Consider the following 57,671-nt stretch of genomic DNA (forward strand, 5'->3'; position numbering starts at 1 on the left):
CGGCGGGGCTCACCTCTTCCCATCCCGAACAGAGTAGTTAAGCCCGCCTGCGCAGATGGTACTGCAGTTATGTGGGAGAGTATGTCGTCGCCTTTTTTTGAAAAACCCTTCATCTAACGATGAGGGGTTTTTTGTTTTATGCAGTGATATGGGAACCACGATAGCTATCGGGGGATCAAGAACAAAATTTGGTGATTAGGCAAATAATTTGGTTAATCTAAACATCAAGTATTCCACGTATCAATTCTGAAGAAGGAGGAATTATAGATTTATAATTTAGATGACAAAATGCGAGACTGTGGCAAAGTACATCGAACTCTTTAAACCTATGCTTGCTGAATTAATAATATTATATTTTGATTAATTAAATACCAAAATTGAGCAAGAGAAAATGCTGATCATTCTAAAACCTGAGTTGTCAAAAAATTAGGTCTAAATATTTGTTAGGTGAAAAGTAAATTAAAGTATAATAAGTAAGTTAGATATAAAAATCAGCAAGCAAATTCATGAAAAAGTAAAGAGGACACTTAAAGAATTGCGACCTCAATATTCTAATAAAATCACTAATTCAAAAACTATAAACTGGAACAATTAAATAAATGTTTATAAAACAAAAAACACTTGCAAACTTTTTACAAGTGTTTAATTAAACAATTTATTGGTATAGTCTTTCTTTTAAATAGGAGCGGGTATCTCCTTTTCAATACTTAAATATAAGTTCTCTACTTGATTTGGTAATGGTTGTTTTATGGCAGCTTGGGCAGCGGCTAAACGGGCAATCGGTATTCTGAATGGGGAACAACTTACATAGTCCATTCCAATTCGATGACAAAATTCGATTGAGCTAGGGTCTCCTCCATGCTCTCCACAAATACCTATTTTTAGGGCAGGGTCAAATGAACGTCCTTTAACAGTTGCTATTTCTATTAATTGGCCAATACCTTCTTGGTCTAATACTTGAAATGGGTCCACCTTTAAGATCCCTTTTTCAATGTAAATGGGTAGAAATTTACCTGCGTCATCTCTGGAGTATCCAAAGCCCATTTGTGTAAGATCATTAGTTCCAAATGAAAAGAAATCAGCTTCTTCGGCAATTTGATTTGCTGTAAGGCAGGATCGCGGAATTTCAATCATAGTTCCTATTAAATATTTAATGGAATCTCCTTTTTCCTCAAAAACTTTTTCTATTATAGTTTTAACTAATTGTTTTTGTAGTTTAAGTTCCTTTACTGTCCCAATAAGTGGAATCATAATTTCTGGATGCGTTGCAATTCCCTCGGCTTTTAATTCTAATGCTGCTTCAATAATCGCTCTCGCTTGCATTTCGGTAATTTCTGGATATGTTATTCCCAATCTACATCCTCGATGACCTAACATAGGGTTAAATTCTTTTAGATTATCTACTTTTTGTATGATTGTCTCCACCGATACATTCATCTCAAGTGCCATCTCTTTTTGATTTTCTAAGTCGTGAGGTATAAATTCGTGTAATGGTGGATCCAACAATCGAATAGTTACTGGAAGGTTTTCCATTGCCCGAAGAACCTCTTTTAAGTCATTTCTATGTATTGGTAATAGTTTGTTTAATGCTTCTCTTCTGCCTGCTTCATCGGTGGATAATATCATTTCTCTAATGCGGGCTAATCTTTCGCCTTCAAAGAACATGTGTTCGGTTCGGCAAAGTCCGATCCCTTCAGCTCCAAATTTAATTGCATTTTGGCACTCTCTCTGCGTTTCGGCATTTGCTCTTACGCCCAAAGTTCTGTATTTATCCGCTAAGTTCATAATAGTATCAAAATCAGCACTTAACTCGGCATCCTTATTTTTTATTTTACCTTCGTATACTTCTCCAGTTGTGCCGTTTAATGAAATCCAATCTCCTTCGTTAAAAACATGGGATCCAATTGTCATTACTCTGGTTTTGTAGTTGATATTTATTTTTTCTGCTCCAGAGACACAACATTTACCCATACCTCTTGCAACAACAGCAGCATGAGATGTCATGCCTCCTCTTGCGGTCAAGATGCCCTTTGCAATATTCATTCCTTCTAAATCTTCAGGAGAGGTTTCGATTCGAACAAGAATGGAGTCAGTATATTTATGAGCCTCATCAGCAAAAAAAACAATTTGGCCTGTCGCAGCTCCAGGGGAGGCAGGTAATCCTTTTGCTAGGACTTTTGCATTTTTAATTGCTTCGCTATCAAAAACCGGGTGCAAAAGTTCTTCTAGCTTTGATGGCTCCTGCATTAATAAGGCTTGTTTTTCGTCTATCATGCCAATAGTTAACATATCCACTGCAATTTTGACCATTGCTGCAGCTGTGCGTTTTCCATTTCGGGTTTGCAACATCCAAAATTTGCCTTCTTGTATAGTGAATTCTAAATCCTGCATGTCATTGTAATGCGTTTCAAGAATAGCTTGCGTGGTATTTAATTCCTTAAAAGTATTTGGCAATAGTTCTTCTAAAGATGGGTACTGTGTCTTTCGATTTTCTTCAGAAACACCGGCTAAAGTTGCCCATTTTTTAGAGCCTTGTAAAGATATTTGCTGTGGAGTTCTTATACCTGAGACAACGTCTTCGCCTTGAGCGTTTATTAAATATTCACCATTGAAAATATTCTCTCCAGTCGATGCGTCCCTTGTAAAAGCTACGCCACTACCCGAGGTTTCACCCATATTTCCAAAGACCATCGCCTGCACATTTACCGCTGTGCCCCATTCCTCTGGAATTTGATGCATAACACGATAATATACCGCGCGAGGATTCATCCAGCTATCAAAAACAGCGGTTATACTGGCCCAAAGTTGGTCCCAAGGATCGTCTGGGAATTTCGCACCAGTTTGCACTTCACACAGAGCTTTGAAGTCAGAAACCATGCGCTTTAAGTCTTCTGCATCGAGTTCAGTATCTAATTCAACTCCTTTATCTTTTTTAAATTTTTCTATAATTTCTTCAAAAGGATTTTGATCTTCTTTTGAAATTGCGCCAACTCCTAGTACAACCCCACCAAACATTTGGACAAAACGTCTATAAGTATCCCAAGCAAATCTATTATTGCCGGTTTTGGCAATTAATCCTGCAACTGAGTTATCATTCATTCCTAAGTTAAGAACAGTATCCATCATTCCCGGCATTGAGACGCGAGAGCCAGAACGAACGGAAAGTAAGCATGGATTTTCAGCGCTTCCAAAGGTCGTTCCCATTCTTTTTTCAACTGTTGCAATAGCTAATTTTACTTCGGTCATCAATAAAGAAACAACTTTATCTTTACCTAGTTGATTGTATTCTGAACAAGTTTCGGTTGTAATTGTAAATCCCGGAGGGACGGGTATTCCGAGGTTACTCATTTCGGCTAAGTTTGCACCTTTGCTGCCTAATAAGTTTTTCATGGCACTACTTCCATCTGAAGTTCCATTTCCAAAATTATAGACTCTTACTTTTACATTTTTTGGTGTTACCATCTGTCTAACATTATTTAATATTAATTTGTTTCTATCTTGGAACACATTCAGAATAGATTATTTACGTAAAATCGCAACTAAGATTCATAATGCGTTATGCCTTGATAACTCAATAATTTGATAGTACTTTTATGGCCAATGAGGTCAACATTTTCATGTTAAACAATGTAAGTAAAATACAATGCGATATTACGAAATCGTTTGCGTAGAAACAAATAAAACCAAATAAATAGCTAAGCTAAATATTACACTTATCTTCTTTATTGTTAAATTGATTTATAATTCGAAAATTTGAAAGGAAGTTTTTAGGTGAATAAAAATGGCTTAAATGCAGAAAAAATATACGAAGCTCAATTAGGTTGGATACTTTAATAGTAGTAGTCACTTTGTTTCTGGAAGGGAGGCTTACTTGTAATCAGAAGACGTTAAATTATTAAACAACTTCTTTGATAACATACTGCTGTGACTTTAATTCTAAAAGTCGTGTCAAAATAGTACATGCTTGTTTCAAAAGAAGAAAATCAAGTGTTGCGTTTTTTAATTAAAATAGGAGTTACATCAGAAGGTCTTTTACAAGTAGTCGTTTTATAAATCTGGATTCTTCTAGTGTTGTTTTAGTCTAATTTTCTGTAAAATTTCTAATGTCATTTCTTGAAGATGCAAGCGATGAGTTACACACAATGACAGTTGGAAACTTTTTTGAAATAATCCCAATATTAATGTCATATTCACAATTAATTCAGGAACTAAATTTTGTTGGTTGAGAGCTTTTTTTATCGACAGCAATTAATTCATTCGCTTTTGTTATAGTAATTATGGACTCTACTAGGGGTTTCTTTGCTCTGTCTGCTATTGATAGTAATGGTGTAAAGCTCTCCTTTGGAGACCTAAGTTTATTCTGTTAAAGATCTCGTACATAAATTTTTCGCAAAACAACCATTTTGCACATGCAACTGACGACGATAATTAAATTTTTTTATCTCTTTTATTCGCGGAAATGAATTTAAAATGCGCGACAATAATTTTGCCAAAAAACGTCCTCGTAAATTATCTAAAAGTTTTTGAATTAGTAGATATTAAGAGAGCAAATAAGCGATATTAATTATTTCACCCTAACTTTTTAACGTGACCTAGATTCACGTAAAATTATCCGTGCACAGTTTCATTCTTACCATATTTGGTAATAATTGACGTCTCAAATTGTATCCATTCTTGCCACCTTTTATCCACGTCAACATTATCGGCATACTTTCTTGCAAAACCAATAAAAGTGGTGTAATGGCCAGCTTCGCTAATCATTAAATCACGATAAAATTTAGCTAATTCAGGATCTGTAATGTTTTCGGAAAGCACTTTGAAACGTTCACAACTTCTTGCTTCAATCATTGCCGAAAACAACAGTCGTTCACACAAAGCATCATTACGGCTCCCATCTTTTTTCATAAACTTAAATAATTCGTTTACATAATGATCCTTGCGTTCCCGTCCCAATGTCAAACCTTTGCTTTTTATCAAGTCGTGCACCATTTGCAAATGTTCTAATTCTTCCCTCGCAATAATCATCAATTGCGTTACTAAATCCTCTTTTTCCGAGTTTTGAGTGATCAAGCTTATCGCGTTCGAAGCTGCTTTTTGCTCACACCAAGCGTGATCTGACAGTATTTCCTCGATATTTGTTTCCACTATATTTACCCATCTTGGGTCTGTCGCTAATTTTAATCCTAACATTTTAATCGAATTTAGTTTGCTACAAAATTAGTGTTTTCTTGCTTAGGTATCGAGATAACAATAATAATGCTACCTGAATTTACTTTAAAATAATTGGGGCGTGTCTGCAAAAAAAATGGCAAAAGCACCATTCCGCAAAGCCATTTTTTTGCTGTCGGGCTATTCGTTGCAAGTCCTCATTGCGTTTTCGCTGCACTACTCCGCAACTCCGGGCTTTCCACTGCTATCCCTCACGCGGTTTAGTGCATGGTATGTTGGTCCATTTTCAAAAGAATTATACAACTATGAAACAACAATGCCACTTTAAATTAGTATTTTGCAACAGTAATTTACAAGTCTCGAAAAAGTGCAATCACTCTTAATTATCGGTTTTGTTTGGCCTGAGCCTAATTCATCTGCTGCAGGCGGAAGAATGATGCAATTAATTTCGTTGTTTCAACGACAAGGATTTAAAATCACATTTGCCTCTCCAGCGCAAGACAGTGATTTTATGATTGATTTGACTGCGTTTAATGTTGAGAAAAAAGCTATTGTGCTCAACTCAGCTAGTTTTGATACTTTCGTCAAAGATTTAAATCCAGCTCTAGTTTTGTTTGATCGCTTTATGATCGAAGAGCAATTTGGCTGGCGTGTGGCTGAAAATTGTCCGGCAGCGATGCGAGTTTTAGATACTGAAGATTTACATTCTCTACGATTAGCCAGACAAAAAGCTTTCAAAGAAAAGCGTGAATTTAAAATAAATGATTTGCTTGAGGAAGATGTAGCAAAACGAGAAATTGCCAGTATTTTGCGTTGCGATCTATCGTTGATGATCTCCGAATATGAAGTGGAAGTGCTTACCACTACTTTCAAAATTGACATGTCGTTACTGTTTTATTTACCGCTTTTATTAGAACTTGATGCAATTCCAAATTTAGATTTAGTACCATCCTTTCAAAACAGAAGGGATTTTATTTTTATTGGTAATTTTCTCCATGAACCAAATTGGAATACTGTTCAATATTTAAAAGAAACTATTTGGCCTCTTGTAAGAAAGCAATTGCCCGCAGCTATTTTAAATATTTATGGTGCTTATCCCTCTCAAAAAGTTTTACAATTAAATAGTGTAAAAGAAGGTTTTTTGATACAAGGCCGCGCCGATAATGCGCAGAAAGTAGTCAAACAAGCCCGCGTTGTTTTAGCACCGCTGCGCTTTGGAGCAGGTATAAAAGGAAAATTGCTTGAAGCCATGCAATGCGGAACTCCAACAGTGACCACCGGTATTGGCGCCGAATCGATGCAAGGTGATTTGCCATGGAACGGTTTTGTCACAGATAATCCTGAACTTTTTGCTAATAAAGCAGTAGCTTTATATCAAGATGAAAAAAAATGGATTGAAGCCCAACAAAACGGAATCGAAATCATTAAGCAAAGGTATATGAGAACGTTATTTGAAGTCGGTTTTAAAGCAAAAATACAAGCTTTACAAGACAACTTGCCGCAACATCGCTTGAATAATTTTATGGGTGCAGTACTGCAACATCATTCGCTAAAAAGCACAAAGTATATGTCGAAATGGATTGAGGAGAAGAATAAGAATTAATGCCTATTGCTTTTAGTTTAGTCAAAAGTGGTTTAGTTTTTAATCATTCCACTTACTATTTGTCAAGCTGAAAGCGTCTCTGCAAAGCTACTCAAATATGGTAAGACGCTTTTAGCGTGACAAAATAAAAGGCGTCGTTTTGTATAAGTGTAGAATAATTTGTTATTAAGTAATTTTCTAATTATAATCAATATAATTGCTGTTTTTAGTTAGTAATTTGAGCATGAGGGATAGGAGCGGCATCCTTTTATGAAATGCAATGGAATAAAAGATACAGCGGATAGCGCGACCTCGCTGCAACGCTAGTGGAAGTGAGGTCATGCCCAAAAACAAAAAACCCATCTTGTTTTGATAAACGAGATGGGTTTTTATTTATACTGGATCAGTAGTTATGCAAGCATAGTCACTGGATTCTCAATGAATTGTTTTAATGTTTGTAAGAACTGAGCTCCAGTTGCTCCATCGATAGTACGGTGATCGCAAGCAAGTGATAACATCATTGTGTTTCCTACAACAATTTGTCCGTTTTTAACTATTGGTTTCTCTACAATTGCTCCTACTGACAGGATTGCAGAATTAGGTTGATTAATGATAGAATTAAATTCTACAATACCAAACATTCCAAGGTTTGAAACCGTAAACGTACTTCCTTCCATTTCTGTAGGCAATAGTTTTTTGTTTTTAGCTCTACCAGCAAGATCTCTAACGCTCCCGCCAATTTGAGATAAACTCATCGCATCAGTGAATTTTAGAACGGGTACTACTAGTCCATCTTCAACTGCAACAGCTACTCCTATATTTACGTGGTGATTGATCGTGATTGCATCCTCTTTCCATTGTGAATTGATTTTTGGATGTTTTTTCAATGCCATTGCACACGCTTTTATAACCATATCGTTAAAAGATACTTTTGTATCAGGAACGCTATTAATAATTACTCTTGACGCCATGGCATTATCCATGGTGACTTCGATCACTAAATTATAATGTGGAGCGGTAAATAACGACTCGGCCAAACGCTTTGCAATGATTTTACGCATTTGTGAGTTCTTGATTTCCTCTGTAAAAACTTCTCCAGCAGGAACAAATACTTTTGGCGCAACGGGTGTAGCGGCAGTTTCTGTTTTTGCAGCAGCTGTTGCAGCAGTTTGAGCTACTGCAGCAGCTGGAGTAAAGTTTTCGATATCGCTTTTCACGATACGTCCATTTTCACCGGAACCTTTTACTAGATTCAATTGTATTCCTTTGTCACTTGCAATTTTCTTTGCTAATGGTGAAGCTAAAATTCTTTGTCCATCGGTTGCAGCTTCTTGAGCGACTGGCTCAACAGTTGTTGCTGTGGCAACTTGTTCCTTTACTTCCTGTTTTACTTCTGTAATCTCGGGAGTGCTTTCTGGCACTCCGCCCGTTTTATAATTTTCAGCAATTCCAGCGATATCAGTTCCTGCAGGCCCTATAATTGCCAAAAGACTATCTACGGCTGCTGTACCTCCTTCTTCAATTCCTACGAACAATAATGTACCCTCATTGAAAGATTCGAACTCCATCGTTGCTTTATCCGTTTCAATTTCCGCTAAAATATCGCCTTCAGCAACTGCATCTCCTACTTTTTTCAACCAGGTAGCCACAGTTCCTTCGGTCATTGTATCACTTAGTCGCGGCATGGTAACAACTATAACTCCTTTTGGAAGTCCTCCAGCCCCCGAAGGGGGAGCAGAAGAGGCTGTTTCAGGTATAGTGTTTCCTTCTTCTTTTTCGGTAGTTGTTCCCCCTTCGGGGGTTAGGGGGCTTAATAATGCTGAAATATCTTCGCCTTCTTTTCCTATAATTGCTAATAAAGCGTCTACCGGAGCAGTTTCGCCTGCGGGTATTCCTATGTGTAAAAGAGTACCTTCATTGAAAGACTCAAATTCCATAGTTGCTTTATCAGTTTCAATTTCTGCAAGGATATCTCCTTCCTTAATTTTATCTCCTACATTTTTAAGCCAAGTCGCTACCGTTCCTTCCGTCATAGTGTCGCTCAAACGAGGCATTGTAATTATTGTTGCCATAATTGATTTATAGTTTATGAGGTATAAAAGGATAGTTTTCTTGTTCGTATACTACGTCGTACAATTGTTGAATTGGCGGATATTCAGATTCTTCGGCAAATTTCACACATTCTTCTACTAAATCTTTAACACGCTGATCAATAGTCTCAATTTCTTGCTCCGTTGCGTATTTTTTATCTTTTATTATATCTAAAACTTGAGTAATTGGATCTATTTTTTTGTATTCTTCCACTTCATCTTTTGAGCGATATAATTGTGCATCTGACATTGAGTGACCTCTATAACGGTACGTTTTCATTTCCAAGAAAGTTGGTCCGTCTCCGCGTCTTGCTCTATCAATGGCTTCAGTCATTGCTTCGGCAACTTTTACAGGATTCATCCCGTCAACTGGTCCACAAGGCATTTCATAGCCTAAACCTAGTTTCCATATATCTGTATGATTTGCAGTTCTTTCTACAGAAGTACCCATTGCGTAACCATTGTTTTCAACTATAAATACAACCGGGAGTTTCCACAACATTGCCATATTAAAGGCTTCGTGCAAAGATCCTTGACGTGCTGCACCATCTCCAAAATAAGTCATCGTCACACCACCAGTTTCGAAATATTTATCAGCAAAAGCTAATCCTGCTCCAACCGGTATTTGTCCTCCAACTATTCCATGTCCTCCATAAAAACGGTGCTCTTTAGAAAAAATGTGCATAGAACCACCCATTCCTTTTGATGTCCCAGTAACTTTACCTAAAAGCTCTGCCATTACGCGTCTAGGGTCAACTCCCATACCTATTGGCTGAACGTGATTTCTATAAGCAGTAATCATTTTATCTTTGGTCAAATCCATAGCATGCAATGCACCTGCTAATACCGCTTCCTGACCATTATATAAATGTAAAAATCCCCTAACTTTTTGTTGTATGTATAATGCTGCAAGCTTATCTTCAAACTTTCTCCAAAGGAGCATGTCCTCGTACCATTTTAAATATACTTCTTTTGTAACTTCTTTCATTTGATTTTTTCTTTTGCTAAATATTGTCAATATGTACTCTAATAGTGCAAAATAGTTTCCTCCCACAAATTTGCGAAGTGCAAAAATAACACATTACAACTTAGAAGTAAAATATAATGGCTGATTTTTAAGAGTTTTACAAGAATTTTTTATCAAACATGAAAGGGAGTAAGTTTTTTAAAGATTCCGACCGATAAACCGCTCCCACCTCTCCCATAAAGTAAATTTCTATAGGTGTTTCTTGACGAATTTCATATTCAGCTATAGACTGTCGGCAAGAGCCGCATGGTGGAATTGGCGTTGTAGTTTGCTTTGTATCTGAGGCAGCTGTGATTGCCATTGTTAAAATCTTAGCATTAGGGTAAATAGCACCCGCGTAGAAGACTGCTACACGTTCAGCACATAATCCTGACGGATACGCTGCATTTTCTTGATTAGAACCCAGAACTATCTCACCGTTATCTAACTTAATTGCGACACCGACTTTAAACTTAGAGTAGGGCGCGTACGCATTTTTCCGAATTTTAATTGCTTCTTCCATTAATAGCTGGACACTAGTTGGCAAATCTTGAATATTATCAAAAGCGTTGAATTCAGTAGTGATTTTAATTTCTTTCATTTTATTTGAGGAAAAAAAATCCAAATTTCATACCGAAGCTGCCGGTTTGAAATTTGGATTGTGATCTGTAAATTATTATTTTTAAAATTCGTCGTATTTATCACCAAAATTAAACGTGAGTGAAAATCTTAAAGTATTTTCTAATGGGTTTCTAATTCTAGATGCTGAAAATAAATAAGAGACATCCACTTTTACCACATTATATTTGAATCCGGCTCCCAGCGTAAAAAATTGTCGCGCACCTTTAACAGGGCTCTCATGGAAGTATCCTAACCGCACGGCAAAAGAGTCTTGATATAAATACTCAGCACCCACAGCGTAAGTCACTTCTTGTAATTCCTCACTAAAACCACCAGGTGCATCACCAAATGATCTAATAACTCCTGATGTCCAACCTCTCTTATTATAATTTAAATTATTTTGAGCGATTCCATCTTCTAATGGGTCATTTGTGTCACCATCGCCATTTAAGTCTACTGGGACAGCAATTTGTGGAGTAGGAACTAATAACTTGTTTAGTTCTACATTTAGGGCAATTTTATTGTAATCATCTAGAATAAAATCGAAGCCAGCACCTAGTTTTAGGTTTGCGGGAAGAAAATTACTATTAGTGTCATCATTATCATAGCTAATTTTAGGTCCTAAGTTTTGAATATTAAAACCTGCTCTCCATCTTCCGTTAAATTCATTAAAGGCCAATTCCTCTGATTGAAAAAATCCTGCAACATCAACGGCAAACGAGCTAGCTGAAGTAGCATCAGTATTGTCAGAGGCGACTTTTAAATTAGAATTAATGAAACGTCCCGCGACAGCCATAGAGAATTTTTCACTTAGTTTTAATGAATATGAGCCATCGATAGCAAATTCATTTGGTGAGACAATTGGAAATGTTTCGTTTGGGTCTCCAGTTTGGCGCAATTCAATTTCTCCTAAACCAAAATATCTGACGCTTCCCGCAAATGCACTTTTTTCATTTATTTTATTATAATAAGTCAGTTGTGCAAGAGAAATATCATTTACTAAATCAGTTAAATAAGGAGTGTAACTAACTGAAAATCCTTGTGCATCAGTTGAAAATGCATATTTTGCCGGATTCCATTGCTGAGAGAACGCATCTGCTGATGTTGCAACACCCATGTCGGCCATACCCGCAGATCTCGCATCGGCAGCCACTAGTAAAAACGGAACGCCTGGGTTTACAACGCGATCTTGTGCCCAGCCATAAGAAACAGTTAGTAAGCAAACAAACAGTATTATTATCTTCTTCATTTTTATAAAGGGGTTAATTGAACAAATATAGTTTTTTTTTAAAGTATTACAAGTTTTTCAAATTTTTCACTTTGCATATTTGACAGCGTAGATTTTACGGTAAGTTTATAGATGTAAACACCCTTACCTATAGCATCTCCAAAATCATCTTTTCCGTTCCAATTTATCTCTTTTGATAAAAATCCTTCGGTTGTAATAATTTGATTTTTAGTCCAAATTACTTTTCCAGTTACGGTCATAACCTGAACTTGAACATCCAGAGGTTCAAAAGGTTTGTTATGAGTAAACCAAAATTCAGTATAACTTACAAATGGATTGGGATAGTTTAAAACATTTGTCAATTTAATTGTATCATCGCCTGCAACTATAAATTGAATTTCTGTTATTACAGGATTATTATATACGTCCCACGCTTTAAAAGAAATTGTGTGCAATCCTGGCGAAAGATTTCGTAGTGGAAAACGAAGCGTTCCGCTAGTAAAATCATCTAATTTAGTTTGGTAGTAATCATTAAGAACGAATGGATTACTTATATCACCATCTAATATGGCTATAATGTCGTGACCTATTCCGCTCGCTGTATTAATTCCGTTTTCATCTTCAAGAAGAGCCACTAAAAAAGGGGATTCATTGGTTATACCGCCAGAAACAAAAGTTTCATCATTCATATATAACTTAACCCTAGGGCTTATATTGTCTGCAATAGCATTTTCATTTATTCCACCTATCAAAATACTAGCATCTGATCCTGTTTGGTTTTCTCGAAAATTGTTCTTTTTAGCATAAAAACTTATTCTTCCGTTAGCTAAAGGTATTCTGATATCTCTAGGTACAACAAAACTAAATTCGAACTGACCATTAGTAACTGAAGCGTTACCTCTAAATATAGCTTCGCCTAAAACATTAAAATTAATTACAGGGCTGTTGCCATCATTATTAAGGGTTGCGCGATTAATGGTTTTGTCAAAAATAGTTGTTGCAACTTCACCAGAAAAGTTGGTCATTAAATTATTATTTTCATCGACAACTTCTCCAGACAATTTAACTTTTGAAAGCGATTTAAAATTATCTACTGGTTCCGTTATCGCAACGTCATTTACTTTTGTCAGTATAACTTTAGGTTTCGGTATTGAAAGCATCAGTGCAGGATCGCCTATGAAAAACACCACATTTGTCGCTGAATTAGGATTGTCGTTTTTAGAAATTCTTAAGGCATCAGCTATTGAAGTATATTGACTTGACCCGTAAGACAGTAAATTCTTTGTCAAGTTGTCGTTAAAGTTTTCGGCACTTGACTGACCTATAGATCGTACTGTGGTAATCATTGCTATTGCTCCTCCTTTAGGATTCCAGTAAGTAAACTCGCCAGCTGTTGGTCTGAACGGATTATCAAATCTAGAAAACTCACAAGTAATTGTTATGAACAGCGGGTATTTATATTGATTACTTAAATTTTGGCCATCTGATTTTTCCCAAATTCTCTCTCCCGATAATCCATCTTCGCCGCCATGACCAAGATAATTAAATACAAGTGCACCTTTTTCGAAAGCATTAAAAAAATCAGTTCTCGCTCTTGGATATCGATCACCGCCTGCAGATGCCTCTTGCAAATAAGAATCTAAAAATATTTTTCCCACATTAAGGAATGGCTTTTCGACAGCTATTTTATTGGCCAAAATATTTTGCCTGTTTTGTAAAGAAGCATCTGAAACTATATCTGAATCATCAGAAATGAGCACAAAATTATTTCTCCAGTTACCAAAAGATTTTAAATCATGGTACTCAATGATTTTATTAATCATTTCATCAGCTTGTTTAGTATCGTTTACAAGCATCCGTCCGACAGCGATGTCAATTCCTCCAAAGGAGTTGATAATATTTCCTTCTGATGGATCCATCAATCCAAAAAAATCATCCGAGGCAAATGACGATTCACCGCTAGTATTACTATTTAACGCATGATATATAGGTACAACATTCGTATTATTAACGATACGATTCTTAAAATCGAAAGAAGCGTCACCAAAAAGATTAATATATTTTACTCTATTTAAACTGTTAGACGCGTTTTCATAAATATATTTTATGCAATTTCGTATCGCTGCAACATCTTGTTTTCCTGACGAAAATTCATTATAAATTAATTCTAAAGGAATTACCTTGACTTTTAAATTGGAGTTATTCCTGTGAAAGGTCGCTAATTTTTCGGCCTGAGAAACTAAAAATGTGGGGGTAACAATGACATAATCAATATCTTGAAACTGACCTTGGCTATTTTTAAACAAGGTGCCCTTTAAATTTTGATTAGGAATTTTTACTTTACTGTCTTTTCGTGGCGTAAAATAATCTGAGGCATCTATTGCAACATACTTTCTTAACTCGCCCAATCTTGCTTGAAAATTAACTGTATTTTGATTGATATTTTCAATCTTGGTAACATTATACAAATCAGTGATGTCCCATATTTGCGCGATCCCATTAGCATTAGCGATTTGATAATTTACAATACCTGCAGACGAAGCTGACAAATCATACTGAAAGTGAAACTGCTTTCCATAGCCTTGAAGTTTGCTTTTAGCTATAACTCGAATATTATCAAGAAAACCTTTGGAACCCGGAACACCGTTATTATTATATTTTAACTTTAACTTCATATTAGCAGCACCAGTAAAAGTGACATTATTAGGTAAAGAGTTTACTCTAAATACAGTTTCCGCGCCGGAAGTCAGTGGCGAAAAATTAATTGAGCTAACGGAATTTCCGTTCATACTAATATCAAATGAAGTAGGAGTAAACGCGGCTGAGGCAGCTGTAACAAAAATTTTGACAGGAATCGTGGTGTCAATATTAACAAAATTAAAATCAAATTCTTGTTCGTTTTTTACTTCAAATGATTCACCAAACCATTGACGTCCTAATCGAGCAATATTAATTAGGTCAAGTTCATGAAATTGATAGCTATCAAAACTTGTAATATTTATGGTGCTACTTCCAGTAGGTTGCATCGCTGGATTGATTCTTTTGCCGTCTATGCCCTGAACGGTCAAATAATAGAAAGATTTTTTATCATACAAATTATTGTGCGTTCTGCTTTCCTGATTCCAAGTGTCAACTCCCTCACCATAAAAAAGAATGTAATCCTCATTGTTGAAAACACCATCACTTTCTCCATTTATTTGTATCGCATTTTCGACTAGATCATTGGGATACGGTATATTATTTAATAAGGGAAGCATCCTGCCACCGTTACCATAAATTTTAATTTTTCTTGGGTCAAGATTATTAATATCTAATCCTAATTGCTGTAAAAAAACTTTTGAAATTTTATAGACACCTGACTTTTCAATATAAAATTGAAACCAATTGCCATTTGCAAGCACAGAATTAGAGACGCTTGAACCTGATCTTAGGCGAGAAGCATTTGTAGCTAATCCCTGAATTTCGTAAGTAAAAGATTTAATCCTTTTGTATCCAAAATTATCTTTAATAATAGGGGAAAGACTTATGAACGCGTTTTTTATGCTTCTCGAATTGCTGACGGACAGAACAGCATTCTCCGTGAATGGAATGTTTTCTATTGATAAATCTCCAAGTTCGTTTACAGTGATAGGCTCATAAATGGTGTTACTTATCACTACATTTCCTTGGTCAAACGAAAAAGCTTCGTCCGTCTTTAAGGTAAGTTGAATTGTCTTATTTACTTCATCATAATGAAAACCGCTCCCTATAAATTGTGGAATAATTACTTTCGAATTACCATAAAACATTTCCTTTTTTTCAACCCATTCAAGAGTTATTGTGCTATTACTTTGAGCCAAAGAAATAAGAGGCAAAAATAGCAGCAGAATAAAAAATATTTTTTTCATTATTTTTTTAACGTGATTAATAGTAGGTTATTACTAATTCGTAAAAATAAATTTTTTCTTGTGATTTTAAATAATAAATATTATAAATTTGCGTTTCAATATCTAAATAAATGTTAAAGTTAATATTTATAAATAAATAGAAAACTATTAACAGGTTATCATTAAATTGCGTCACTAAATTATCACCTACTAAAGTATGAAAGCAAAGAGAATTTTGGGCATTAAATTGTTACTATCGATCGTTTTGGTTGCTAGTTCAATAAGTTGCAGTAAAAAATCAAGTTCAAGCAACACCTCACGAGCTACCGGTTGGAATATGGATAGCAAAAAAGGATCAAGTAGTAAGAAACAACAAGCTGGTCCTGGACTAGTTTTTGTAGAAGGAGGAACATTTACCATGGGTAAAGTGCAAGATGATGTTATGCATGATTGGAATAATTCGCCAACACAGCAGCATATTCAGTCGTTTTACATGGATGAAACCGAGGTTACAAATTCTATGTATTTGGACTATCTTGAATGGTTAAAAAGTGTTTATCCACCAAACGAGCAGATTTACAAGAATATATATGAAGGTGCTTCACCTGATACTTTAGTTTGGAGAAATAGACTAGGCTACAATGAGACGATGACTAATAATTATCTTAGACATCCAGCGTATGCTGATTATCCTGTTGTAGGTGTGAATTGGATACAAGCTGTGGAATTCAGTAATTGGCGAACACAACGTGTAAATGAAGCTCTTTTAGAAAAAAATGGATACCTAAAAAAGGATGCAAAAACTCTTGATGTAAGTGCTGAAAGTAATTTTGATACTGAAACATATTTAAATTCGCCAACTTCAGCTTACGGCGGAAATGAAGAGATTGTTTTAAAAGGATCGAAAAGCGGGAAAAAAGCACCCAAAGCTGGAAAAGATGGAGTAGTTGTAGAACCTAAGAATGTATACGCTCAGCGATCCTCAGGAATTTTATTACCTGAATATAGACTTCCCACGGAAGCTGAATGGGAGTATGCAGCAGCAGCAGATGTTGGACAACGTGAATACAATATCTACAAAGGTCAGAAAAAATATCCATGGAACGGTGGTTATACACGTTCTGGTAAAAGACAAACTAAAGGGGATCAGTTAGCAAACTTTAAGCAAGGTAATGGAGATTACGGTGGGATCGCAGGATGGTCTGATGATGGTGCTGATATCACAAACGAAGTTAAAAAGTATCCTGCAAATGATTTCGGCCTATATGATATGGCTGGAAATGTAGCCGAATGGGTGCAAGATGTTTACCGACCAATAATTGATAATGAAGCAAATGATTTCAATTATTTTAGAGGAAATATGTACACTAAAAACAAAATTGGTCCTGATGGTAAAATCGAAATTGTTACTAAAGATAACATGAAATATGATACCTTAAGTAACGGTAGGGTTGTGGCAAGAAATTTTCCAGGTCAAATTGCGCAAGTGCCAATTGACGAACAAGAAACTTATTTAAGACAAAATTTCGATAAAAGTGATAACGTTAATTATCGAGATGGTGATAGACAATCTACTAGATATTACAAATTAGCTGATGCTGAATCAGATGACAGCAAGAACGCATCTGATAAACTTATGTACAATTCGCCAAAACATAATGTTACTACCGATAGTTTAGGTAATATGGTTAGAAATTATGATAAATCTAGCAAAAGAACTACGCTAATAAATAATGAATCTAGAGTTTATAAAGGTGGTTCATGGAGAGATAGAGCTTATTGGTTAGATCCTGCGCAAAGAAGGTACTTCCCTCAAGATATGGCAACAGATTACATTGGTTTTAGATGTGCAATGTCAAGAGTGGGTCCAAAAGCAGAACAAAAAAGATCACCAAGAAATTAAAAAAGTAGTAAACAATGCAAATAAAAGCCCTTTAATTAGGGCTTTTATTTTTTAAATTATTTTAAATGGATATAAAAGATCTTCACTCATTATTTTTAAAATGCACATCTATATCAATTGACACTCGAAAAATAGAACAAAGCTCAATGTTTTTTGCCATAAAAGGAGATCACTTTGATGCTAATACTTTTGCCGCAGAAGCATTACAAAAAGGTGCATTATATGTAATAATTGATAATAGATCTTTCTATGTAAGCGAGCAAACTATCTATGTTGAAAATACTTTAAAAACATTGCAAGAGCTTGCAAAATTCCATCGCAATTATTTGAAAATCCCAATAATTGCGCTTACAGGCAGTAATGGTAAAACTACCACCAAGGAACTGATTAATGTTGTGTTGGAGAAAAAATTTATCACTAAAGCTACTGTTGGTAATTATAACAATCATATAGGCGTGCCATTGACTTTACTTTCATTTAATTCGACAACACAGATTGGAATAGTAGAAATGGGAGCGAATCATAAAAAAGAAATTGAATTTCTTTGTGACTTAGCACAACCGAATTACGGGTATATCACTAATTTTGGTAAAGCACATTTAGAGGGATTTGGAGGAATAGATGGAGTTATTGAAGGCAAGAGTGAAATGTATCAATATCTTATAAAAAATAATAGTGTTGTTTTCGTTAATTTAGAAGACCCGATTCAAATTGAAAAATCCCAGCTCTTAACATCTTACACTTTTGGTATAAATAAAGTTAATGCTGATGTTAATGTTACAAATATAAAAGCTAATCCTTTTGTCGAAATTCATTGCCGTAGTTTTGTAATTAAGTCAAATCTATTAGGCCTGTACAACGCAAATAACATCAATGCAGCTTTAGCAATTGGAAAGTTTTTTGGAGTGCCTAACTTCGATATTAAAGAGGCTTTAGAAAGCTATATTCCTGCAAATAATAGGTCTCAATTACTATATAGAGAAACGAATCAAATTATATTAGACGCGTACAATGCTAATCCTAGTAGCATGAAAGTGGCAATTGAGAACTTTTTGCAATTAGAAAATCAAAATAAGATTTTAGTTTTGGGAGATATGTTTGAGTTGGGAATTGAAAGTGATTTTGAGCATAAAGAAATAATAAGTATGGTGGCAAATGAAGAAAAGATATCTTGCTATTTTGTAGGACTAAATTTTTTTAAAAACAAAGTTAAAAAAGATAATTTTTATTTCTTTGAATCATTCGAAAGTTTTGCGCAGCAGATATCAGCAACTAAATTTATTGATAATTCAATATTAATAAAAGGATCTAGAGGAATGGCATTAGAAAGAACATTAGATTTTATAATGTAATAGTTGAAAGTATAAGATTTAAAATGTTGCTTAGATTCTAGTTATAAATGCAACGGTTAGATTTTTTTGCAGAAGTCAAAATAAGCTCCTTAATTTCTTAAGGAGTTTTTTGTGGGCTATGATTCCCGATCGCTATCGGGAGAACCGCCGACCTCTTGTAATGTAATGTAAATGATATAAACCATCTTAGCTTCTTAAACTATTGATCCCTTAAAAATAAAAAACTCCATTATTGCGAATGGAATTTGTCTTGTGGTGATGAGTCCCGATCGCTATCGCGAGAACCGCCGACCTTTTGTCCTATGAGGTAAATGCTGCAAACCAACTTAGCTTCTTGAACTACTAATCAGCTAAAAAATAAAAAACTCCATTATTTCTAATGGAGTTTGTTTTGTGGGCGATGAGGGGTTCGAACCCCCGACCCCCTCGGTGTAAACGAGGTGCTCTGAACCAGCTGAGCTAATCGCCCTAAACAATTTCGTTTCTTTCGATTCCGTTATTGCGTCTGCAAATATACATCTCTTTTCTAAATTAGCAAGTAAAAAATATAATAATTATAAAATTTCTGCAACTACAAAAGTACTTCCGCCTACATAAATAAAATCTGCCCTTGAGGCTTTACTTGCTGCAAAAGTATAAGCATCTGAAACAGAATTAAATACTTCGCCATATAGTTCGTAATTGATCGCTTTTTGTTGCAAAATAATCGCATTTAAACCACGTGGTATATTTGGTTTACAGAAATAGTAAATCGCTTTTTTAGGAAATAATGGTAGAATTTCGTCTAAATCTTTGTCGTTTACTACTCCTAGGACAATGTGTAACGTTTCAAAAACTTCCTTTTCAATTTGATTGAGCACTATTTCCAAACCATGTTTGTTATGAGCCGTATCACAAATTACTTTTGGCGAATTTCCTATTTGTTGCCACCTACCTCTGAACCCTGTATTTTCGACTATATTTAACAAACCAGAACTTATATTTTTTTGACTTATTTTAAATTTATTTTGTTGATTAAGAATGGTGATGGTTTGGACAACTGTTTTCTTATTTTGCACCTGGTAATCGCCAATTAAATCTGAAGCGTAATCTTTAGAAATTAAATCTGCAGCAAAATAGATCGCCGATTCATTTTCTTTGGCTTTAGCCAAAAAAACAGGCTTACTTTGAGAAATATATTCCCCAATAACAATCGGAACTTTAGGTTTTATAATTCCTGCTTTCTCAAAAGCGATTAATTCAATCGTGTTTCCTAAAAATTGAGTGTGATCTAATCCTATATTTGTTATCACCGAAACAAGAGGCATAATAATATTAGTTGCGTCTAATCTACCGCCCATTCCTACTTCGATAATGGCAATATCCACTTCTTCGTGTGCAAAGTACTCAAAGGCTAAACCAACTGACATTTCAAAGAAACTAAAAGCTTCTTTTTCTAAATAAGCTTTGTGTTTTTTTATAAACGAGCACACAAAATCCTCTGAGATTTCGATGCCGTTAATTTTAATTCTTTCACGATAGTCTTTTAAATGTGGAGATGTATATAAACCAACTTTGTATCCTGCTTCTTGTAGAATTGATGATAACATGTGCGATGTAGACCCTTTCCCGTTTGTTCCTGCAACATGGATACAGTGCAAGTTTTTTTCAGGATTTCCCAAGTGATTTGAAAGTGAAACAATATTTGTTAAGTCCTCCTTGTAAGCAGATGCGCCTTGAGTTTGATACATTGGGAGCTGCGTAAACATCCATTGCGTAGTTTCTTGGTAATTCATATTGTCATTAAATAATATAAAGTCAAAGGTACTTTTTATTATTCTCCAATTTTAAAATTAACAGTTATAAAACCAATTTGAGTTTCGGGAGCATTTTCGTCTGGCTGCCATTTGTGCTTTCGGGCTGTAGCTAAAGCGGGCTCTATTAAGCAGGGATTTGTATTTGTAGTGCCTTTAGTGTATTTAGCAGCTATGACATTCCCATTTCTATTGACTGTTATTTGAACCACCACAGTTCCAAATTCATTACATTTTTGTACTTCCTTTCCTCTAGAGCTGATGTTTCTGCCATTTAAACCCCATCCACTACCTGTGCCGCTTCCGCTGCCTGATCCATAGTAACTATTGGCATAAGGATTTCCATTTGGACTGCCTTTGTCACCAGCAATATTATCATTTCCTTGTCCGCCTTGAGCTTTACCCTCAGATTTTGGACCATTTATTAAACTAGATAATGCATCAGAAGTACTTTTAGAAGGTTTTGGGTTCTCCTTTGGCTTTGGTTTAACTTCTTCTTTAGCCGCTTGTTTAGTAGGTTGATTTTTTTTTGTTGCTTTAATAACTACTGCTTCTTCAATTTCTTGCGAAAGTACTTCATCGTTATTGGATGCAGCTTCCTTTGCCGCAATAGCTTTTGGTGCTGATTGTATAGCTTCTGTTGGCTGAATATTTCCTGAACCAAATTCTGTTGTTCCAAAATTGATTGCTATTCCGTTTTCAGGAGGTGGATCTAAAGAGGTTAACCCTAAATAAAAGAACAAAATAAATAGAATCACGAAAATAATAGACGTGATTGCAAATGATTTTTTTTCTTCTTCTGTTTTAATGTATTTCATGTAAAAATAGATTTTGCGTTAGGACGTAATTATCATTTAGGTCTCACCGCTAAAACAACTTTAATTTGGTTTCGATTAGCAATGTCCAACACATTAACTGCTTTTTCAATAGGCACTCCTTCTTCAGCTCTCAAGATTATAGCCTTTTCTTTGTCGGCTGTAAACAAGGATAGTAATTTTGATTCTAGTTCGGTTTCTAATATTGGCTCTTTATCAATAAAAAATTCTAATTTTTTATTGATACTTACCGAGATATTTTTGTTACTATCTGTTTTTCCTTTCGCTTTTGGTAAAACTAAGTCAAGTGCATTAGTTGTGACCATTGTTGAAGTTAGCATAAAAAATATTAGCAATAGAAATACAATATCTGTCATTGATGACATATTGAATTCAGCGCTTACTTTATTTCGTCCTCTTAAATTCATAATTATGCAGGATCATTTAATAAATCTAAAAAATCTACAGCGTTTGCTTCCATTTGATGTACAATTTTATCTGTTTTAACCACCAAATGATTGTATCCAACATAAGCAATGATTCCTACAACTAATCCAACAACAGTGGTTGTCATAGCAGTATAAATTCCTTCAGATAGCGCACCTACTTCAATTTGTCCACCCGAACTTGCCATTTTATGAAATGCTTGGATCATACCTACGACAGTTCCAAGAAAACCAGTCATAGGACCTGCTCCAGATATTGTCGCTAACATACTTACATTTTTTTCGAGTTTGTATATTTCAAGTTTTCCAGCATTTTCAATTGCTGTGTTGATGTCATCAAGTGGCTTGCCTATTCGAGAAATTCCTTTTTCAATTAATCTTGCCACTGGTGACTTGTAATGGGCACATGTAATTTTAGCATTGTCGATACGACCGTTTTTAATGTTATCCTTTATTTGAGACATAAAGTTAATATCAACTTTTGAGGCTGCATTTATAGCCATTAATCTTTCAAAATAAAGATATAATGCTACAAAAAGCATGATAAAAAGAGCTGTCATAATTATTTGACCCGCTAAACCTCCGCTAGTTAACAATTCAATAATCGATAATGTCTTTTCGACTGGGACAGCTTCGGTTAAACTTTCTTGTGCAACAGACAAGGTGTCTGCTTGTAACAATAGACTCATATAATTTATATTTATTATGAAAACGCTAATGTATTATAAAAATTGCTAATTCATTGGATTAAAAATTCAATGCGAGATAAATTTATAAGAGCAGTTTTTCGCCAAATTGAATAGTCAGTTTACACATTTAAATTCTCAAATGTGTAAACTGACTATCTATTAAATTATAACTACAAACTGCTTTTAATTGCCTTAATTATTGAAGCAATTGTTTCAACGCAATTTCAAATGCTGTAGCGCTTATATTAGTTTTTGAATTATTCAATGAATATGCTTTTTCGATGGCTTTTTTAATAGTCTCCGATGTATCGTTGAAAATTGCTTCATCAGTCATTTGTACTTTCTTTTCCATGAAATAAGCAAATACGCGAGCCATTCCACAATTAGAAATAAAATCAGGAATTAAGCTTACTTTATGATCTACATCTTCCATTATTGGACCAAAAAAGATTGCTTCATCAGCAAAAGGAACATTGGCACCGCAAGAAATGACTTCAAGTCCATTTGCAATTAAACTATCAATTTGTGATTGAGTTACTAATCGAGAAGCAGCACAAGGGGTGAATATTTCGGCACCAATAGTCCATATTTTTTGATTGATTTCATTAAAGGGAATCATGTCCGCAGCAACCAACTTATTACCGTCTTTTGCTAAAAATAAGGCTTTTATTTCTTCAAAAGTAAATCCTTCTTCATTGATAATACCGCCATCTCTATCAATTATACCAATTATTTTTGCACCCATTTCGGCTAAGTAGAAAGCAGCAGCTGATCCTACATTGCCAAAACCTTGGACAATAGCTTTTTTACCTTTTACTTCACCGCCATAAATAGCGTAATAATTGCGCACAGCTTCAGCAACACCGAAACCTGTTATCATATCAGCAACAGTATATTTTTTTGAAATATCAGGAGAGAATTTTGGATTTTCAATTACTTTGACAACGCCCTGACGCAGTTGTCCAATTCTGTTGATTTTATCTGCTTCTGTAGGCTTGAAATGCCCATTAAAAACGCCTTCTTGTGGATGCCACACGCCACATTCTTCAGTCATTGGAATAACTTCATGTATTTCGTCAACATTTAAGTCTCCGCCGGTGCCGTAATAGCTTTTTAATAAGGGAGAAACCACTTTATACCAGCGTTGCAAAACACCTCTTTTTCTTGGATCGTTCGGGTCAAAATTAATCCCTGACTTAGCGCCACCGATAGCTGGTCCGGATACAGAAAATTTTACTTCCATTGTTTTTGCTAGAGATAGAACTTCATTTTTATCTAGTCCTTTTCTCATTCGAGTTCCGCCACCGGCTGCACCGCCACGTAATGAATTGATAACTGTCCAGCCTTCAGCTTCTGTTTCTGAATCTTTCCAGTGAAAAACTATTTCAGGTTCTTTATTTTCGAATATATTCAGTAAATCTTTCATTATTTTGCGATATGTTTAATTTTTGCAAATATAAAAAAGAATTTATGCGAACTGTTTATTATTTTAAAATATCTTAAAAAGATGTATTGATTGTTACTTACCTAACAACTCATCTTTCAAATCTTTATCAACTGGATTTTCGGATAACCAGATTCCGTAAAATGCTTTTTTAAATTCTAAACCTTTAATTTGTCCTTTGTAAGTACCATTTTTTGTAATCCAAAGCGATTCATCTTGTGGATTAAAAGTTAATTCGAATAAATCTCCTTTTTTAGTTACTTCTGTAGTCAACAAATATTCTAGTTCCTTCAGTTCCTTGCTAAATATCAAAATACCTTCATCTCCCACTGATTTCAACATTCCTTTTTCTAGCGCTTTTGATAATTTTTTCGAACTTACCAAGTCAGATGTGATATGCAATGTAATGGCCATCTCTGTTTGACTATCTAAAATTTGAGCGGCATCTTGGGAATATTTAGACAAGTATAAAGCTTGGACATATAAATCTGTGAAGAATTTTGAGCGTTGCCCAACACCATTCAAAGACATTGATTTTCCTTTAAATTCTAAAGTTCTTGGGACTTCAATGCCGTTGACATTGAAATTTTTTTGAGCATTGGCAGTATTAAGATTGAATAGTAATACTAAAGCGAGTAAAGACAGGAATTTTTTCATAAGGGTAAATTTAGGTTGTTTGATTTAAAAATATTTGGAACGTGCAAATTTAATTCAATCTCATTGATAAAGCATGTAATTTATAATAAATCTTGCGCAATGTAATTTATGCTCTATCTTATAATTTCTAAAAGTACGGGATGTTTTTTGATAATAATGTGGCAAAATTAATTTAATTCCAGTTCCAATATTTAAAAGTTGATTTTTTCAAATTATAAAAATTAGTAATACATGAAGTATTTAATCTAAGACCGCAGTAGTTTGTCTAAAAACGAATGTAATTTTAAATAATAAAATAAATTAAAAAATCGAGCTTATAAAAAAGCAATGTTCATTTTGTATGTTCAAATACTACTTCGTAACAGATTGCTTCTTTTGTTTTACTAATTGACTTTATTTAGAGTTGTTTTAGATAATGCTTTTTCGATTCCATTTTCTATTTATTACAGTAAAGACGATAGCTGGGGTAACTTTAATTTCACTTTGAGTTATTGCAATAATTATTTTGAAGAGTTGCTTTTTTTAAACAGTCGCTAATTTGGCGAAAACGTTTGAAATTTAATTATTAATAATTACTTTTGGGAACGAATTTAAGAACACTTAATTTATAATAAAAATATGGATTTTAATCTAACCGAGGAGCATTTAATGATTCAACAAGCAGCCCGCGATTTTGCAACCGCTGAGCTTTTGCCTGGAGTAATAGAAAGAGATGAACATTCTAAGTTTCCCACTGAGCAAGTGAAGATGATGGCTGATTTAGGTTTTATGGGAATGATGGTAGATCCTAAATATGGCGGATCGGGTTTAGACAGTATCTCTTATGTTTTGGCAATGACAGAAATTGCAAAAATTGATGCTTCTTCTGCGGTGATTATGTCTGTAAATAATTCGCTAGTTTGTGCGGGTATTGAAAAATATTGTAATGAAGAGCAAAAAATGAAATACTTGGTGCCGCTTGCTAAAGGTAAAGTGATCGGAGCTTTTTGTTTATCTGAGCCTGAGGCTGGATCTGATGCAACTTCGCAAAAAACAACAGCAATTGATAAAGGCGATCACTATTTATTAAACGGAACAAAAAACTGGATAACAAACGGTTCTTCTGCTTCAACATATATTGTAATTGCTCAAACTGATATTGAAAAAGGACACAAAGGAATCAATGCTTTTATTGTTGAGAAAGGCTGGGCTGGATTTGATATTGGTCCAAAAGAAAGAAAAATGGGTATTAGAGGTTCTGATACACATTCTTTAATGTTCAGCGATGTAAAAGTTCCAAAGGAAAACAGAATTGGCGCAGATGGATTTGGATTTGCATTTGCCATGAATGTTTTAAATGGTGGAAGAATAGGTATTGCATCTCAAGCATTAGGGATAGCAACTGGGGCTTATGAGATTGCTTTAAAATATTCTCACGAAAGAAAAGCATTTGGAAAAGAAATTTTCAATCATCAGGCTATTGCTTTCAAATTGGCTGACATGTACGTAAAAGTCACAGCCGCTAAATTATTGGTAATGAAGGCAGCTTGCGAAAAAGACGAAGGTAAAGACATCGCGCATTCTGGTGCAATGGCAAAATTATATGCGTCAGAAATAGCTTTAGAAGTAGCTAATGAAGCTGTTCAAATTCACGGTGGAAATGGTTATGTTGCTGAATATCATGTAGAACGTATGATGCGTGATTCTAAAATCACACAAATTTATGAAGGAACTTCTGAAATACAACGAATTGTAATTTCCAGAGGCTTAGTTTCTTAAATTATTATATTATCCTCTAAAAACCCTTTCTAATTTTGGTTAGAAAGGGTTTTGTTTTTTTAATACATTTACGAAAACTTAATATATAACTTATTTGCTTTTTAATTGCGTTAGTTCTTTGATAAATAAACACACAATAATAAGCACGAGCCAAGCTATTTTGCTCGATTAAGTAATACCGTAATCTGTTTGAAGCTTTTCTTGTAATTTATTGATAATTAAATTGATGGCAGTGAACTTTTTATTTTGGTACTAATTACCTTTCTTTGCGGTATTCATTTTATTAAAGGTAAAGTGAGAAATGTTTTTTTGAATTAAAACACTAATATGCTGATACCCTCGATACATAAAAGTCTAAACGAACTCATTGATTTATTAAATCAATTGTCGCAAAAAGAATACTCGAAATCCTGCGCTGAATTAAGCAATGCAACTATTGGTGAGCACACCAGACATATTATCGATATGTTTCAATGCTTAGAAAATCAATGTGACTCTGGGATTGTAAATTATGACAGTAGAGAGCGCAATATCCGTATTCAAACCGATACCGAATTTGCCATTGAAAATATCGTTGATATTCAAAAGAATTTAGATAAAAAAAACGTGAATCTAGAGTTGTTACAAGTTATCGATGGAGAAGAAGTTAGGATCGATAGTAACTATTACAGAGAATTACTTTATAATTTAGAGCATTGTATTCATCATCAAGCACTTATAAAAGTAGCGATATTACAATGTGAAACGGTAAAAATAGATCCAAATTTTGGTGTTGCGCGATCTACAATTGAATATAGGAATCAATGTGCACAGTAAGCTTTGTATCAACAAGTGATAAAATTATCATTACTTCTAACCGAGATGAGCAAATAATAAGACCAAACGCGGTTTCACCAAAGTTTTACTCCATCAATGGATTTAATCTAATATATCCAAAAGATTCAAAAGCAGGCGGCACTTGGTTTGTTGCAAGTGAAAGCGGAACCATTTTAGTACTTCTAAATGGAGCCAAAGAAAAGCACCAGGTACAGCCTCCGTACCGAAAAAGTCGCGGTCTAGTTGTGTTGGATTTAATTAGCTGTTTTTCGCCAAAAGATTTCTGGAATGAAATTGATTTAGATAACATCGAGCCATTTACTTTAGTTTTATTTCAAAATAATTTATTGTTTCAATTACGATGGAACGGCACTGAGAAAGAAACGATCTCATTAGATACAAATCAAAAACATATTTGGTCTTCATCAACTTTATATCCAGCGGCTATTCATGAAAAACGCTCTAAATGGTTTTATACTTTTATTGATCAAATCGATGAAATTTCTGAATCAAAAATGTACGATTTCCATAGCAAAACTGAAACGCAAAACATCGAAAATGGATTAGTGATCAATAGAAACGATGCGCTTAAAACATTAAGTATCACACAAGCAGTTTTAGAAAATAAAAAAGTGACTGTTCAGCATTATGATTTAATTTCGAATCAAGATTTCTCTACTTCATTCCCCATTATTTAATCTATTTATTTTGAAGCTATTTTTTCATAAAGTTACCCACTGGGAATATTGGCCTTTCCAGATTGTTTACATTCCTATTTATTTTCTTTGGTCTTTTTATGCAATTAAAGCAAAATCGATATTTTTCTTCAATGCATGTAATCCAACTATAAAAAACGGAGGTTTTATGATGGAGTCTAAAAAAGAAATTTATAATTTGATACCGCAACAATATTACCCTAAAACTGAACTGATTAAAGAGGGTACAGCTATTGAAGAAGTTTTGGATACCATTGAAAAATCAAATATAAAATATCCATTTATTGCAAAACCTGATATAGGATTGCGTGGTTCTGGGGTCAAAAAAATAGATTCGGTAAGTGATTTAAAAGAATATGCTGAAAAAGCAAACTTTGATTATGTGGTTCAGGATTTAATTCCGTATGATAATGAAGTTGGGATTTTCTATGTTCGTTATCCTGATGAAAAAGCAGGCAGAATTACAGGAATAGTGTCAAAAGAATTTTTGATTATTACGGGAAATGGATTTTCGACTGTTGAAGAACTGATCAAAGACAATCCACGCTACGAGTTACAGTTGGAAGTTTTAAAAAAAGAATTTGGTCAAAAATTACTTGATATTTTGCCAAAAGGAGATAAATTGAATTTAGTGCCGTACGGGAATCATGCTAGAGGAGCTAAATTTATAGATGGAAGCCATTGGATTACCCCAAAATTGACTCAGACAATAAATGAAATGTGTTTGCAAATTCCTGGATTTTATTTTGGTCGATTAGATATAATGTTCAATACGATAGAGGAATTAGAGCAAGGACTAAACTTTGCAATAGTAGAACTAAATGGAGCAGGAAGCGAACCTACACATATTTATGACCCTAAGCACTCCTTATTTTTTGCTTGGAAAGAACTAGCAAGGCACATTACTTACATGTATGAAATAAGTGATGCAAACTACAAAATGGGATTTCCTTATTTATCACATAAAGACGGAATGAAAGAATATGGAATGCATTTAGAACAAAGTAAAAAAATTACAAATTTCTAATATAATGAAAGTGCTAAAAAATATTTTTGTTGGTTTTTTAGTAAGTTTTATCGGTTCAATTCCGCTAGGATATTTGAATGTTATAGGTTTTGAGATCTTTTCAAAATTGGGAATGAAAAACTTAGTTTACTTTTTACTGGGTGTAATTTTTGTCGAAATGTTTGTTATTTATTTTACATTGATGTTCGCAAAACAGTTAGTAAATATTAAAAAATTAATGAAAGCAATTGATTTTTTCGCAATAATCTTTTTATTAATTATCGCATATACTTTTTATTCAAGTTCAAATTCTGATGCAAATCAGCAAGGGGTTTTGGAAAAATACATCAGCTATCCAACTTTTTTAATTGGTGTTTTTTTAAGCGGTCTAAACTTTCTTCAAATACCTTTTTGGACTGGTTGGAATCTATATCTGATCAATGGTAAATATATTTCTATTGAACATAACCTTAAATTCTATTACATCGCAGGAACATTAATAGGAACATTTGGAGGAATGCTTGGTTTAGTTTTAATTTTGAATACTTTAGCTCAAAACACAAGTAGTTTTTCTAAATATATAATTCCCGTTGCTATTCCGTTGTTTTTTGTAGTTTTAGCTATAATTCAAGTCGTGAAAGTATATAGAAAATATTATCAAACTAAAAACATAGCGTAAAAAACCCAAATTTTCCATTCATGAAAAACAAATTCAAACACTTCACAATCATTTCTTTTTGTTTATTGTCGTACTCCGTTACAGTTGCACAGCAGGCGCGAGTTGCGTCATTAAAAAAAATCAGTACTGACTATAAAGTAAATGAAACTGATGTTTCAAGAACCTTAAAATATCTTGCTTCTGATGAACTAGAGGGAAGGGAAACTGGCGAAAAAGGAATGGTTAAGGCAGCAGACTTTTTAGTGCAATTATTAAAAGATAATAATATCAAGCCGTATTTTCAATCGTATCGAGATACGCTGTCAACTTTTGACGGAACCGCTTTCAATGTTGTGGGTTATATCGAAGGAACAGATGTAAAATTAAAGGATGAATTTATAATTTTAAGTGCTCATTATGATCATATTGGAATAACTGAAAAAGGTATTGACGGAGATTTCATAAACAATGGTGCTAACGATGATGCTTCAGGAGTAACTGCTGTGGCGGAAATGGCAAAGTATTTTAGTAAAGGCAAAAACAATAGCCGCAGTATTCTTTTTGTATTTTTTGCAGGCGAAGAAATAGGATTATTAGGTTCGAAACATTTAGCCAAAAAGTTAAAGGAACAAAATTTGCAACTGTATGCTCAGTTTAATATTGAAATGATTGGAGTTCCTATGAAAAGAGATTACTTGGCTTATATTACAGGTTTCGATAAATCAAATATGGCGGCGAAGATTAACGAGTATACTGGTAAAAACTCAATTGGCTTCCTTCCAAAAGAAGCCGAATATCAGTTGTTTTATCGGTCAGATAATTTCCCGTTTTATGATGTTTTCAAAGTGCCATGTCAATCTGTAAGTACATTTGATTTTGAAAATTTCGAATTTTATCACCACGTTTCTGATGAATTTAAAGCGATGGATATTTCCCATATTACTTCTTTTATCCAGGAATTGTTGCCTGCTATGACACAAATGGTAAATACGCCTATTAAAGAAATCATCATGCTCAAATAGTTAATAAACAGATTTTTTCATGTCATAAGCGAGAATATAATACTCATTATCGTTAAATTGAAATTCGCTTATAATGCTCCAATGCAGTTTTTCGGTATGCGCTTTTGTCGACGGAACATTGATTTTATTGATAAAGGTTAAGCTCAACGGATATTTTAGCAACAAGTGTTTTCTCATGAATTCAAAAAATGGTTGTATCAATCCTTGACCTCGATATTCTTTATGAATGCAAATTGGTCCATATTGAAAACTATTTGACGTAGTAATATCAAAATCTAAAAATGTCAATGTTGAAAACAATGAATTCATATAATTAAAAATTGGCCAATGACTAAAAAATTCCCAACTTCCAGCAAAAATGTAAGCTATAATCCTGTTCTCCTCTTTTGCGATAAATAGGTTTTGTTCCTTTATAACCTCCGTTAATTGAGCGATTGTAAAGGGCGTTGTGACAAATCCCGCGGCTTTTTCATCTTCAGATAAATTAGAAATTAAATACAATTCTTGTAAAGCTAATACGCCATCAATGTCGCTTACTTTTGCAGTTTCGAATGTTATATTTTTCGCCATGTTTTGAGGATTCTAAATTTACTATTCCAAATCAAAAATAGGGAATTTTATAGAAATTTTTAAGTTTTATTGCCGCAACAATCTTATCGTAAAGCATTACTTTTTTGTTGTTTTTGTTTATTTTTGCCTTATGAAAAATATTATTATTACAGGAACGAGCAGAGGAATAGGACATGAGTTGGCCTTACAATTTGCAAATGCTGGACATCAAGTTTTGGCTATTTCCAGAAAAATTCCACAAACCTTATTGGGAAATATAAACATCACTTGTCTTTCAGTTGATTTATCAAATGAAAAGGAGCTGAGTAAAGTAAATGATTTTCTTTCCAAATCTTGGAAACAAATAGACGGCATCGTTCATAACGCAGGAAGCTTGATCTTGAAACCATTTTCAGAGACAACGCAGGATGATTTTGAAAGTATTTATAAAGTCAATGTTTTTGGAGTTGCTAACTTGACTCGAATTGCTTTACCATATTTGCAAAATGGAAGTCACGTTGTAACCGTAAGTTCTATGGGAGGCATTCAAGGAAGCTTGAAATTTGCAGGACTTGCTGCGTACAGTTCAAGTAAAGGCGCGGTAATTACGCTTATGGAATTATTAGCAGAAGAGTACAAAGAGCGTGGCATTTCTTTCAACGTTTTGGCATTAGGATCCGTTCAAACAGAAATGCTCGAGGAAGCTTTTCCAGGATACCAAGCTCCAATTTCAGCATCTGAAATGGCTAATTACATTTTTGATTTCACTTTGACCGGCAATAAATATTTCAACGGGAAAGTGCTGCAGGTTTCTTCTACAAATCCGTAATCGATAACTATTTTGATCGAAACCTTAGCAAGATATATTCCTGACCATGCGGTAAAAGCCGTTTTCGAACTTATAGTTAGCAATCAAGTGCATCTAAAAATCGTAAACGAACGCCAAACGCGTCATGGTGATTATCGAAAAGGATTGAGTGGAAAACATGAAATTACGGTGAATGCAAATTTGAATAAATACAAGTTTTTAATCACTTTAATTCACGAAATTTCGCATCTTGTTGCTTTTGAAAAATTTGGACGAAATATTAAACCCCATGGATCCGAGTGGAAATATTCTTTTCAACGCCTGATGATTCCGTATATCCGACCAGAAATTTTTCCGAATCAATTGCTACCATTACTTGCAAGACATTTTAAAAATCCATCTGCCAGCAGCGATACTGATGCCACATTAGCATTGGCGTTAAAACAATTTGATCAGCAAAATGATAAAAATTACGTATTCGAACTTCCTTACGGTAGTGTTTTTAGAATTACAAATGGGAAAATTTTCAAAAAAATTGCGGTGCGCACAAAACGATTTGAATGCTTAGAAATTAGTTCTGGAAAATTATATTTATTTAATCCAAATGCTGAGGTGGAGTTATTGCCTTAATTTTGTTATTTTTAAATTTTTTCGGGCCTTTTCCTGCCATACACTATAGCCCTCTTTCAAAAAGCTTTTTTTGCTAGTTCGTAGCAAGAGCTTCCGCTGGTCGCTTTGCTTCTCCAGCAAAAAATAGCTTTTTTTCAGTTGGGGCTGCCGTTACTGTCAGGGGCAGCGTTTAGTATTCAATAGACGGTTTGAGTTAACGTAGTGGACTTTATTTCACATACTTTCAAACAAAAAACGCGTTTAATTCCCAGCGCCTAAAGCGTTAATAGTTCCAACGATCCAAAGTATAGGTTTCCATAAAATAACATAGGCTATAATAGTTAATACCGCAAATACTGACCAAAACCAAAAGCTCCCATCGTTAGTAAACACTGGAAACAGTTTCCACAATACGATAAAAACGCCATACGGAACTGCTACTACTGCAAATAAGACCCACATAGCGAATTTAAGAAATACCGCTATAATATTCATTAAGACTTGAAATAACATAATATTACTTGTTTTATGACTTTCGTCAAATTAATAATTTTTAAAATTTTATTTATATAACTATTCTAGAACAGCCAGACTAACTAATTTTTTAAACCACATAAGGCATAAATTTTATTACATCGCGTTCACTTTTATCAATGTTGCGCCGTAAAGCGGGTTTAAGAACTAAAGTAAAGACGGCGTTTCTACTATTTTATGTAATTTGTTTTTAGTTTTAAATAATTGCATCCGTTTTGTTATTCCTTAAATAATTTGTGGTCGGATTGTCATCTAAGGCTACAATTAGTCCGCCGATTAACAGAGAAATTCCGGCGCCAATAATGCCGCCAACATTTCCTTTTTTCCCAGCAAAACTAGAAATAGCCATTCCTGCCGTGGCACCTGCGGCTAATATTTCAGCAACGCTAGTTAAGTCAAGTTCCGACTTTGATTTTGTAAATACATTTTTCATAATTATTAGTTTTAAATTAATACTGCAATATTAGGACTGCGAACTGCCATTTTATGTCAGTCATTTATTTTAATGAAAAATAATTGCACTGACATCATTTGGCACTTTAATACAGTACGTTTGTAAGGTTAATAAAATACTATGTCAGAAAATAAAAATTTAAACTTATCGCAATTGCTAAGAATACGTCTGCTTTTGACTCACTTGAAAAGGAATCCGTATCAAACGCAAGAAGTTATTTTAGACTATTTTGAAGCCAATGACAAAAGTTTTACCGAGCGTACTTTTTACAGGCTAAAACAAACTTTAGCCAGAGATTTCGGAATTGAAATTGTGTTTGACTATAAAAAACAAGGTTATTTTTTTGATGAGGAGAAGAGTACCAACCCAGAGTCATTTCTTAGTTTGTTAGAAGTAGTAACTACGGCAGAACTTTTTTCTACTAATTTTAAGGAGAAAAATAACGCTTTGTCTTTTTTAGAATTCGAAAATAGAGCAGTAATTGAGACGATTCCTACCTTTAAAACTATTTTAACTGCGATTCAAAAACAGTTACCAATCACCTTTAAGCATTATAGTTTTTATCATTTAAAAGAAGAAAGCTACACTTTGAAACCTTATTTTCTAAAGCAATATCAAAACCGTTGGTATGTTATTGGTGAAACCGAAAAAGGTTATCGCACTTTTGGCATTGATAGAATAGCTACCATTGTTCAAGGCACTAAAAAATTCAAATTTAAAACGGAAGAAGCAAAAGACAAATTCAGTCACGTGATTGGTTTAAACTATGTAGATCATCCGTTAGAAAAAATTAAATTGAGTTTTCATCCTTCACAGAAACCATATTTAGTTTCACTGCCATTGCACCGTTCCCAAAAGGAAGTTTCATCGATAAATGAGGATTCGTTTGATATTGAATTACTTATCCATCCCAATTTTGAATTTAACCAGCAGTTATTAAAATATGGAAGTTTAGTTACCGTTGTGGAGCCAAAATGGTTGGTTGATGAGATAAAAAAAGAAATAAAAAAAGTGTTAAGGAATTACAAATAATTACTACAAAAGTATATATTTGGGAATAATAAAATAACAAGAAGGCAATTGTTAAAGCGAGGTAATATTTATCTATCGAAGGGGGTTTCGTATTTACTCAATAGAAAGTATTAAGTGTACGACATAAAAAAAATGGCAAAATAAATAGCAGTAAAAATAGTAGTGATTTAAAGAAATAGTAGGTATACATCATTAACGTAGGTACAAATAAATCAATTTCATCAAATTTTTTTTATTGTCTTACGGGAAACCGTAAAACCATTAGTGGTATAAATAGTATCATTGCGCCAATTAAAATAAATAGCGAAAAAATTGCATTCAGTATTTCTTATTTAAAAAATAAAAGCTCGATAATGATTGTTAAAGACAGGCCATACTTTAGAAAAGAAATTGATTTAGCGTTTGTGAAGCGAAAAGCTATCATGCACGCCGAAGCACTCAAAAGAGGCGGAGATGGTGTGGCTTTGTATCAGGATTGTTACACAGGAAAGCTGCTTCGTGGTGGCGATCCTTATGATTATGAACACATTCGTTCTTCTGAAGAAATCTTCATGAAGTACCGACATATTTTAACCAATGAGCAAATCGCTGAGGTTGTGAATTGCCGCGAAAATGTGGGAGTTACGCTAAGAACTATTAATCAATCGAAGGGAAAAAGACGGTTGGAGGATTGGTTGAGTTCTGGGTTGAATCGTGCGGAATTGGGGGTGGATTTGAAACATGCGATGGGGAGTTTGAGGAAGGCGGATGAGGGGATTATGAGAATAGTAAAAGAAATAGCAGTACAATTAATTTTTTAAAAAAAATACTAGTATGATTGGTCAGAAAAACTATGTAAAAATAAAATACAATACCTACACCTATCAAGTCGAAATTGTAAATGACCTATGTAATAAAGTAGGATCTCGTTGTAATGATATCGTAAATGCTAACAATGGTACTTTTAGAATTGGAGATTGGTTTGAAAAATTCCTTAAAATAATTTATGAAGATTTCAATGATAATTTTAAGATACACTTGGAAAGTACTGCAATTGATATAGAAGTTGTAAGTGAAATTATAAATGATTTTAATAACAAGGGTAAAATAAAATTTTCGTTTGAATCAAAAGTAATTGATTGTGGTAATATATTAGAAACTATAAAACTAATAATAGACCAAATAAAAAGCAACAAAAATGTATTAGTCCAAGAAACATTAAAAAAGGAAATATTTAACTCGATTTTTGATAAGATTAATGAGAACGACGTTTCTATCGCATTTTTAGCAACAGTGAGTGCAGGAAAATCTACATTAGTAAACTCCTTTATTGGTAAAGACTTGTTACCTGCTAAAGCATTGCCTTGTACTGCAACAATCTGCGAAATTACCAATACTAATATTGATTTTTTTTCAGGCACTATTTATGATGAAAATTATAAATTAATTAAAGAACAGAAAGACATTACTAAAGAATTCATTTCGGAATATAATGACAAAGCCAATTCTGAATTTATAAAAATTCATATTAAAGGAAAAATTCAAAATTTGGCAGTGGATGGTATTAATTTGACAATATATGACACACCTGGACCAAATAATTCTCTAAATGAAAAACATTGGGAAATCACGAACCTTTTTATAAAAGATAGTTCAAAAAAGCCATTAATTGTGTATCTAATTCCCGCTAAAAACATCGGTACGAAAGATGATAAATCAATTATAGAGGTAATAGCAAAAGAAATAAATGATAAAGGAAAAATAGCAAAGGAAAGGATAGTTTTTGTTCTAAATCAAATTGATGATCTTAATACCAAAGAAAATCCAATAGACCAATTATTATTAAGATGTAGAGAATATTTAGCAGACAACGACATCAAAAATGTAAATATTTTTCCATTGAGTTCTAAAGCAGCTCAACTTGCATTAAAAGGAAAATCAAATCTTGATTATGAAGAAGAAGGTGATTTCGAAGGATTTCAAAGAAAATTTTTCCCTAATCCTGAAAAAGAATATTTAGGTGTTGATACTATTAAAAATGCCCCAATTTCTGAAAAAATCAAAAATAAATTTTATGAAGAAATTAATAAAGATTTAGACAGTGATAGAGCATTGTTACATTATTCGGGTTTCTCAGCCTTAAAGTATTATTTAGAAAGTTATATCAATGAGAATCATAAAATCACATTGATTCATAACCTAATTGTACCTCTGAAAAGCTTTTTGGAATATGTTATATATAATAACGAAATTAAATTACAGGATTCCGATGAACAAATAAAAAAACAAACTCAAGAGTTAAAAAAATTAGGTTTATTTCTTGGTGAAAATTTTGAAACAAAAAAAAAACAACTAATAGATAAAATAAATGAACTTAACGTTGATCAAACTGTTTTTACTAAGCTTAGAACTGATATCTTCTTATCTTTTGGAGCAATTTTGACAATATTAACTTCTGGTAAAATCAAAAAAGAAGATGCTCAAACAAAAATTAATGAAGCTCACAAAATAGTTTTTAATACTGATATAAGTTTAAAAACATCTATTGATAGTGATTGCAATTATTATTTAGAAAAGGCGGTTAAAGAAATAAATGCATTAGTAATCAACTCATTCAATGATCTAATTAAAGATGCTAATCTAGCAGTTTCATTAAATAATTTTCTAATAAATGATATAAAAGTAGGTATGATTGACACAAAGCAATTTATTAGCAAAGAGTCTATTAAAACAACTAAATATGAAAAAGTTGGTGAGCAAGAAATTTCTACGAGCATTTGGTATAAACCTCGTACTTGGTATAGTACCAAAAAAGTGGATATTTATGAAAATGTGGATTATGTCGTAACAATTGATTACGTCGATGGTCAAAAAATGTATGATAATCATTTTTCTAACCTACAAGCAAAAGCTTTCAATAGTGTCGAAGATTCAAAGAAAAAATTTGAAGAAGAAATCAAAAAAATAAAAGAGAATGGAACAAAATTAGTTCATAAAATTGAGATGAGATTAAAAGAAAAATCTAATGAACATAGTAAATTATCTTTTAACAATAGAAAAACTGAAGAAGAAAAACTAAAGATTGTAGACGAAATGAAGATTCTAAAAAGTATTAACGATCAACTACTAAAAACAACTTTATGATAAATTATAAAGATTTTAAAAATTTTATTCGTGAAGTTAAGGACGATAATATTTTTAATATAAAAATAGAAATTTGCAGTATGATTGATTTTTTTGATGGCGATAAATATCTTGTACAAGAATCTATTGATTATGCGAGACAAAACAGTAATTTTAAAATAGAAAATCACATTGATTTTCCTGTAGACATTGAACTTTCAACAGCTGAAGATTATTATGCTTATGAAAAAGGCCTTCTATTGGATAATTTTTCCCAAGAAAGAGTTGCAAAAGTAATGGAGTTATATCATCAACTCCCAAAATTAGAAGTTGTTGAAGAAGAAAAAAAAGTAACAAAAAATAATACAAAAGCAATTAGCGATACACAAATAGTAATAGCCGGAGTAACTATCCTTGCTTTAGCATTGATTGCTTATAAATGTCTTAAATAATTTATGGAGAATATGCTACCAATAGTACCGAAATTAAATATTGATAATTATTTATCAAATTTAGTTAATAAAACTTATTTAGTTAACAATGATTATAAGATCATAGAACGGTCTGCAGATATTCTAAAAAAAGTAAATTTAAGCACCACAATACGGTTAATTCACTTAACCAAGTTTGTTTATGAAAAAGACATAAGTATAATAGATAAATTTACATCTGTATATTCTTCGTTACATTCATTAGAAGCATCTGTTATTATAAAATTAATTTCAGATGGAAAAAAATGTGATATTTATTATGGCATAAAAAAAGAAGACCACGCAGCAAAAAGTCTAAAAGTATTGAAAGGGGCAATTGAAGGAAATTTTCCCGGCACAATTTTTAATTATAATGAGAAAGAGCACCAAGGTCTAACAACTGATGAAATAGAAATTTTACAACATAACCAATTTGATAAAGTGACTGAAATTTCGACTGTATTAGGCGTTCCTTCCCTAAAAGATAGCGAGGATGAAAATTTCATTCAGGGTATTGAAAACTTAATAAAAGGAATGCAAGGAAAACCATTTTCGGCACTTTTCATTGCAGATCCTATTAGTTCTAAAGAAAACGAAGTAGCTAAAGTGTTTTTTGAGAATATCTATACAGAACTATCCTGTTTAAAAGAACAAACTTTTAATATTGGAAAAAATGAATCAGATGCTTTTACAGAAGGAATTACAGAAACAATTGGTGAAACAATTGGATTGTCTACTTCGGAGTCAGAATCCACAGGAACAAATAAATCATCAAACAGAACAGAAAATCCGTGGATAGGGAAATCGCTTTGGAATAAATTAAAAGGATATGATTCAATTAGTAAAAATGATGGAAGTTCTGAAACAAAATCTACTACTAGTGGCACTAATCAATCTTCAAATTTAAATATTGCGGACAGCTTTTCAAAAACCAAAACAACAGGAATGTCTTCAAGTATTCAATATACAAGAGAAAACAAAACGATTATCAACATATTAGAAAATTTAGATTTAAAATTTGAAAGGCTTAATAAAGGAGAAAATGTAGGTTTATGGAATGTGGGTATTTATTTTCTATCGTCAGAATCTCAAAACAGTATTGTAGCTGCTAATATTTATAATGGTATCATAAAAGGAGAAAATTCTAGAGTTGAAAAATCGGCCATCAAAACATTCTTAAAAAATGAGAATGCACTACATTTTGTTTCTGAATATTTAAAAAATTATGAGTTACCTTATATTCAAATTAACAATTCTGAATTTGGAAACTCATTAGGAACGATTGTGACGAGCGATGAACTGACAGTACAATTATGTCCACCACAGAAGTCCATTATCGGCTTAGACGTGGTAGAAGTTGCTGCTTTTGGGAACAATCTAAAAAATTCCAATTCTGAATCAGCAATTACTATTGGGAAACTGTATAATTACGAAAAAGAATATGATGTCGATTTTGATTTAGATATTGAGAAATTAACAGGGCATCTTTTTGTAACAGGAAGTACAGGTTCGGGAAAGTCAAATGTGACCTATCAAATACTTAATGAATTGATTAAAAAAGATATTAAGTTTATGGTAATCGAACCTGCTAAAGGAGAATATAAAGATGTTTTTGGACATAGAAAAGATGTCAACGTATTTAGCACCAATTCGAATTACAGTAAATTGCTAAAAATTAATCCTTTTTCTTTTCCTCCTAAAATTCATATTTATGAGCATATAGATCGATTTATTGAAATCCTAAATGCTTGTTGGTCTATGGAAGCGGCAATGCCTGCCTTTTTAAAAGAAGCGCTAATTCTTACGTATCAAAAAAAAGGATGGGATCTTGATGCGTCAAAAAATCTAGTTCAAGAAAATTGTTTTCCTGATTTTAATGATTTATTAGATATACTGCCTAAATTAATTGAGGCAAGTGGTTATGGGCAAGAAATGAAAAATAATTATACCGGAGCACTAGTGACTCGTGTAAAAAGTATGACAAATGGTTTACTTAGACCTGTTTTTTGTAGTGTTGAAATTGCTTCCAAAAAGTTATTTGATGAAAATACGATTATTGACTTATCAAGAGTGGCTTCATCTGAAACAAAATCCTTATTAATGGGAATTGTTTTCATGAAGTTACAAGAATATAGAATGTCCGAAAGTACGGGATTCAATTGTCCTTTAAAACACGTTGCAATAATTGAAGAAGCACATAATTTGTTAAAAAAAACAAGTTCAGAACAAACTCAAGGCAGTTCTAATTTGCAAGGAAAATCAGTTGAGATGATTTCTAATGCTATTGCCGAAATGAGGACGTATGGACAAGGTTTCATATTAGCAGATCAAGCTCCAGGACTATTAGACCCATCAGCAATTAGAAATACAAATACAAAAATATGCCTTCGCTTACCTTCGCAAGAAGATCGTGAATTAGTTGGAAAAGCTATGAATTTAAATGAATTACAAATTAACGAATTAGCAAAATTAAAAACGGGTGTTGGGGCAGTTTATCAAAATGATTGGCAGGAAGCAATGTTATGTAAGTTTAGTTATTTTGAGAATAAAGAAAATAATTTTAAATATCTTTCTCACGATAAAAATCTAAATAACGTAAAAGTTTTCATTTCAAAACAATTAGTAACTAAAAGAATTGGAAAAGAGTTAGAAGTTGAAAAATTAGACAAACTTTCGAAAAATTCAAACTTAAAAGCAATAATTTTTGCCATTAAACAAAATTCATTGTCTGAAAATGAAATTGCAAAACAACTTTATGAGTTACTTGAAATTGAAATGCTTTTAAATATTATAAATAGCAATATTGATATTTGCATTCAAGAAAAATGGTTAGGTTTTTTCATTAAAATAATGTCAAAAAAATGGTTTCCATTTGACACAACTGAAACTTTAGAAATTAAGAATCTAATTTTAAAGCATCTTGCAAATATTGATAGAGCAACGTTCGCGAATGTTTATGTTTTAAACAGAAAAAAATCACAAATAGATGTTTTTTTAATAAATTAATAATCACTAACTAAAATTAAAATTTATGGCAATTGAACCATTTACAGCAGTAGCAAGCGAAGTAGTAAAAGAAGCATCTAAAGAGTCTTTTAAAGAAATCGCAAAAGAAGGATTAACGGAAGTAGCCGAAGTAGGATTAGAAGTTGAAGCGGTTGAAGCAACCGAACTCCTCGAAGCTGAAACAGCTGCGTTAAATGAAACAAAGGCCGAAGTTTCAAAAGAATTTGCTGAAGTCAAAGAACAAATTCAAGGGATTATTGATTTAATAAAAAGTTTTGAATTCGATTTTGATAATTTTATATCTGATCCAGAATATATGATGTCTAAAATTGGTGATGCAAATGCATTCCTGAAAGATTTAAGTACAAAAATCACCGATGTAGCGGAAACAGATTATGTAAAAGATCTTATAGAAACATTAGATAAGATAGATAAAGTATTGCAACAAATTCAATCTTCTGGATCTGTTGATATAAATGACGAGGATGAAGGTTTAGAGGGTTTTGGTGATGGAGAGTGAAATTAAAGAGTTTCCTATGATATAAATGATGTTATAGTGTTACATTATTCTTAAATACCGTGTTTTTCTGTATTAAGACCTTCACTATAAAAAAAACACGTTTCATAATCGAGCTGTACTTTTGCTGTATTCTTATGGAAATTAAACAGTATTATCTAGCCCTGATAGCAGCGGAAATCCTTGATTGCCGGTGTTCGGCAAGCAAGATTGAAGTGAATAGCGGATGGTAATCTTCTATAAAAATAATCTTTCCTACTCCTTCAAATACGCCTCCCTAACCTTTCTAAACAAATTAGAAGAGTACACAAAGTCAACTACAGCTTCATTATCGGTTCTAAAAATTTCTTCTTTAGATCCTTGCCAAGCTTTCAATCCGTCTTTTAAGAATAGAATATTATCACCAATTTCCATTACAGAGTTCATGTCATGAGTATTAATTACCGTTGTAATATCATATTCTTCGGTAATTTTCATGATAAGATTATCAATTAAAATAGAAGTATTTGGATCGAGACCAGAATTAGGCTCGTCACAAAAAAGATATTTTGGTTTATTTACAATAGCACGAGCAATGGCAACCCGCTTCTGCATTCCTCCTGAAATTTGAGATGGTAATTTGTTGTATGCCTCTGTTAAATCAACTCTTTCGAGTACAAAATCAACTCGCTCTTTAATCTGTGCTTTATTATTTTTGGTAAACATTCGCAACGGGAAAGCAACATTTTCGGCTACGGTCATCGAATCAAAGAGTGCGCTTCCTTGAAAAACCATCCCTATTTCTGTTCTAAGTTCTCGCTTTTCATCTGCTTGTAATTCTGAATATACTCTGCCATCAAAACATATTTGTCCGGATTCAGGTGTGTGAATCCCTAATAAACTTTTTAATAAAACTGTTTTACCAGAGCCACTTTGACCAATAATCAGATTGGTTTTTCCAGTTTCAAAAACGGTCGAAATTCCTTTTAGAATTTTGGTACCACTAAATGATTTCTCTACATTTTTTATTTCTATCATGATCCTAGCAGCAATTGCGTTAATATATAATTGAAAGTTATTATCGAAACTGATGTCCAAACAAAAGCAACAGTACTTGCTTTTCCTACCTCAAGTGCCCCACCTTTCATGTAGTAACCATGAAATGATGGAATAGTTGCGAGTAACATGGCAAAAATTAAAGTTTTTATAAATGCGTAAGCAATATGAAACGGAATAAAATCCATTTGAGTGCCATTTATAAATTCGTCACTTGAAATAAAACCGCCGTAAACTCCTGCCATCCATCCACCTAAAATTCCTAGAAACATAGCGATACCAATAAGAAATGGATATAACAGTAGGGCAATAATTTTTGGGAAAACTAAATAGTTTAATGCATTCACTCCCATAACTTCTAGCGCATCAATTTGTTCTGTAACACGCATAGTTCCAATACTTGACGTAATAAACGAACCCATTTTTCCAGCCATAATTACAGAAATAAATGTGGGTGCAAACTCTAATATCACTGACTGTCTTGTAGCAAACCCAATAAGGTATTTAGGGATCAGGGGATTAGTTAAATTCAATGCCGTTTGAATGGCAACAACACCTCCAACAAAAAAAGAAATGAAGGCAACAATTCCTAGAGAGTCAATAATTAAGTCATCAATTTCTTTAAAAATCAGACTTCGCATCACAGACCATTTAGTTTGTTTATTAAAAATTTCTTTCAGCATCAGGAAATATCTTCCAATCTGCGTTACATAGCGAGTGAGCATCATTTTATTAGTATTCAGTGTTCAGTTATTAGTATTCCGTAAAAATACTATAATTTTATTTGAAAGATGTCTAAAAAAGTTGAAACAGTTTTTCTTTCATTTTTTGGAAGCGGTGATTACGAATAAATTTAGCTTGCTCTGCTGTCACCATCAAAGTTGTATTAGCCAGTCTAGCTTTCCAAAATCCTCTGATGTAGTCTAAAAAAAGCAAAGGTTTATTTTTCATCATTGCTAATTTAGCCGATGCAATTGCAGTTATCAAAAAACCATAACCTAAGGTGTAAAAGGCTTCGCCTTGTTTGTAGCGTGCGGTTTTACTATAATTAGCGCCTGTTGGTTTTAAATGTTTTACATGTAAGGATTGATCTGTGACTACTTTCCAGTTGTAGAATTTACAAAGTAATTCGTCTACAGTGTCCCAACCCATTTGTGGTTTTAAACCGCCAATTTGTTGGAATGTTTCTTTTCTATACGCTTTTAAAGCTCCTCGAATATGATCTTCATCGGTCAAATTTTCTAGAATCCATTCGCCTTTTTTTTCTACATAACAAAAACCACCTACCATCCCAATAGCTGGATCTGACTGGAAATGTTTATCAATAGTTTCAAAATAGTTAGTCGGAAATATTAAGTCGGCATCGATCTTCACAATCACATCGTAGTTTTCGTCCAAGGTTTCAAATCCTGTTTGGAAGGCCTGAATCACTTTGCTTCCTGGTAAATGGATCGCACTAGATTTCTTTTCAACTAAAGATATAAACGGATGCTCTTTGGCAAAAGCCAAAACAATTTCTGCCGTTCTATCGGTGGAATTATCATTAACTACAACTACTTTTGTAGGTAAATGCGTTTGTGAAACTAAAGATTGTAATGTCAGTGCAATAAATTGCTCTTCATTATAAGTTGGGATAACTATGTAAAAGGCCCCCCAACCCCCGATGGGGGAGCCTGATATTGATACGTTTTGGGAATTGGGATCATTCATTTAAACTATTTTTTACTGTGATTACATTCCCCCTTTGGGGGTGAGGGGGCTTTTCTCTGCATAAACAATATAATAACGCGGTGTAAATTGACGAAGCAACGGACGTAATCCAAATTTTTTAACTGGGTTTGTCCATTTTTCCCGGTCTATTATTTTCCAACCTGTTTTTTCTAAAAGCCAGTCAAGTTGCCAGTCTTCAAATTCATGGTAATGTCTATCCCACATATCCGTTTTGCTACGATAAGCTGGAGAAAACCACAAACGCAAAGGAATAGAAATGAAAAGCTTGTCAGATTTAATTTCGTTTAAAGTAGTGTAAGGATTTAATAAATGCTCGAAGATCTCGAAAGCAGTTACAACATCTGTTTTCTCAGACTGAAAAACGGTTTGATCGTTATCTAAATCTTCTCCCGAGGTGTTTTTTACTGTAAAACCTTCTTCTTTCATAATTTTAGAGAAAGGATTTTCAACGCCTAAATCTAAAATTGTGGATGAGGTTGTGAGGTGTTTATTAAGAAATTCTAAAGTATGTTTGAATCTTTTATTAGGAAACGTTTTTTCGTACATGGTTTTTAATTTTGCGCCGTTTTCTAGTTTCGAAAGCGAAGTTGCAAATATACTAATAAAAGTGTTTTTGATTCTAGTTTTTTAGCTCAGATGAACCCGATACTTCGGGAGAAAATCCCGGAACAGCACTAGGTAGTTTTTTAAGATGCAAAAAGCGACTAAAAAGAAGCTTTATTGCATCTTTAAAAAACAAATATTGTATTGAGGAATTGCAACATGCAGCTTGATTAGCTCCAGATAAAATTAGGGCAACAAATTAATACCTATAAATAAAGGCGTTGACATTCATTCCTGCACCAACCGAAGCAAATAGAAGAATATCGCCTTTGTTGATGTTTTGATCTTTTATTTCGCCTCTAATTAACAAGTCAAAAAGAGTAGGGACAGTTGCAACGCTGCTATTGCCTAATTCATGAATGCTCATAGGCATAATATCTTGTGGAACAGACTTGTCATATAATTTATAAAATCGGTGGATAATGGCTTCATCCATTTTCTCATTAGCCTGATGGATAAGAATTTTCTTGACATCATCGATTCCAAGACCGCTTTTATCCAAACAAGTTTTCATTGCAGCAGGAACGTTAGTTAGAGCGAATTCATAGATCTTTCGTCCATGCATTTTGATATAACGAGTGTCAGGATCTAATTCAGAATTATACGATTTTCCAAAAAATAAATAGTTGGCCTCATCCATGGCATAAGTGCCACTTTCGTACGATAATAATCCAGATTCATCGTCAGAAGCTTCTAGAATTGAAGCTCCTGCACCGTCAGAATAGATCATCGAATCCCTATCATGCGCATCAACTACTCTTGATAAAGTTTCAGATCCAATAACTAAACAGCGTTTAGCCATGCCAGATTTTATAAAAGCGTTGGCTTGAAGTACGCCTTCAATCCATCCTGGACAACCGAAAAGAATGTCGTAAGCAACGCATTTTGGATTTTTAATTTGTAATTTATGTTTTACTCTCGTAGCTAAACTAGGTAACATATCTGATTGAATTGCACCCTTTTTAACATCACCAAAATTGTGAGCAAAAATGATATAATCTATGGTTTCAGGATCGATTGCCGCATTATCTATCGCCTTTTTAGCTGCAAAAAAAGCCAAATCAGATGAGCTGTAATGATCTTCGGCATATCGCCTATGTTCTATACCGGTAATTCCTTTAAATTTATTAATTATTACGTCGTTAGGATATTTAAATGCAGTACCATCTTCGTTCAAAAACGTATGATCGCCAAAGTCTGTATTGCTAATTTTTTTCTCAGGAATATAACTTCCTATCCCAGTTATTTTTATTTTCATTATATTACTTTTCCAAATTTCATGCTAAATTAAACATAAAAATATTATTACTGTCACAATATTTACTATGCATGCATATAATTATAGAAAAACATTTTATTGGCAAAATTTTTGACAATTTAATACCAAATTAGTCAAATTGATGCGATTTAATTTTCTTTAATTTGGAGATTCGCTAAGGAGGTATTTTAGAAATTATATTATAAATCAAATTACATGGTTGTCTAATGTTTTACTCATCGAAAAATTAAAGTGTGTTTTATAATTTTTTTAATGATGACGATTTCTCGTTAAAAAGTACTTAAAAGATAAGTTTTTTTATATTTTTGGAATATATAAAAACCTAAATTTAAAAGAAATGAAAAAAATTATTTTGATGCTGTCTTTAATTTTAACTACTTCAGTTGTAAGTGCTCAAACTGATGCTATAACAAAACATAGCGGTGAAATTGTAAATGGTAAAGTATTGCGAGTAGATGAATACACTATTGTTTTTAAGTACGATGGTGAAGATGCCGAGAACTCTATTGGAAAATATGCTATCGAAAAAGTAGTTTATGGCAAGAGTGGTAGAGTAGAGGAAATTACTGAAAAGATCGTAGTTACAGGAGAAGCTGACTGGGAGAAAGTAATAATTCTAGAAGAGAAGTCTTATATTGCTGGTTTAAAAAAAGCAGGTGAGGTAAGAGGAAAAACTGGAATGATCAACTTGCAAACAGGAAACACAGGTGATAAAAAAGCAGAGAAGAAGCTTAAAATGGCTGCTGCAGTTTTGGGTTGTCCTTTTGTGTTAATGGTTTCTGATAAAACAACTGTTGGAGCAAACTCCAATCAATTTGGTGGGACACAAGCAATCAAAACAGGTTTAGGTTATAAATACTAAACCGCATCTTTTTTTAAATATAAATGCCTCGAAATTTCGAGGCATTTTTAATTTATAAACGGTTCCGGCGTTTAGCTTTCAATATACGCTGCAATTGGCGCGCAAGAACAATTCAAGTTTCTATCACCATACGCTTCATCAACTCTACGAACGGTAGGCCAGAATTTATTTTCAGCAATATATTCTAATGGGAATGCTGCTGCTTCGCGGGTATATGGGAAAATCCAGTTATCAGTTGTCACCATCATTAAAGTATGTGGTGCATTTTTTAGTACATTATCTGGATTGTCTATAGTTACCGAGTCTATTTCTTTTCTAATAGCAATCATAGCATCACAGAAACGATCTAATTCTTCTAAGTTTTCACTTTCTGTTGGTTCGATCATCATTGTTCCTGCAACTGGGAAAGAAACCGTAGGAGCGTGGAAGCCATAATCCATCAAGCGTTTTGCAATATCAGTTACTTCAATTCCTTTTTCTTTAAATGGACGACATTCAATAATCATTTCGTGAGCTGCACGACCCATTTCTCCAGAATACAACGTATCGTAATGACCGTTTAATTTCTCTTTAATGTAGTTTGCATTTAAAATAGCATATTCAGTAGATTGTTTCAAACCTTCTGCGCCAAGCATACAGATATAACCATAAGAAATCAAGCAAACTAATGCTGAACCCCAAGGCGCTGCTGAAATTGCCGTAATTGCATTTTCACCTCCTGTTGGGATTAATGGATTTGTAGGTAAAAATGGAACCAACTGTGGAGCAACGCATATTGGTCCTACACCTGGACCACCACCTCCGTGAGGAATAGCGAATGTTTTATGTAAGTTTAAATGACATACATCAGCACCAATCGTAGCAGGATTAGTCAAGCCAACTTGTGCATTCATATTAGCACCATCCATATAAACTTGTCCACCATTATCGTGAATCAATTGGGTAATTTCTCTAATGGCACTTTCAAAAACGCCATGAGTTGATGGGTAAGTTACCATCAAGCAGGAAAGATTGTCTTTGTGTAAAAGCGCTTTTTCACGTAAATCTTCTACGTCTATATTTCCGTTTTCTAATGTTTTAGTAACAACTACTTTCATTCCAGCCATAGTTGCAGATGCTGGATTAGTTCCGTGAGCTGATGATGGAATCAAAGCAATGTTTCTGTGATGATCGCCTCGAGAATGGTGATAAGCACGAATTACCATCAATCCTGCATATTCTCCCTGAGCTCCAGAGTTAGGTTGCAATGTTGTGCCAGCAAAACCAGTAATAACATTTAATTGTTGTTCTAATTTGGTCAACATTTCTTGGTAACCCTGCGCTTGATCTAAAGGGGCGAAAGGGTGAATATTATTCCATTGTGGCATACTTAAAGGCAGCATTTCTGAAGCTGCATTTAATTTCATCGTACAAGATCCTAAAGAAATCATAGAGTGATTTAACGCCAAATCTTTACGCTCTAACATTTTGATGTAACGCATCAATGCTGTTTCTGAGTGATATTTATTGAAAACATCATGTTGTAAGAAAGTCGATGTTCTAAGCACGCTTTCTGGAAAATGATTCGTTTCTGATAAAGTATTAATTGTAGTAGCCTGAACACCTTTTGCAGAAGCGAAAACCGAAATAATAGTATTTAAATCGGAAATACTTGTTGTTTCATTTAATGAAATTGAAACTGTATTTTGATCAACGTAAAAGAAATTAATTTCGTTTTCTTCTGCAATTGTTTTTACTTTTTCGGCATTAGCCTTAATTACAATCGTATCGAAGAAAGCTGTATTTGTTTGCTCAAAGCCTATTTTACCTAAAGCGTTTGATAAAGTTGCTGCCGAGGCGTGTACTTTACTGGCAATATATTGCAATCCTTTTGGGCCATGAAAAACAGAATACATTCCGGCCATAACCGACAATAAAACTTGCGCAGTACAAATATTCGAAGTTGCCTTGTCGCGTTTTATGTGCTGCTCACGAGTTTGTAGCGCCATACGAAGCGCACGGTTACCGTCAGTGTCAATAGTTACGCCTATAATTCTTCCTGGCATGCTTCTTTTATACTCGGACTTAGTGGCAAAAAATGCAGCATGAGGACCACCATAACCTAATGGAATTCCAAACCGTTGTGTAGTTCCAAGAACAATAGCCGCACCCATTTCTCCTGGAGGCGTCAGTTTTACTAAGCTTAAAATATCCGCAGCAACAGCAACTTTGATTTCGTTATCTGTGGCTTTTGTTATAAAAGCTTTGTAATCGTGCACTTGTCCAAATTTCCCAGGATATTGAAGAATTGCACCAAAAAATTCTGACGAAAAATCGAAAGTTTCGTGGTTTCCAATTACTAATTCAACCCCAATTGGCGCCGATCGTGTTTGTAAAACCGATAAAGTTTGTGGTAAGATCTCTTCTGAAACAAAGAATTTATTGATATTACTTTTCTTTTGATCGCGGGTTCTTACGTCAAATAAAAGAGCCATCGCTTCGGCAGCAGCGGTTCCTTCGTCTAATAAAGATGCATTTGCAATTTCCATTCCAGTTAATTCGATAACCATGGTTTGAAAATTTAAAATCGCTTCTAGACGACCTTGCGCAATTTCAGCCTGATACGGCGTGTAAGCAGTGTACCAACCTGGATTTTCAAAAACATTTCTTTGAATTACTGCAGGAATAATTGCTGCATTGTAACCCAAACCAATGTAAGATTGAAAAACTTTATTTTTATTGCCTAATTTCTGAATGTGATTTGCAAACTCATATTCAGTCATTGCAGGTTCTAAGTTCAAATCAGCATGCAATCTAATATCAGTTGGAATCGTTTCGTTAATTAACTGATCCAGAGTATCTGCGCCAATTGTTTTTAACATGTGTTCTAAATCATTTTCCCTTGGACCAATGTGTCTTAATGCAAAAGCGTCTGTTTTCATTATATATTAAATAGGTTGTGTGTTTATTGTTTTAGAGGTCGTAAAATTAAATATTAAATTACTATTATTAGCCATTTTTAACTTGATTTTCTATCAATTTTTCAACTAAAAGCCGTTCTTATTAACACTTTGATTAATTTTGTCTAATGAAGGTTTTAACCCAAATACTAAATTTTTATATTAATTGCAGTATTCACGTGGCTTTATCATGTTATGCTTTGGTTCGGATGACCCAGCACATGTTCCACATTTCTTATGAAAACTCAATTGCAAATTTTGCATTTTTTGGAACGATTGTAGGATATAATTTTGTCAAATATGATGCTTTGGTTCGCAAGCAAAAAGTTCAAATGCGTTACGAGTTAAAAGCAATTGCTTTTTTTAGTTTTTGCTCGCTAGTTTTAGTTGGTTTTTATTTTTTTCAATTAAAACATATCACTCAAATAGTAGCTTTCATTTTTTTAAGCGTCACTTTGCTATATACGCTTCCTTTTTTTCCAAATAAGAGAAATGCGAGAAATTGGGCTGGTGTAAAAATTTACATAGTTGCTTTATGTTGGGTGGGCGTGACTCTAGTTTTGCCTATTTTAAATGCTGAGGTTGCTATTACCTTTAATTTTTATTTAAAATGTATCCAAAGGTTTTTTCTCCTTTTTGTATTGATTCTTATTTTCGAAATTAATGATTTGGCAAATGATGATCCGCATTTGCAAACTGTTCCGCAGCAAATAGGGGTAAAGCAAACAAAGGTTCTAGGATTATGGTTGATAATTCTATTCTTCTTTTTAGAATTTTTAAAAAATAATTTTGATCAAAAACAAATAGTCGTGAATTTTATTTTAGTTGTTTTGGTCTCTCTTTTTCTACTTTTTGCAAATGAAAAGCGTTCGAAATTTTATACTTCCTTCTGGGTTGAAAGTATTCCTATATTTTGGTGGTTGACAGTGGTTTTTCTTTAGAAAAGCCAATATTAGTGACTGCATTAATGGAAAAAAGTATAAAATTGGTGAACGTATTCACCAATAATACCGTAAATTTGGTGAATACGTTCACCAATTTTAGTATAAATTTGGTGAATAGAAAGTCTTTTTATATCTTTGAAAAAATTTTATTACAATGATTACAAGAGATTTAACATCGATAATTCAAAAAAAATTAAATAAAGGAAAAGTTATTCTATTAATTGGTCCACGACAAGTGGGAAAAACAACATTAATTAATTCTTTGTTGAAGGGTATTACTTACCTTTTTCTTGATGGTGACGACTCATTAGTTGCTGATACTTTGGCAAATGCAAACACAGAAACCTTAAAAAGTATAATAGGCAATTACAAGTACGTATTTATAGATGAGGCGCAACGTATTCCTAACATCGGTTTAAAGTTGAAAATTATGGTGGATCAGATAAAAGATGTTCAAGTCATTGTGAGTGGCTCATCTGCTTTTGATATAAATCATATTACACAAGAGCCATTAACGGGACGTAAATTTGAATACCATTTGTTTCCTATTTCTTGGAATGAATTTCAAAATAATGTAGGTTATATTAAAGCGCAGCAGCAATTAGAACTTCGATTATTATACGGAATGTATCCTGATGTGATCAATAATTTCGCCAATGAATATGAGATCATTAAAAATTTAGTTTCGAGTTATTTGTATAAAGATATATTGAGTTTGGCTGGTATTAGGAAGTCAGAAGTTTTAGAGAAAATTTTACAAGCATTGGCATTACAAGTGGGAAGCGAAGTAAGTTATAACGAAATAGCGCAATTAGTTGGTGTTGATAAAAACACGGTAAGTAATTATATTGATATTCTAGAGAAGGCTTTCGTTATATTTAGATTGAATAGTTATAGCAAAAATATCCGTAATGAAATCAAGGCCAACCGAAAGATTTACTTTTATGATAATGGTGTTCGTAATATGCTGATTGGAAATTTTAACGCTTTAGAATTTCGACAAGATAAAGGAGCACTTTGGGAGAATTTTTTAGTTTCGGAACGAATGAAAATGCTATCTTATACCAATAGTTTAGCAAAATCCTATTTTTGGAGAACTACTACACAACAAGAAATTGATTATGTAGAAACTAATGCGGATGTAGTTACTGCTTTTGAATTTAAGTGGTCACCATTGAAAAAAGTAAAGTTACCTAAATCCTTCGAGGATGCTTATGGTCCAGAATACTTAGTGGTTACTAGGGAGAATTTTAGAGAGTTTTTGCTGGTATAATTCTATTATTAAATTGCAACTAAAATCCAGCTCCAATTCAAAAAAAGTATTTGGGTACAGAGCGAGACTCCTTAATTCCAGTAAATTCTCCCTTATTGAAAAAACTCAATATGAGCAAAGAAGAACAACGAGAAATTTGGGCAATTGAACAATTGTTCGCTTTAATTATTGACGGTAAATAACAGTTTATGAGTATCCTTTTTACCTTAGTTACATTTAGATTTCTAACTTTTGATTAAAAATCGTGGTTAATATTTCAGAAGCTTTTGAGTTAAACATATTTTGCTTTGTAATTTCATTAAAAAATTAAGCATGTGACTTGAAATTCCCAAGTTGCTTTTTAAAATAAAATTTTTAACCACGATTTTTAGTTGCTATTTTTAATATAAATCCTGGAATACTAAATCCGAACCACCTTTTATTTACGACTCGTCTTTAGTTGTTTTAACTAAACTAATTCCTGAAAAGAAGAACACAAAACCAAGAACACCATAAATAATGAGCGATTTTATATCTTTATTTGCTCCAGATGTATTGGCAAATAAAATTGCAGTATAAATTAAGCCTCCTATTCCTAAGGCGGTGAGGATAGCTCCGAAAAGTCTTTTAAGATTCATGAGTTTTATTTTTAATGATTAATTTGTCAAAATTAGTCTTTTGTATATTATTTCATTATATTATTTTTAGGAATTGTTTCAAGTTTCACACTAGTAATTTATAGCTATTTGCTTGATAAAGTGATTACGCTCTGCGATAAAATTGGTTAAATATTTTTTAAGTGTTACAACATCTAATAATTTTCCTAAAAGTCCGAAGGGAGTACCATATTCTAACTTATCAATCATAATTGTTATGTCATTCTTCCGTAAACAAGTATGTGTATGTTTGAAAATTTTAAATCGGCATTCCAAAATTTCATCTACAAAATGAGAAGGAGTTTCCATTTTTGAAATAATACTTTTATGTGTGAGGTACAAACCAAAATGTTTCCCATGCCAAGTAACCGTTTCATTCAAATTAATTAGGCCAGAAGTCACGCCAGCAATAGCAATTTTTTTAGTAGGGCTTACTGATTTTTGGTGAACGTCAATATCGCATGAAATGTTAAAAACGGTTTGTAGCGGTGCAGTGATTTTTGTTTTTACCTTGAATTTGGTCATCACAACTATATTTTTCTCTTATCTTCAATAGTTATAGCAGAGCCAACCGCCACAAAAACTGAAGTTGGTTCTAAATCCTGAATAAAAGCAAATTCTTTTCCGTAAACTCCTTCAATATCAATTACAGAAGTGTTTTTTATAACTTGATATTGTTGCCATCTGGGATGAGTAACTTGATACTCAAAAGTTTGATTTTCATTAATTTTAGTATAACCAAAATAATGCTCCGTAATAAATTCAGCCTCCGAACCAATTTCAATTTCGATAGGATTTTTTTCAGTTTCTACCTGAATTGTATTCCAATTATTATTTACTTTCCATTGATAAATAAATTCTCGAGAATTTTCGTTAATCTTCAACGCATGTTTCATTGGCAACGTGCTGTAATGTTCATTATAGAATGTATTTGCCACGAATGAAATGGCATGTTTTGGAACAATTTCGCTGATAAAAACGGCGCCTCTTTTCCAAACTCCGTTCTCAAAGCGCCTAACATAAAATCGCAAATTCACTTCTTCAAAATCAGAGTGAAAAGGGATTTTAATTCCTAAGACGCGTACTTTTTCGAAAAGAAAACCAATAAAACTGACATAACATTTGCCGTTCCAGAAATCAAGTTCGGTTCCTTTTGGGACATATTTTTGAAGTATTGCTGGATCAACCACGTAATTAATCATCGCTAGATTGTTCCATTCCGCTTTTAAAAAACTCATATTTTATTGTTTTTATTTATTTTGTACTATGCTTATATTTTATTAAATGCTTATAATTTCCGCCATTATTTCTTGCTTTTATTTTTTTTAAAAGACATAAAACTTTTATTGAAAACACAACAATTGCAATTCAATTATCGAAACAATTCCTTTACTTCATTAATATCAAATGATTTCTTCTCCTCATCTATTGTGATGATACTTGAAGCTACTTTTTTCTTTTTTTGTTGCAACGATACAATTTTTTCCTCGATGGTATCTTTACAAATCATTCGATATGCCATTACTTTTTTAGTTTGACCTATGCGATAACAGCGATCTATAGCTTGATTTTCGACGGCAGGATTCCACCACGGATCAATGATAAAAACGTAATCAGCCTCGGTAAGATTTAAGCCAGTACCACCTGCTTTTAAACTTATAAGGAATACTCTAACATCAGCATTATTCTGAAAATTCTCTACTCTTTCTTGCCTGTTGGTAGTTTGTCCATCGAGGTATTCGTAATGAATATGGTCTTCTTCGAGTCTTGTTTTTACAATTTGCAACATTTTTACAAACTGAGAAAAAACTAAAATTTTGTGATTTCCTGTTTTCTCTTTTATGTTTTCCATTAGTGCTTCTAACTTCACTGAATAATTGCCAAAATCTTCCTCGGAGGGAATTAGCGCTGTCGAATTGCATATTTGTCTCAATTTAGTCAAACCTTCTAAAATGTACATTTGTGATTTCTCAACGCCGTTTTCGTCAATTTTGTTCAGTAAATAATCACGGTATTTGTTTTTAAAAGTAGTGTAAACAGCACGCTGTTCTTTTTCCATTTCACAAAAAATAATACTTTCGGTTTTTTCCGGCAATTCGGTTGCAACTTGCTCTTTAGTTCGTCGCAACATAAACGGCGTTATTATTTTACTTAATATTTGCGAAGCGTCAACATCTTTTTCTTTATCGATTGCATCCGAAAAGTTATTCTTAAAATGTGTCATATTACCTAATAATCCAGGATTTAAGAAATTAAGTTGTGCATATAAGTCAAAAGTATTATTTTCTATAGGTGTTCCCGTAAGCGCAATTCTGTTGTAAGAATGCAGCAATCTCACCGCTTTGTATCGCTTTGAATTTGGATTTTTTATGGCTTGACTTTCGTCCAAAATAACATAATTAAACTTGAAATCTTTCAAAAAGTCAATATCATTTAGTAAAGATCCGTAAGTCGAAATAATTAAATCATATTTCGTGAAATTATCTTTGTTTTCTAATCGGCTAGCTCCGGTAAAAGTGAGCATCTTCAAGCTAGGACAGAACTTTTCTATTTCATTTCTCCAATTAAAAATTAGAGAAGTGGGTGCAATAATTAAAGAGGGTTCATTCTTGGGATTGCTTATTTTTAAATGCTGCAAAAACGCGATAGTTTGCAAAGTTTTACCCAATCCCATATCGTCAGCTAAACAACCACCCAACTGATTTTTATCCAGAAAAGCGAGCCAGTTTAAACCGTGATGCTGATAATCTCGCAGTTTTGCTTTTATTCCTTTTGGTATAGCAATTGCTTCAATTTCAGAAATGTTTTGCAGGCGTATTTTTTTATTGTATAATTCTTCCAAGAATGCCGGTTTACTGTCCATTTCTTGATACAATTCGTCTATGATTCCAAATTGATAATTTGACATTTGGATTCCGTTTTTCTTGATCTCACCAGATTTAAAATAATTGGCGAATTTCTTCATCCAATCTTCTGGCAGAATTCCTAACGTTCCATCGCCAAGTGTAACATAATTTGATTTTTTCAGAAAAGCCTTTTGTAATTCCTTAATATTTACTTTTTGATTGCCAAAGCTAATATCGATTTCAATATCAAACCAGTCAATATCTGATTTTAAATTGACACGAATAACAGGTTTGTTTAAATTGAATTTGAATGATTTTAATTCATTTGCACCAAAAACAGTAATGCCTAATTGCTTCATTCTTTCGGTGGCGTGCAGCATCCAATAGTTCTCAAATAGTTCCTCGGGGGTGAGAAAAAATAGATTTTCTTGAGTTTCAAATTTGGGATGTAAACCTCTAAATTCTTCAATGAAATTATCCTCAAAAGATTGATTTCGTTCCTTGTATGTGATTTTCGTGTCTTCGGTGGCTTCGAGCAATAACTCATTTGAAAATACTGGAACAAGTGTTTTATCGTATTGAATGACAGGTTTAAAAACAATATATTGTCCCTCTAAATCGGACATATAAATTTGCTTTACAATATTTTCTGAATTGGTTTTGGCTTTAGATTTCTTGAAAATAGTTGTTTGAATTTCAAATTTCTTAGATAGCGGTAAAACTACCTTTTCAATAAAATTAGGTACATCTTTCTTAAAGTAATTAATTTCGGCTTTATTTACAAAATTACTTATGTGTGCCGCTACATTGGCATTTGGAATGGGATAAGCGTTACCCTCGAAGAAAATAAACAAATTACTTACAATTATTGATGAACTATTAAGGTTAAAGTCTTTATCTCCAATTGCTATTTTTGCTTTGAGTGTATAGAAATATTTATTTTCGCTTATCGTAAAAAACAATCTTATTTTTGTTTCTTCTATTTTTGTTAAAGTTAAATTTTTCCTCGTTAAGCTAGATGTATCGTCATGTTTAAAGACCAAAAGCGTTTTCCATAATGGTAATAAAATTTCTAAATTTTCAAATGCTTTAGTCAAATAGCCTATTTCCCTTTTTGATTCGTAAGTCTCAATTAAATCATTTAACTGTAATGATTTTATAATTATAGTTTCGTTCTTTTCATGAAGGAATAAGTGCATAGATTCATTTATACTATAATAATTAAGTTCGGAAATACTGGATGCAAAATCGTTTTTTGCCTTGTTATATTTAGCTTGAAATGGGATTACTCCTGTAAATTTTTTTCCTATAAAGCCAAAATAAATCCCTAATCCAAAGTCGAGATCAAAATGATCTGGTGTAGGTAGTTGCCCACTTAACTCTACTGCTTCATTTGCGTAAATAGCAGAAAAGTCTTGAAATCCTTGCTGAATATTTTTGTACTTTGAAGTTGCTTGAAATCCTTTTTTAGTAATTTGAAAATCAAATATTTCCTCGATCCCAGCAGTTTCAGTTAGATTATACTGTTGTAAAAATGTTGCGATTTTTTGTGCTAAATAATTTGTACTAAAGAAATTTTCGCCCAGTTTCTTTTTAATAGTTTTTAAGCTAAAACCTACATGGTCGCATGGTTTTTCTTTATTAGAACAAGTACAGCTAGTTTCTAAAATCTTAGTTTCACCATCAAAACGTATGGTTTGTTGGAAGTTGCCCCAGTCTGAGAATAATGTTTTTACCTCCGTTTGTGAGGCATTGCTAACTTGTATATGATTTTCATAATAACTATTGTAGCGCGACGGAAATCGA

General features: G+C 33.2%; 46 protein-coding genes, 1 tRNA gene and 1 rRNA gene (1 of these 48 running past the window's edge). 21 read left to right on the plus strand and 27 right to left on the minus strand.

Translation table 11 applies throughout. The features are described 5' to 3' along the window. Positions 1-96, plus strand: a 5S ribosomal RNA gene (gene rrf / locus BUB42_RS07470); the annotation flags it as partial. Positions 97-675: 579 nt separating this feature from the next. Here rrf and ppdK read toward each other — a convergent pair. Then, positions 676-3,462 carry a pyruvate, phosphate dikinase gene (ppdK, locus tag BUB42_RS07475; RefSeq protein ID WP_084118305.1) on the minus strand — a complete coding sequence of 929 codons (2,787 nt, stop codon included), beginning with the start codon at positions 3,460-3,462 and terminating at the stop codon, positions 676-678. A 1,146-nt stretch (positions 3,463-4,608) separates the two neighbouring features. Then, positions 4,609-5,190 (minus strand): MiaE family protein, encoded by a 582-nt coding sequence (miaE, locus tag BUB42_RS07480; protein ID WP_073018801.1) that lies wholly within the window; start codon positions 5,188-5,190, stop codon positions 4,609-4,611. Between the two features lie 346 nt (positions 5,191-5,536). On the opposite strand from miaE, the gene BUB42_RS07490 reads away from it, so the two are divergent. After that, the gene (locus BUB42_RS07490) at positions 5,537-6,772 is read left to right on the plus strand and encodes a glycosyltransferase (protein ID WP_073018805.1); all 1,236 of its coding nucleotides are present in this window, start codon (positions 5,537-5,539) and stop codon (positions 6,770-6,772) included. 389 nt (positions 6,773-7,161) lie between these two features. Here BUB42_RS07490 and BUB42_RS07495 read toward each other — a convergent pair whose 3' ends face one another. The 5 genes from BUB42_RS07495 to porU all read right to left on the minus strand — a co-directional run bounded on the left by BUB42_RS07495 (position 7,162) and on the right by porU (position 15,583). After that, positions 7,162-8,823, minus strand: coding sequence for a pyruvate dehydrogenase complex dihydrolipoamide acetyltransferase (locus BUB42_RS07495; protein WP_073018806.1), 1,662 nt, complete (start codon positions 8,821-8,823; stop codon positions 7,162-7,164). 7 nt (positions 8,824-8,830) lie between these two features. Continuing rightward, positions 8,831-9,829 (minus strand): pyruvate dehydrogenase (acetyl-transferring) E1 component subunit alpha, encoded by a 999-nt coding sequence (gene pdhA, locus BUB42_RS07500; protein ID WP_073019134.1) that lies wholly within the window; start codon positions 9,827-9,829, stop codon positions 8,831-8,833. A gap of 136 nt (positions 9,830-9,965) precedes the next feature. Then, entirely contained in the window at positions 9,966-10,448 is a 483-nt protein-coding gene (cdd, locus tag BUB42_RS07505) for a cytidine deaminase (RefSeq protein WP_073018807.1), read from the minus strand. Positions 10,449-10,529: 81 nt separating this feature from the next. After that, positions 10,530-11,717, minus strand: a complete 1,188-nt coding sequence (gene porV / locus BUB42_RS07510) for a type IX secretion system outer membrane channel protein PorV (protein WP_073018808.1) — start codon at positions 11,715-11,717, stop codon at positions 10,530-10,532. 38 nt (positions 11,718-11,755) lie between these two features. After that, positions 11,756-15,583, minus strand: a complete 3,828-nt coding sequence (gene porU, locus BUB42_RS07515) for a type IX secretion system sortase PorU (protein WP_073018809.1) — start codon at positions 15,581-15,583, stop codon at positions 11,756-11,758. A 196-nt stretch (positions 15,584-15,779) separates the two neighbouring features. Here porU and gldJ point away from each other — a divergent pair, with 196 nt between their 5' ends. Next, the gene (gene gldJ / locus BUB42_RS07520) at positions 15,780-17,465 is read left to right on the plus strand and encodes a gliding motility lipoprotein GldJ (RefSeq protein ID WP_073018810.1); all 1,686 of its coding nucleotides are present in this window, start codon (positions 15,780-15,782) and stop codon (positions 17,463-17,465) included. Positions 17,466-17,530: 65 nt separating this feature from the next. Then, positions 17,531-18,817 carry a UDP-N-acetylmuramoyl-tripeptide--D-alanyl-D-alanine ligase gene (locus BUB42_RS07525; RefSeq protein WP_073018811.1) on the plus strand — a complete coding sequence of 429 codons (1,287 nt, stop codon included), beginning with the start codon at positions 17,531-17,533 and terminating at the stop codon, positions 18,815-18,817. Positions 18,818-19,211: 394 nt separating this feature from the next. Here BUB42_RS07525 and BUB42_RS07530 read toward each other — a convergent pair. From BUB42_RS07530 to BUB42_RS07560, 7 genes are all read right to left on the minus strand, one after another. Next, positions 19,212-19,286, minus strand: a tRNA-Val gene (locus BUB42_RS07530). Between the two features lie 85 nt (positions 19,287-19,371). Next, positions 19,372-20,592, minus strand: coding sequence for a bifunctional folylpolyglutamate synthase/dihydrofolate synthase (locus tag BUB42_RS07535; RefSeq protein WP_073018812.1), 1,221 nt, complete (start codon positions 20,590-20,592; stop codon positions 19,372-19,374). Between the two features lie 38 nt (positions 20,593-20,630). Next, on the minus strand, positions 20,631-21,428 hold the full coding sequence (locus BUB42_RS07540) for an energy transducer TonB (protein ID WP_073018813.1): 798 nt from the start codon (positions 21,426-21,428) through the stop codon (positions 20,631-20,633). A 32-nt stretch (positions 21,429-21,460) separates the two neighbouring features. Next, complete coding sequence (locus BUB42_RS07545; protein ID WP_073018814.1) at positions 21,461-21,853, minus strand: ExbD/TolR family protein; 393 nt, start codon at positions 21,851-21,853, stop codon at positions 21,461-21,463. Positions 21,854-21,855: 2 nt separating this feature from the next. Then, a complete protein-coding gene (locus tag BUB42_RS07550; protein ID WP_073018815.1) occupies positions 21,856-22,560 on the minus strand; it encodes a MotA/TolQ/ExbB proton channel family protein in 705 nt (234 codons plus the stop codon). A gap of 196 nt (positions 22,561-22,756) precedes the next feature. Further along, positions 22,757-23,986 carry a Glu/Leu/Phe/Val dehydrogenase dimerization domain-containing protein gene (locus tag BUB42_RS07555; protein ID WP_073018817.1) on the minus strand — a complete coding sequence of 410 codons (1,230 nt, stop codon included), beginning with the start codon at positions 23,984-23,986 and terminating at the stop codon, positions 22,757-22,759. A gap of 93 nt (positions 23,987-24,079) precedes the next feature. Next, on the minus strand, positions 24,080-24,661 hold the full coding sequence (locus tag BUB42_RS07560; protein WP_073018818.1) for a chalcone isomerase family protein: 582 nt from the start codon (positions 24,659-24,661) through the stop codon (positions 24,080-24,082). Positions 24,662-25,279: 618 nt separating this feature from the next. Here BUB42_RS07560 and BUB42_RS07565 point away from each other — a divergent pair. The 6 genes from BUB42_RS07565 to BUB42_RS07590 all read left to right on the plus strand — a co-directional run bounded on the left by BUB42_RS07565 (position 25,280) and on the right by BUB42_RS07590 (position 30,637). After that, positions 25,280-26,419: an acyl-CoA dehydrogenase family protein gene (locus tag BUB42_RS07565; RefSeq protein ID WP_073018820.1), complete on the plus strand. Its 1,140-nt coding sequence runs from the start codon at positions 25,280-25,282 to the stop codon at positions 26,417-26,419. 327 nt (positions 26,420-26,746) lie between these two features. After that, positions 26,747-27,235, plus strand: a complete 489-nt coding sequence (locus BUB42_RS07570) for a hypothetical protein (RefSeq protein ID WP_073018822.1) — start codon at positions 26,747-26,749, stop codon at positions 27,233-27,235. Continuing rightward, positions 27,223-27,933, plus strand: a complete 711-nt coding sequence (locus BUB42_RS07575; RefSeq protein ID WP_073018824.1) for an NRDE family protein — start codon at positions 27,223-27,225, stop codon at positions 27,931-27,933. The genes BUB42_RS07570 and BUB42_RS07575 overlap by 13 nt, the downstream gene beginning before the upstream one ends. Positions 27,934-27,943: 10 nt before the next feature. After that, positions 27,944-28,978 carry an ATP-grasp domain-containing protein gene (locus BUB42_RS07580; RefSeq protein WP_073018826.1) on the plus strand — a complete coding sequence of 345 codons (1,035 nt, stop codon included), beginning with the start codon at positions 27,944-27,946 and terminating at the stop codon, positions 28,976-28,978. A 4-nt stretch (positions 28,979-28,982) separates the two neighbouring features. Beyond that, positions 28,983-29,636, plus strand: a complete 654-nt coding sequence (locus BUB42_RS07585) for a hypothetical protein (RefSeq protein ID WP_073018828.1) — start codon at positions 28,983-28,985, stop codon at positions 29,634-29,636. 20 nt (positions 29,637-29,656) lie between these two features. Continuing rightward, entirely contained in the window at positions 29,657-30,637 is a 981-nt protein-coding gene (locus tag BUB42_RS07590; protein WP_073018829.1) for a M20/M25/M40 family metallo-hydrolase, read from the plus strand. Here the strand turns inward: BUB42_RS07590 and BUB42_RS07595 are convergent, their stop codons facing one another. Further along, positions 30,638-31,207, minus strand: a complete 570-nt coding sequence (locus tag BUB42_RS07595; protein ID WP_073018830.1) for a GNAT family acetyltransferase — start codon at positions 31,205-31,207, stop codon at positions 30,638-30,640. Between the two features lie 130 nt (positions 31,208-31,337). Between BUB42_RS07595 and BUB42_RS07600 the strand changes: the two genes are divergently transcribed. Together BUB42_RS07600 and BUB42_RS07605 are read left to right on the plus strand one after the other, a co-directional pair. Further along, complete coding sequence (locus BUB42_RS07600) at positions 31,338-32,015, plus strand: SDR family NAD(P)-dependent oxidoreductase (protein WP_073018831.1); 678 nt, start codon at positions 31,338-31,340, stop codon at positions 32,013-32,015. A gap of 12 nt (positions 32,016-32,027) precedes the next feature. Next, a complete protein-coding gene (locus tag BUB42_RS07605; protein ID WP_073018833.1) occupies positions 32,028-32,624 on the plus strand; it encodes a SprT-like domain-containing protein in 597 nt (198 codons plus the stop codon). Positions 32,625-32,864: 240 nt separating this feature from the next. Here the strand turns inward: BUB42_RS07605 and BUB42_RS07610 are convergent, their stop codons facing one another. Further along, entirely contained in the window at positions 32,865-33,116 is a 252-nt protein-coding gene (locus BUB42_RS07610) for a hypothetical protein (protein WP_073018838.1), read from the minus strand. 217 nt (positions 33,117-33,333) lie between these two features. Continuing rightward, a complete protein-coding gene (locus BUB42_RS07615) occupies positions 33,334-33,570 on the minus strand; it encodes a hypothetical protein (RefSeq protein WP_073018840.1) in 237 nt (78 codons plus the stop codon). 141 nt (positions 33,571-33,711) lie between these two features. Between BUB42_RS07615 and BUB42_RS07620 the strand changes: the two genes are divergently transcribed. The 6 genes from BUB42_RS07620 to BUB42_RS07645 all read left to right on the plus strand — a co-directional run bounded on the left by BUB42_RS07620 (position 33,712) and on the right by BUB42_RS07645 (position 41,721). Then, positions 33,712-34,623 (plus strand): helix-turn-helix transcriptional regulator, encoded by a 912-nt coding sequence (locus BUB42_RS07620; RefSeq protein ID WP_073018842.1) that lies wholly within the window; start codon positions 33,712-33,714, stop codon positions 34,621-34,623. A 353-nt stretch (positions 34,624-34,976) separates the two neighbouring features. Continuing rightward, complete coding sequence (locus BUB42_RS07625; protein ID WP_073018843.1) at positions 34,977-35,423, plus strand: hypothetical protein; 447 nt, start codon at positions 34,977-34,979, stop codon at positions 35,421-35,423. A gap of 13 nt (positions 35,424-35,436) precedes the next feature. After that, positions 35,437-37,746 carry a dynamin family protein gene (locus BUB42_RS07630; protein WP_073018845.1) on the plus strand — a complete coding sequence of 770 codons (2,310 nt, stop codon included), beginning with the start codon at positions 35,437-35,439 and terminating at the stop codon, positions 37,744-37,746. Continuing rightward, the gene (locus BUB42_RS07635) at positions 37,743-38,177 is read left to right on the plus strand and encodes a hypothetical protein (protein WP_073018846.1); all 435 of its coding nucleotides are present in this window, start codon (positions 37,743-37,745) and stop codon (positions 38,175-38,177) included. Before BUB42_RS07630 ends, BUB42_RS07635 begins: the two co-directional genes overlap by 4 nt. A 12-nt stretch (positions 38,178-38,189) precedes the next feature. Continuing rightward, a complete protein-coding gene (locus BUB42_RS07640) occupies positions 38,190-41,201 on the plus strand; it encodes an ATP-binding protein (RefSeq protein WP_170857199.1) in 3,012 nt (1,003 codons plus the stop codon). A gap of 25 nt (positions 41,202-41,226) precedes the next feature. Continuing rightward, entirely contained in the window at positions 41,227-41,721 is a 495-nt protein-coding gene (locus BUB42_RS07645; protein WP_073018849.1) for a hypothetical protein, read from the plus strand. Between the two features lie 252 nt (positions 41,722-41,973). Here BUB42_RS07645 and BUB42_RS07650 read toward each other — a convergent pair whose 3' ends face one another. The 5 genes from BUB42_RS07650 to BUB42_RS07670 all read right to left on the minus strand — a co-directional run bounded on the left by BUB42_RS07650 (position 41,974) and on the right by BUB42_RS07670 (position 46,345). After that, positions 41,974-42,735: an ABC transporter ATP-binding protein gene (locus BUB42_RS07650; RefSeq protein ID WP_073018851.1), complete on the minus strand. Its 762-nt coding sequence runs from the start codon at positions 42,733-42,735 to the stop codon at positions 41,974-41,976. Next, a complete protein-coding gene (locus BUB42_RS07655) occupies positions 42,732-43,481 on the minus strand; it encodes an MlaE family ABC transporter permease (RefSeq protein ID WP_073018853.1) in 750 nt (249 codons plus the stop codon). Before BUB42_RS07655 ends, BUB42_RS07650 begins: the two co-directional genes overlap by 4 nt. A gap of 67 nt (positions 43,482-43,548) precedes the next feature. Then, complete coding sequence (locus BUB42_RS07660; RefSeq protein ID WP_084118306.1) at positions 43,549-44,463, minus strand: glycosyltransferase family 2 protein; 915 nt, start codon at positions 44,461-44,463, stop codon at positions 43,549-43,551. A gap of 21 nt (positions 44,464-44,484) precedes the next feature. Then, on the minus strand, positions 44,485-45,030 hold the full coding sequence (locus tag BUB42_RS07665) for a methyltransferase domain-containing protein (protein ID WP_073018855.1): 546 nt from the start codon (positions 45,028-45,030) through the stop codon (positions 44,485-44,487). 256 nt (positions 45,031-45,286) lie between these two features. After that, complete coding sequence (locus tag BUB42_RS07670) at positions 45,287-46,345, minus strand: 3-oxoacyl-ACP synthase III family protein (protein WP_073018856.1); 1,059 nt, start codon at positions 46,343-46,345, stop codon at positions 45,287-45,289. A 358-nt stretch (positions 46,346-46,703) separates the two neighbouring features. On the opposite strand from BUB42_RS07670, the gene BUB42_RS07675 reads away from it, so the two are divergent. After that, positions 46,704-47,228, plus strand: a complete 525-nt coding sequence (locus BUB42_RS07675) for a hypothetical protein (protein ID WP_073018858.1) — start codon at positions 46,704-46,706, stop codon at positions 47,226-47,228. Positions 47,229-47,299: 71 nt separating this feature from the next. Here BUB42_RS07675 and gcvP read toward each other — a convergent pair whose 3' ends face one another. Then, on the minus strand, positions 47,300-50,149 hold the full coding sequence (gcvP, locus tag BUB42_RS07680; RefSeq protein ID WP_073018859.1) for an aminomethyl-transferring glycine dehydrogenase: 2,850 nt from the start codon (positions 50,147-50,149) through the stop codon (positions 47,300-47,302). Positions 50,150-50,295: 146 nt separating this feature from the next. Here gcvP and BUB42_RS07685 point away from each other — a divergent pair, with 146 nt between their 5' ends. Together BUB42_RS07685 and BUB42_RS07690 are read left to right on the plus strand one after the other, a co-directional pair. Then, the gene (locus BUB42_RS07685; RefSeq protein ID WP_073018861.1) at positions 50,296-51,108 is read left to right on the plus strand and encodes a UbiA prenyltransferase family protein; all 813 of its coding nucleotides are present in this window, start codon (positions 50,296-50,298) and stop codon (positions 51,106-51,108) included. Between the two features lie 157 nt (positions 51,109-51,265). Next, positions 51,266-52,384 (plus strand): ATP-binding protein, encoded by a 1,119-nt coding sequence (locus tag BUB42_RS07690; RefSeq protein WP_073018862.1) that lies wholly within the window; start codon positions 51,266-51,268, stop codon positions 52,382-52,384. Between the two features lie 422 nt (positions 52,385-52,806). On the opposite strand, the gene BUB42_RS07695 is transcribed toward BUB42_RS07690, so the two are convergent. The 4 genes from BUB42_RS07695 to BUB42_RS07710 all read right to left on the minus strand — a co-directional run. Continuing rightward, the gene (locus BUB42_RS07695) at positions 52,807-53,001 is read right to left on the minus strand and encodes a hypothetical protein (protein WP_073018864.1); all 195 of its coding nucleotides are present in this window, start codon (positions 52,999-53,001) and stop codon (positions 52,807-52,809) included. Between the two features lie 90 nt (positions 53,002-53,091). Next, a complete protein-coding gene (locus BUB42_RS07700) occupies positions 53,092-53,544 on the minus strand; it encodes an SRPBCC family protein (RefSeq protein WP_073018866.1) in 453 nt (150 codons plus the stop codon). Positions 53,545-53,549: 5 nt separating this feature from the next. Next, positions 53,550-54,257 carry a YqjF family protein gene (locus BUB42_RS07705; RefSeq protein WP_073018868.1) on the minus strand — a complete coding sequence of 236 codons (708 nt, stop codon included), beginning with the start codon at positions 54,255-54,257 and terminating at the stop codon, positions 53,550-53,552. Between the two features lie 134 nt (positions 54,258-54,391). Continuing rightward, positions 54,392-57,671 carry the 3' portion of an SNF2-related protein gene (locus tag BUB42_RS07710; RefSeq protein ID WP_073018870.1) on the minus strand. 389 nt of this gene lie beyond the right edge of the window, so the window shows 3,280 of its 3,669 coding nt (coding positions 390-3,669); its start codon lies off the right edge, out of view; the stop codon is at positions 54,392-54,394.

It is taken from the genome of Flavobacterium micromati (assembly GCF_900129585.1).
Classification (GTDB): domain Bacteria; phylum Bacteroidota; class Bacteroidia; order Flavobacteriales; family Flavobacteriaceae; genus Flavobacterium; species Flavobacterium micromati.

Bases quoted from the DNA above. Each gene is read 5' to 3' on its own strand.
- BUB42_RS07565 (WP_073018820.1), top strand. From the start codon at position 25,280: ATGGATTTTAATCTAACCGAGGAGCATTTAATGATTCAACAAGCAGCC.
- BUB42_RS07585 (WP_073018828.1), top strand. From the start codon at position 28,983: ATGAAAGTGCTAAAAAATATTTTTGTTGGTTTTTTAGTAAGTTTTATC.
- BUB42_RS07575 (WP_073018824.1), top strand. From the start codon at position 27,223: ATGTGCACAGTAAGCTTTGTATCAACAAGTGATAAAATTATCATTACT.
- BUB42_RS07540 (WP_073018813.1), bottom strand. From the start codon at position 21,428: ATGAAATACATTAAAACAGAAGAAGAAAAAAAATCATTTGCAATCACG.
- BUB42_RS07620 (WP_073018842.1), top strand. From the start codon at position 33,712: ATGTCAGAAAATAAAAATTTAAACTTATCGCAATTGCTAAGAATACGT.
- gcvP (WP_073018859.1), bottom strand. From the start codon at position 50,149: ATGAAAACAGACGCTTTTGCATTAAGACACATTGGTCCAAGGGAAAAT.
- BUB42_RS07650 (WP_073018851.1), bottom strand. From the start codon at position 42,735: ATGATAGAAATAAAAAATGTAGAGAAATCATTTAGTGGTACCAAAATT.
- BUB42_RS07525 (WP_073018811.1), top strand. From the start codon at position 17,531: ATGGATATAAAAGATCTTCACTCATTATTTTTAAAATGCACATCTATA.
- ppdK (WP_084118305.1), bottom strand. From the start codon at position 3,462: ATGGTAACACCAAAAAATGTAAAAGTAAGAGTCTATAATTTTGGAAAT.
- BUB42_RS07660 (WP_084118306.1), bottom strand. From the start codon at position 44,463: ATGAATGATCCCAATTCCCAAAACGTATCAATATCAGGCTCCCCCATC.
- BUB42_RS07685 (WP_073018861.1), top strand. From the start codon at position 50,296: ATGAAGGTTTTAACCCAAATACTAAATTTTTATATTAATTGCAGTATT.
- BUB42_RS07550 (WP_073018815.1), bottom strand. From the start codon at position 22,560: ATGAGTCTATTGTTACAAGCAGACACCTTGTCTGTTGCACAAGAAAGT.
- gldJ (WP_073018810.1), top strand. From the start codon at position 15,780: ATGAAAGCAAAGAGAATTTTGGGCATTAAATTGTTACTATCGATCGTT.
- BUB42_RS07555 (WP_073018817.1), bottom strand. From the start codon at position 23,986: ATGAAAGATTTACTGAATATATTCGAAAATAAAGAACCTGAAATAGTT.
- BUB42_RS07670 (WP_073018856.1), bottom strand. From the start codon at position 46,345: ATGAAAATAAAAATAACTGGGATAGGAAGTTATATTCCTGAGAAAAAA.
- BUB42_RS07595 (WP_073018830.1), bottom strand. From the start codon at position 31,207: ATGGCGAAAAATATAACATTCGAAACTGCAAAAGTAAGCGACATTGAT.
- miaE (WP_073018801.1), bottom strand. From the start codon at position 5,190: ATGTTAGGATTAAAATTAGCGACAGACCCAAGATGGGTAAATATAGTG.
- BUB42_RS07640 (WP_170857199.1), top strand. From the start codon at position 38,190: ATGCTACCAATAGTACCGAAATTAAATATTGATAATTATTTATCAAAT.
- BUB42_RS07630 (WP_073018845.1), top strand. From the start codon at position 35,437: ATGATTGGTCAGAAAAACTATGTAAAAATAAAATACAATACCTACACC.
- BUB42_RS07705 (WP_073018868.1), bottom strand. From the start codon at position 54,257: ATGAGTTTTTTAAAAGCGGAATGGAACAATCTAGCGATGATTAATTAC.
- pdhA (WP_073019134.1), bottom strand. From the start codon at position 9,829: ATGAAAGAAGTTACAAAAGAAGTATATTTAAAATGGTACGAGGACATG.
- BUB42_RS07655 (WP_073018853.1), bottom strand. From the start codon at position 43,481: ATGATGCTCACTCGCTATGTAACGCAGATTGGAAGATATTTCCTGATG.
- BUB42_RS07700 (WP_073018866.1), bottom strand. From the start codon at position 53,544: ATGACCAAATTCAAGGTAAAAACAAAAATCACTGCACCGCTACAAACC.
- BUB42_RS07545 (WP_073018814.1), bottom strand. From the start codon at position 21,853: ATGAATTTAAGAGGACGAAATAAAGTAAGCGCTGAATTCAATATGTCA.
- BUB42_RS07615 (WP_073018840.1), bottom strand. From the start codon at position 33,570: ATGAAAAATGTATTTACAAAATCAAAGTCGGAACTTGACTTAACTAGC.
- BUB42_RS07665 (WP_073018855.1), bottom strand. From the start codon at position 45,030: ATGTACGAAAAAACGTTTCCTAATAAAAGATTCAAACATACTTTAGAA.
- porV (WP_073018808.1), bottom strand. From the start codon at position 11,717: ATGAAGAAGATAATAATACTGTTTGTTTGCTTACTAACTGTTTCTTAT.
- BUB42_RS07600 (WP_073018831.1), top strand. From the start codon at position 31,338: ATGAAAAATATTATTATTACAGGAACGAGCAGAGGAATAGGACATGAG.
- cdd (WP_073018807.1), bottom strand. From the start codon at position 10,448: ATGAAAGAAATTAAAATCACTACTGAATTCAACGCTTTTGATAATATT.
- BUB42_RS07495 (WP_073018806.1), bottom strand. From the start codon at position 8,823: ATGGCAACAATAATTACAATGCCTCGTTTGAGCGACACTATGACGGAA.
- BUB42_RS07645 (WP_073018849.1), top strand. From the start codon at position 41,227: ATGGCAATTGAACCATTTACAGCAGTAGCAAGCGAAGTAGTAAAAGAA.
- BUB42_RS07590 (WP_073018829.1), top strand. From the start codon at position 29,657: ATGAAAAACAAATTCAAACACTTCACAATCATTTCTTTTTGTTTATTG.
- BUB42_RS07560 (WP_073018818.1), bottom strand. From the start codon at position 24,661: ATGAAAAAATTCCTGTCTTTACTCGCTTTAGTATTACTATTCAATCTT.
- BUB42_RS07695 (WP_073018864.1), bottom strand. From the start codon at position 53,001: ATGAATCTTAAAAGACTTTTCGGAGCTATCCTCACCGCCTTAGGAATA.
- porU (WP_073018809.1), bottom strand. From the start codon at position 15,583: ATGAAAAAAATATTTTTTATTCTGCTGCTATTTTTGCCTCTTATTTCT.
- BUB42_RS07625 (WP_073018843.1), top strand. From the start codon at position 34,977: ATGATTGTTAAAGACAGGCCATACTTTAGAAAAGAAATTGATTTAGCG.
- BUB42_RS07535 (WP_073018812.1), bottom strand. From the start codon at position 20,592: ATGAATTACCAAGAAACTACGCAATGGATGTTTACGCAGCTCCCAATG.
- BUB42_RS07610 (WP_073018838.1), bottom strand. From the start codon at position 33,116: ATGTTATTTCAAGTCTTAATGAATATTATAGCGGTATTTCTTAAATTC.
- BUB42_RS07635 (WP_073018846.1), top strand. From the start codon at position 37,743: ATGATAAATTATAAAGATTTTAAAAATTTTATTCGTGAAGTTAAGGAC.
- BUB42_RS07675 (WP_073018858.1), top strand. From the start codon at position 46,704: ATGAAAAAAATTATTTTGATGCTGTCTTTAATTTTAACTACTTCAGTT.
- BUB42_RS07570 (WP_073018822.1), top strand. From the start codon at position 26,747: ATGCTGATACCCTCGATACATAAAAGTCTAAACGAACTCATTGATTTA.
- BUB42_RS07690 (WP_073018862.1), top strand. From the start codon at position 51,266: ATGATTACAAGAGATTTAACATCGATAATTCAAAAAAAATTAAATAAA.